The 57,671-nt window shown below is 68.1% G+C and carries 41 protein-coding genes (1 of these 41 only partly in view); 24 read left to right on the forward strand and 17 right to left on the reverse strand.

What is annotated here, in order from left to right; genetic code table 11:
- Positions 1-162 precede the first annotated feature (162 nt).
- The 6 genes from IE195_RS12325 to IE195_RS12350 all read left to right on the forward strand — a co-directional run bounded on the left by IE195_RS12325 (position 163) and on the right by IE195_RS12350 (position 6,365).
- Positions 163-2,952 carry a hypothetical protein gene (locus tag IE195_RS12325; protein WP_191270856.1) on the forward strand — a complete coding sequence of 930 codons (2,790 nt, stop codon included), beginning with the start codon at positions 163-165 and terminating at the stop codon, positions 2,950-2,952.
- Positions 2,953-2,962: 10 nt separating this feature from the next.
- On the forward strand, positions 2,963-3,538 hold the full coding sequence (locus tag IE195_RS12330; protein ID WP_229826182.1) for a hypothetical protein: 576 nt from the start codon (positions 2,963-2,965) through the stop codon (positions 3,536-3,538).
- 39 nt (positions 3,539-3,577) lie between these two features.
- The gene (locus tag IE195_RS12335) at positions 3,578-4,498 is read left to right on the forward strand and encodes a hypothetical protein (RefSeq protein ID WP_225942409.1); all 921 of its coding nucleotides are present in this window, start codon (positions 3,578-3,580) and stop codon (positions 4,496-4,498) included.
- A gap of 203 nt (positions 4,499-4,701) precedes the next feature.
- Complete coding sequence (locus tag IE195_RS12340; protein ID WP_191270861.1) at positions 4,702-5,505, forward strand: ISAs1 family transposase; 804 nt, start codon at positions 4,702-4,704, stop codon at positions 5,503-5,505.
- Between the two features lie 90 nt (positions 5,506-5,595).
- Positions 5,596-6,189 (forward strand): hypothetical protein, encoded by a 594-nt coding sequence (locus IE195_RS12345; RefSeq protein ID WP_191270864.1) that lies wholly within the window; start codon positions 5,596-5,598, stop codon positions 6,187-6,189.
- Positions 6,186-6,365, forward strand: coding sequence for a toxin-antitoxin system YwqK family antitoxin (locus IE195_RS12350; protein WP_225942408.1), 180 nt, complete (start codon positions 6,186-6,188; stop codon positions 6,363-6,365). The genes IE195_RS12345 and IE195_RS12350 overlap by 4 nt, the downstream gene beginning before the upstream one ends.
- On the opposite strand, the gene IE195_RS26190 is transcribed toward IE195_RS12350, so the two are convergent.
- A complete protein-coding gene (locus IE195_RS26190) occupies positions 6,362-6,892 on the reverse strand; it encodes a transposase (RefSeq protein WP_268249174.1) in 531 nt (176 codons plus the stop codon). The genes IE195_RS12350 and IE195_RS26190 overlap by 4 nt on opposite strands.
- A gap of 38 nt (positions 6,893-6,930) precedes the next feature.
- On the opposite strand from IE195_RS26190, the gene IE195_RS12360 reads away from it, so the two are divergent.
- Complete coding sequence (locus IE195_RS12360) at positions 6,931-7,386, forward strand: immunity protein YezG family protein (protein WP_191270866.1); 456 nt, start codon at positions 6,931-6,933, stop codon at positions 7,384-7,386.
- A gap of 208 nt (positions 7,387-7,594) precedes the next feature.
- On the opposite strand, the gene IE195_RS26690 is transcribed toward IE195_RS12360, so the two are convergent.
- On the reverse strand, positions 7,595-7,777 hold the full coding sequence (locus IE195_RS26690; protein ID WP_373295658.1) for a transposase: 183 nt from the start codon (positions 7,775-7,777) through the stop codon (positions 7,595-7,597).
- A 186-nt stretch (positions 7,778-7,963) separates the two neighbouring features.
- Here IE195_RS26690 and IE195_RS12365 point away from each other — a divergent pair, with 186 nt between their 5' ends.
- On the forward strand, positions 7,964-9,052 hold the full coding sequence (locus IE195_RS12365) for an STM4015 family protein (protein WP_191270868.1): 1,089 nt from the start codon (positions 7,964-7,966) through the stop codon (positions 9,050-9,052).
- Between the two features lie 45 nt (positions 9,053-9,097).
- Here the strand turns inward: IE195_RS12365 and IE195_RS12370 are convergent, their stop codons facing one another.
- The 3 genes from IE195_RS12370 to IE195_RS12380 all read right to left on the reverse strand — a co-directional run bounded on the left by IE195_RS12370 (position 9,098) and on the right by IE195_RS12380 (position 10,491).
- A complete protein-coding gene (locus tag IE195_RS12370) occupies positions 9,098-9,565 on the reverse strand; it encodes an NUDIX hydrolase (protein ID WP_191270870.1) in 468 nt (155 codons plus the stop codon).
- 174 nt (positions 9,566-9,739) lie between these two features.
- Positions 9,740-9,934, reverse strand: coding sequence for a DUF397 domain-containing protein (locus IE195_RS12375; RefSeq protein WP_191270872.1), 195 nt, complete (start codon positions 9,932-9,934; stop codon positions 9,740-9,742).
- On the reverse strand, positions 9,931-10,491 hold the full coding sequence (locus IE195_RS12380; protein ID WP_225942407.1) for a DUF6879 family protein: 561 nt from the start codon (positions 10,489-10,491) through the stop codon (positions 9,931-9,933). Before IE195_RS12380 ends, IE195_RS12375 begins: the two co-directional genes overlap by 4 nt.
- A 116-nt stretch (positions 10,492-10,607) precedes the next feature.
- Between IE195_RS12380 and IE195_RS12385 the strand changes: the two genes are divergently transcribed.
- From IE195_RS12385 to IE195_RS12405, 5 genes are all read left to right on the forward strand, one after another.
- Positions 10,608-11,465 (forward strand): helix-turn-helix domain-containing protein, encoded by an 858-nt coding sequence (locus IE195_RS12385; RefSeq protein WP_191270876.1) that lies wholly within the window; start codon positions 10,608-10,610, stop codon positions 11,463-11,465.
- A gap of 113 nt (positions 11,466-11,578) precedes the next feature.
- Positions 11,579-11,743, forward strand: coding sequence for a hypothetical protein (locus tag IE195_RS12390; RefSeq protein ID WP_191270878.1), 165 nt, complete (start codon positions 11,579-11,581; stop codon positions 11,741-11,743).
- A gap of 41 nt (positions 11,744-11,784) precedes the next feature.
- A complete protein-coding gene (locus IE195_RS12395; RefSeq protein ID WP_191270880.1) occupies positions 11,785-13,020 on the forward strand; it encodes a hypothetical protein in 1,236 nt (411 codons plus the stop codon).
- A 49-nt stretch (positions 13,021-13,069) separates the two neighbouring features.
- Positions 13,070-14,365 carry a histidine--tRNA ligase gene (hisS, locus tag IE195_RS12400; protein WP_191270882.1) on the forward strand — a complete coding sequence of 432 codons (1,296 nt, stop codon included), beginning with the start codon at positions 13,070-13,072 and terminating at the stop codon, positions 14,363-14,365.
- A 160-nt stretch (positions 14,366-14,525) separates the two neighbouring features.
- Positions 14,526-15,224, forward strand: a complete 699-nt coding sequence (locus tag IE195_RS12405; protein WP_191270884.1) for a hypothetical protein — start codon at positions 14,526-14,528, stop codon at positions 15,222-15,224.
- 192 nt (positions 15,225-15,416) lie between these two features.
- On the opposite strand, the gene IE195_RS12410 is transcribed toward IE195_RS12405, so the two are convergent.
- From IE195_RS12410 to IE195_RS12420, 3 genes are all read right to left on the reverse strand, one after another.
- The gene (locus tag IE195_RS12410; protein ID WP_191270886.1) at positions 15,417-15,878 is read right to left on the reverse strand and encodes a hypothetical protein; all 462 of its coding nucleotides are present in this window, start codon (positions 15,876-15,878) and stop codon (positions 15,417-15,419) included.
- Positions 15,875-16,414 carry an ATP-binding protein gene (locus IE195_RS12415; RefSeq protein WP_191270888.1) on the reverse strand — a complete coding sequence of 180 codons (540 nt, stop codon included), beginning with the start codon at positions 16,412-16,414 and terminating at the stop codon, positions 15,875-15,877. The genes IE195_RS12410 and IE195_RS12415 overlap by 4 nt, the downstream gene beginning before the upstream one ends.
- A 174-nt stretch (positions 16,415-16,588) precedes the next feature.
- Positions 16,589-17,401 (reverse strand): helix-turn-helix domain-containing protein, encoded by an 813-nt coding sequence (locus tag IE195_RS12420; protein WP_225942406.1) that lies wholly within the window; start codon positions 17,399-17,401, stop codon positions 16,589-16,591.
- 222 nt (positions 17,402-17,623) lie between these two features.
- On the opposite strand from IE195_RS12420, the gene IE195_RS12425 reads away from it, so the two are divergent.
- Together IE195_RS12425 and IE195_RS12430 are read left to right on the forward strand one after the other, a co-directional pair.
- Complete coding sequence (locus IE195_RS12425) at positions 17,624-18,469, forward strand: helix-turn-helix domain-containing protein (protein WP_191270890.1); 846 nt, start codon at positions 17,624-17,626, stop codon at positions 18,467-18,469.
- 3 nt (positions 18,470-18,472) lie between these two features.
- Positions 18,473-18,742, forward strand: a complete 270-nt coding sequence (locus tag IE195_RS12430) for a DUF397 domain-containing protein (protein WP_191270892.1) — start codon at positions 18,473-18,475, stop codon at positions 18,740-18,742.
- Positions 18,743-18,929: 187 nt separating this feature from the next.
- Here IE195_RS12430 and IE195_RS12435 read toward each other — a convergent pair whose 3' ends face one another.
- From IE195_RS12435 to IE195_RS26485, 4 genes are all read right to left on the reverse strand, one after another.
- Positions 18,930-20,012 carry a type I restriction endonuclease gene (locus IE195_RS12435; RefSeq protein ID WP_191270894.1) on the reverse strand — a complete coding sequence of 361 codons (1,083 nt, stop codon included), beginning with the start codon at positions 20,010-20,012 and terminating at the stop codon, positions 18,930-18,932.
- A 447-nt stretch (positions 20,013-20,459) separates the two neighbouring features.
- Positions 20,460-20,942, reverse strand: a complete 483-nt coding sequence (locus IE195_RS12440; protein ID WP_225942405.1) for a FliH/SctL family protein — start codon at positions 20,940-20,942, stop codon at positions 20,460-20,462.
- Between the two features lie 45 nt (positions 20,943-20,987).
- Positions 20,988-22,583 (reverse strand): 3'-5' exonuclease, encoded by a 1,596-nt coding sequence (locus tag IE195_RS12445; protein WP_191270896.1) that lies wholly within the window; start codon positions 22,581-22,583, stop codon positions 20,988-20,990.
- An 85-nt stretch (positions 22,584-22,668) separates the two neighbouring features.
- Complete coding sequence (locus IE195_RS26485; protein ID WP_191270898.1) at positions 22,669-27,243, reverse strand: PDDEXK-like endonuclease domain-containing protein; 4,575 nt, start codon at positions 27,241-27,243, stop codon at positions 22,669-22,671.
- A 683-nt stretch (positions 27,244-27,926) separates the two neighbouring features.
- On the opposite strand from IE195_RS26485, the gene drmD reads away from it, so the two are divergent.
- The 9 genes from drmD (at position 27,927) to IE195_RS12495 (ending at position 49,942) form a co-directional block, all read left to right on the forward strand.
- Positions 27,927-31,091, forward strand: coding sequence for a DISARM system SNF2-like helicase DrmD (gene drmD, locus IE195_RS12455; RefSeq protein WP_191270901.1), 3,165 nt, complete (start codon positions 27,927-27,929; stop codon positions 31,089-31,091).
- A complete protein-coding gene (locus IE195_RS12460; protein ID WP_191270903.1) occupies positions 31,088-35,170 on the forward strand; it encodes an Eco57I restriction-modification methylase domain-containing protein in 4,083 nt (1,360 codons plus the stop codon). Before drmD ends, IE195_RS12460 begins: the two co-directional genes overlap by 4 nt.
- Positions 35,170-39,069, forward strand: coding sequence for a DISARM system helicase DrmA (drmA, locus tag IE195_RS12465; RefSeq protein ID WP_191270904.1), 3,900 nt, complete (start codon positions 35,170-35,172; stop codon positions 39,067-39,069). Before IE195_RS12460 ends, drmA begins: the two co-directional genes overlap by 1 nt.
- On the forward strand, positions 39,069-40,988 hold the full coding sequence (gene drmB, locus IE195_RS12470) for an MrfA Zn-binding domain-containing protein (protein ID WP_191270905.1): 1,920 nt from the start codon (positions 39,069-39,071) through the stop codon (positions 40,986-40,988). The genes drmA and drmB overlap by 1 nt, the downstream gene beginning before the upstream one ends.
- A complete protein-coding gene (drmC, locus tag IE195_RS12475; RefSeq protein WP_229826183.1) occupies positions 40,985-41,761 on the forward strand; it encodes a DISARM system phospholipase D-like protein DrmC in 777 nt (258 codons plus the stop codon). Before drmB ends, drmC begins: the two co-directional genes overlap by 4 nt.
- Positions 41,761-43,692 carry an HsdM family class I SAM-dependent methyltransferase gene (locus IE195_RS12480; RefSeq protein ID WP_191270907.1) on the forward strand — a complete coding sequence of 644 codons (1,932 nt, stop codon included), beginning with the start codon at positions 41,761-41,763 and terminating at the stop codon, positions 43,690-43,692. The genes drmC and IE195_RS12480 overlap by 1 nt, the downstream gene beginning before the upstream one ends.
- On the forward strand, positions 43,689-45,299 hold the full coding sequence (locus tag IE195_RS12485) for a serine/threonine-protein kinase (protein WP_191270909.1): 1,611 nt from the start codon (positions 43,689-43,691) through the stop codon (positions 45,297-45,299). Before IE195_RS12480 ends, IE195_RS12485 begins: the two co-directional genes overlap by 4 nt.
- Positions 45,300-45,523: 224 nt before the next feature.
- A complete protein-coding gene (locus tag IE195_RS12490; protein WP_191270912.1) occupies positions 45,524-47,632 on the forward strand; it encodes a UvrD-helicase domain-containing protein in 2,109 nt (702 codons plus the stop codon).
- Positions 47,633-47,680: 48 nt separating this feature from the next.
- Entirely contained in the window at positions 47,681-49,942 is a 2,262-nt protein-coding gene (locus IE195_RS12495) for a GmrSD restriction endonuclease domain-containing protein (protein WP_191270914.1), read from the forward strand.
- A gap of 128 nt (positions 49,943-50,070) precedes the next feature.
- On the opposite strand, the gene IE195_RS12500 is transcribed toward IE195_RS12495, so the two are convergent.
- From IE195_RS12500 to IE195_RS12520, 5 genes are all read right to left on the reverse strand, one after another.
- On the reverse strand, positions 50,071-54,339 hold the full coding sequence (locus IE195_RS12500) for a serine protease (protein WP_229826184.1): 4,269 nt from the start codon (positions 54,337-54,339) through the stop codon (positions 50,071-50,073).
- A gap of 79 nt (positions 54,340-54,418) precedes the next feature.
- Positions 54,419-54,754 (reverse strand): CU044_2847 family protein, encoded by a 336-nt coding sequence (locus IE195_RS12505; protein ID WP_191270919.1) that lies wholly within the window; start codon positions 54,752-54,754, stop codon positions 54,419-54,421.
- Positions 54,755-55,979: 1,225 nt separating this feature from the next.
- Positions 55,980-56,144 (reverse strand): hypothetical protein, encoded by a 165-nt coding sequence (locus IE195_RS12510; protein WP_191270921.1) that lies wholly within the window; start codon positions 56,142-56,144, stop codon positions 55,980-55,982.
- An 81-nt stretch (positions 56,145-56,225) separates the two neighbouring features.
- The gene (locus IE195_RS12515) at positions 56,226-57,188 is read right to left on the reverse strand and encodes a bile acid:sodium symporter family protein (protein WP_191270923.1); all 963 of its coding nucleotides are present in this window, start codon (positions 57,186-57,188) and stop codon (positions 56,226-56,228) included.
- 92 nt (positions 57,189-57,280) lie between these two features.
- A protein-coding gene (locus IE195_RS12520) for a TIGR02679 family protein (protein WP_191270926.1) crosses the window boundary here: on the reverse strand, positions 57,281-57,671 show its 3' portion. The gene runs 857 nt beyond the window's last position; only the last 391 of its 1,248 coding nucleotides appear in the window; its start codon lies off the right edge, out of view — the gene reads right to left on this strand; it ends in the stop codon at positions 57,281-57,283.

Here is a 57,671-nt window from a genome sequence, read left to right on the forward strand (position 1 = left end):
CCCCCTCCGGGCCGGTGGGCGGACCGGGCGCGGGCCGCCTCGTCTGACCTCTTGGGGCCTGACCGGCCCTGGCCGGGCGGTGGTGTCGCTCTGCCCCGGATCCGCCATTGGCCCCTTGCCTCCCCTGACCCCCTTGCCTTCCCCCTTTTGGAGTGGTGTGCCGTGCCCACCGAAGAGATCGAGCCGATCGACTGCGCGGGCAAGATCGACCCCAGCCTGTTCCCGGTCCCCGAAACCCTCACCCACATACTGGAATCACACGCCAGAAAGCTGCGCACCGGCGGCGTGAACATGTCCCAGACCGGCGATGACATCGTCTCGGCCTGGGACGGGCTGAGCGAGTGCTACAGCGCCCCCGAGGCCGAGGAACTGTACTCGGCCCTGGCCCCGGTGACCTCCAACGGAGCCGTGATCGAGCTGGCCACCGAACGTGTGGCCAGCGCCCTGGAGACCTTCGCCGAGACCGTCCGCGAGATCCAGGCGGACTGGCGCACCCTCAAGAACGACGTCAACGCCTTCCGGATCGAGATCGCCGACGAGGGCGAGGACTGGGACAAGGGCGATGGCCCCCTCGGCTGGGGGGACAGCTCCAACGTCGCCAGGAACAAAGAGCTGCTGCTGCGGGCCGCGAACCTGGTGGAGGACTTCAAGGAAGCCGAGGTCGCCTGCGCCGACAAGATCAACATCGGTATCGCCGGGCGCACCGACTTCGTCAGCGAGGACGACCTGGACGGTGCGATGCCCCAGGCGAACCAGTTCGTGCACGGGGTGGGCGTCGATCTGGAGGAGATCCCCACCGCCTGGGGCGAGGCCGCCGCAGAGACCGACCACGGGTGGGTCCGCGACGTGGGTGATGCGGTGTGGGACTTCGGTGTGGGCGCGGCCGAGGATGTGGGCGCGATGGTGGGTGCGCACTCCTCACAGGGGTGGTTCAACCAGTCCTGGGGGGATGCGCTCAAGGAGTACCACTGGGACAACCTGACCTCGGCGGCCTCGTTGGTGGGGATGTATGACGCCGAGAGCGACTCCCTGGGCTGGTCCGGTTTGGGCTCGGCGGGTGAGGCCTGGAAGGACCTGGCGCACTCGGTGGTGCCCTGGGAGGAGTGGGGGGAGCGGCCCGGTTATGTGATCGGTACCGCGTTGCTCAACATCGGGGCGACCGTGGGTGGTGCGGCCCTGACCGCCACGGGTGTGGGCGCGGTGGTGGGTGTGCCGTTGATGCTCTGGCGCGGCGCGGCCGTCCTGGACGGCATGGGCAGCTCCGGCCGCGGTGGTTCGGGCATGGATGTGGACCTGCCCGAGCTCCCGGAGATGCCCGCCTACGGGGGCAGCGGGGCCCCTGTGGTCAACATCGACACCAGCAGCTTCACCCCGGCCCAGAAAGCCGAGATGACGGCCTCCCTGGACCGGCTGAACGCCACCGTCAACGGCGGCGGTGGAAGTTCGAGCAGCGGTGAGTCCTCTGCAGCTGGCCGCCCCTCCCATGCGCGTCTGACACACAACGGCCAGGAGGCCGACCCCAGAGCAGGTGACCTGGACCGGGCTGAGAGGGTCGCCTCCCTTGAGTCCAGCAACCGGGACAATGACGCGAGCGAGGGCGCCAAGAAGTCCGACGCCAAGAAAGCCCCCACTTGGACTGGCGACCCCAAGGATTCCGTCGAGCCCAACCCCAAGAAGAACGGCTCCGAGGAAGAACCCGCCTATGCGGGTGGCCGAGGCGATGATGACACCTTCGCCGAGTCCAAGAAGACCCCCACCGGTACCCCAACCCAGGCCAACGCCACCAAGATCGACGCCCCCGGCACAGGCACCCGTTCAGGCAACGAGACCCCTGAGCAGCAGACCGGCGACCGCAGCGTCGACCTGCAAGACGACAAGAACACCGTCCAAAACCAGGCCGACAAGGGCCCCGGTCCTCACAATGACGGCCCAGGCGACAACGAGGGCTCCTTTAACGAAAAGAAGCCCGGCCCGGAATTCACAGAAAAAGAGAACACCCATTCAGTCATTTCCGACTTGCCTTCTGACAGAGGCACCACAAACGCCTCAGGGGGCAACCCTCCGACCGAAGGACCCTCAAGCCCATCCGAACCTGACAAAATCACAGGACCAGACCTAGAGAAGAGGCTCGCTAAAGCAACTAAACTTGAAGATCGCTTGAAAGCTGGGATGTCAGATGAGGAAATAGCAAGACTGCGCGGAGAACATTCGCGTGACGGAGATCAATGGCAGCGACTGGCAACAACAGTTAATGCGGAAATGATCGGCGGATCGAAGATTGACAAGATCCTGAATCCAAAGGCAATCAAATTTGCCCTTGACGGCGCATCCAACCCTCGTGAATTCGCCTATAGGTATGAGTACTACAAGGCCGCCTTCACTGAAGCATCCCAAGGAGTCATGGAGCGGGAGAGCCTCACCAAGAATCAGGCAAGACCAGGGGCGAAGCAGATGATGTTGGAATTGGAAACACGCCTGGAGTCCCGCATTTCATATGATCGAGATGTCGTACGCAGCGCACGAGGGGAAGATTTCGTGAAAATTGATACCAGCCTGCCGACCAGGGAGCTCGTGGATGCGATCCGAGAAGAGTCCGGTCGCATCGGAATGGGAGACGCAAACTCCGCCGCCTACCACGCAAGAAAACACTACAAGGAACTCCCTGAGGTCGAGAAGTCGCTGACCGCAGCAGAGCGGGATATTTCTTCTGATTTTTCTCCAAAGGTCGTCCAGGACTATCTAGACAGCATGGAGCAGACCATACGCGAGGGCCACATTTCAGGCGACCCTGTGATATCCGATGATGGATCCCAAAGAATAGTATTTGAGCGATCCATAGACAGAGACGGAAACCCAATTATCAACGAAGAGGGGGAGCCTGGGTCAGTCAAAGCTCGACTTCTGGTCACAGCCGACGGGCGCGTTCTGGTTCCGACTTTTGGTAAGATGTGATCATGAGTAAATGCGACGGAACATGATGTCAGATTTCAGCCACCCCCGAGACTACATGAATGCGATCATCGAAAAACTCGAGAGCAAAAACCCAAGGGAAGGCGCCAGAGTAAAATCATCCTTCAGTCTCCTACCCTCTCTGTTTCTTCACCTGAGCTCCTCAGAGGTACCCGCTGGGGAATTATATGAGTTCAGAGTTAAGTTTACACAACTCATTTCCGACAGTTCAAACTTCATGGGCCTCTACCATTATCTGGGAGATTGTTCTGATTATGCAGAACTCGGAAGACTCAATGGCTACGAGCCAGCCTGTCTAATGAGGTCTGTTTTGCAGATTTTCAACGACGAGTTCGTGGTTTGGGATGAAGTGAGAAGAGCGGAAATCCGTGGAGGGTTCGCTGAAGAGATCGCTGATATTGATCAGACCCTCAGAGAGGTCTCCGACGAGGCTCCGCCTGTTCGGGAAGATGATATTCCGAAATGGGTTCCTGAGAGCCACTGGTGGTGGCACGCACCGCAGCAACAGGACATGAGCGAAGACGAACGAAAGTCACGCCTTGAATACGATCATTGGGACGGAGTGTAGTACTGAATGTCTTTTGAAAGGTCACCCCAGGAAGTTGCCATGGATCGACTTCTGGCCGACCCCGGGCTTGTGCAGAGGCGCCTGGAACAGGATTTGAGCGAAGTGGCGGCGCTGGGCCGATCCGGTGTACGGGCGGACCCCGGTTCGGAGCGTTCCAGGTTGGTCGAGACCCTACATTCGGAGGCGCACAACCTGGAGTTCGATGCCCCGATCGTCGCGGCTACCCAGTCCAAGCGTCGGCTGTTGGAGCTGTCGGCCGGGGAACGTCGAGAGGGTACGCCGGTGCATGCTTATTACGCCTCTGCCACCGCGACCGTGCACGAAGGGGCTCTGGTCAAAGACGAGACGGATTCAGGCGGCGCTCGAATCCTCACCTTCCTACGGCAGGCTGCCGAAACCCCCCTGGCCACGATGGCCCTGGCCACAGAGGTAACGGTAGAAGCCGATGGCCGGGCTCACTTCGAGGCCCACGGGTGGCCCACGCCCCCAGCCGAACCGGTGCACACCTTCGAAGGAACCGCGGAAGAACTACTGCGCCAGGCCCTGTCCGACCTGGCTGATGATGGAGTTCCGTTCGACCGGGCGCTGCTCCTGCTCTGGGGGGCCAGGCTCCAGGCCGGTGATCCGGTGGGAGACGAGCAACAGCGGATCCGGGTGGCGCAACACGTCGCAGCACGGTCAGCAGAGCTCGATCACTACCTGACTCACGCCGAGAACTATGCTTTGGCCCCGTCGGAGCAGTGGTGGTATGCCGCATGCCTGTACAGGTCGGCTCTGGAAAACCTCTTCGAGTCCTACCTGGGCGGTGTGACGTTCTCTTTGGTGAGTGCGGAAGACATCGATGATGTGGATGAAAAGCTACGCGAGAAACTTCCCCTGGCGCAGGCCACACCTTCCGCAGTTCCGGACGGTGTCCCTGAAGGCCATTGGTGGTGGAAGGCCGCGGCATCCGATCGATGAGAATACGGACACTTCATCTGCTACTGATCTTTGATGAGGTGTTTGACGGAATGGGGCAGGGGTCCAACCCAGAGCTCCGGAAAAGTCGGGCGGCAGGGATGTGACCTGCACCTTTGTAGGCGGGACGAACAGGTGCGTGCGTGTCCGACCCGGTTGGATGGAAGTTCTTCACGCTGCCATCGGTCCGAGGAACACGCCCGCGTATGCCATCGTCTCACCCCGGCGAGCTCATCGTCGAACCCCTCTCACGCCAGGACCACCTCCTCCAGGCCCTCGCCCGTGTGACTGACCCACGCAAACCCCGCGGACGACGCCACCGACTGGCCGCACTGATCGCGGTAGCAGTCTGCGCGACCCTGGCCGGAGCCAAAGGGTTCACCGCGATCGGCCAATGGGCCGCCGAGAGCACCACCCACACACTCACCACCCTGGGCATGGTCCGGGGAGCCGCCGACGAGGCGACCTTCCGCCGCACCTTCGCCCGACTGGACGCGGACCTGCTCGACCACGTGCTGGGCGCCTGGGCCGCCACCCGAGTGGCCGTGATCAACGGATTGCGGGTCATCTCACTGGACGGCAAGACCCTGCGCGGCGCCCGCACCAACACCGAACGGGCACCACACCTGGTCGCTGCCTTGTGCGGCACCACCACCCTGGGCCAGGTCGCGGTGGACGCCAAGAGCAACGAGATCCCCGCCGTGCGGGACCTGCTCGGGTTCATCGACATCAACGGGGCTGTGGTCACGGTCGACGCGATGCACACCCAGACCGACACCGCCACCACCATCCAGGAACTGGGCGGACACTACGTCTTCACCGTCAAGGACAACAACAAACACCTGTACGCCCAGCTCAAGAACCTGCCCTGGAAGCACGTGCCCGCACACACCACACGCGATACCGGGCACGGCCGCCGCGAGACCCGCACGATCAAGACCGCCCATTCACCCTCAAAGAAGGTGATTCCGCTTTGGATTGCCCCTGTTGTGCAAATTGTACTGTTTTGACTGAGGGAATTTCTGCACCCAAGGTCGGCAAGAACACCACGACACCGAACCACCCTGAATACCGAAGAACAGGAAAGGACGAGCAGGGAAATGAAAAGAATTGACTCTGGTGATGTTGAGTTTCTGGATGATGTGACTGCCCGCCTTCCCGGAGGGTCGCTTATTGGGCAACTGATCGAGATGGACGGAAAATGTGCGGATGTTCAAACCTTCATTAAAGGATACACACAAGGGCCTTCTTTTCTGATTGGCGAAACCGGCAGCATTCTTGAATACTCCAATAGGATTGGCAACCATGCAATCGGCCCAAGGTTCACATGGGACTCTGGGGGAAATCTCAGAGAAGAGAGGGTAGATGACTTCTCAGATGGCACAGTAAGACTACTGCGCACTTGGGATGACCAAGGGGTTCTCGTTTATAGCGAGACAAAATCACCACAGCATCTATTTGTCGCCCCTGACACAGGAGAGAATCAGTTCAGGCCTTGGCGTGATGTGCCAGCAAATCCTGATGCACCAGGGGTGGGTGGCTATATTGAGGCCCCCCTGATGAGGAACTTGGTGTTTGGTGATTTGATCGCCTACGAGGGAGACTCCTACACTGGCGAGGCCATCCGTGTGCTCGAATCCGGCGCTACCGAGCTCCACACCTTCGTGGAAGGCCTGGAGGACGGTCCTTTTTGATTTGGTCGCCAAGTGGAAAACTTACTCTACAAGGAGTACACCAGGATCCTTATGGACCGGTCGGCCCCTGGCACGAGTGGGACGAACAGGGGCGCCTGCTGCGGGAGACGATCTACGACGCCCTGGGCAACAAGATCATCCACCGTGAGCTGGACGAGAACCTCAACATCGTCTAGCAGAAACGCTTCGAGCCGACCACACTCATGACCGACCCCGAAACCGGCGAACAATACCCCGCACCCTGGCTGTGAGCACGGGAAAGCCAACCTGGTCGGGTTCTGACAACCGTCAGTACCGTGTCGTCCCGGTCCTCCAGTGAAACGGGAGCCGACCGGGGCCCTACGACCACAAGGGGATCCCGAGTTCGGATGCCGAATGGAGAACACCGCCTACCGGTTGGATTCCTGCTACCTTCCCGGCGATTCCCTGCACACCCCCGCCTGAATACGTGAACGGATCCTGCGCTGACGCCCCGGCGGATCCTGCCCACCAGCTGCACGGGCAGGTCGGCCAAGACGAACGCCAGACGGGTGACGTCGTAGCCGCTGTCCATGACGATCAAGATGTCCGGATCGCCTGGGCACCAGTACCCGGCAGTGATGAGGCGGTTGACGACCTCACGCAGCTGGGCGGCGGTGAGGGCAGTGGCGTCGTCAGTCGGGCCCGGACGGACCGCGTCCAGGCCCTGGGTCCAGCAGGCGATTCACTACGTAAACAAGCCACGCCTCAAGTAGGGAAATTATGCTCGGCAGAAAAAAAGGCCACATGGGACCAATGGAGGAACAGGAGGCGATCTCTGCCATAGCGTTTGATTTGTCGGAGAACCTTCCTGACGGCTGGAAGTATGGACGGCTTTTTGTGATGTATATGGGGGAGTACGGGATCATGAATACGGAGGTGGAAAAAGAAGACGGTGAGGTTGTCAGGATTGAAGTTCCTGGCAAATTTTTCCCAAATACCATGGAACTAAGAGCTGGAATGTACAAGGAGAACCAGGGGACGTGGTTCTCGTGGGAGCTCATGATCTCGAACGAAGGAAGATTCAAATCCAGGTTCAACTATGACGACTACCCTCCGTTTACATTTTCTCCGGGGGCAAGGGATTTCTTGGATGAAATTGACCTGTATCCGCGGAGCGAGGAGTTCACTCCTGACTGGCTGAGGGAAAATCTCGAAGAGGCAAGGCGAGAAGATTAAAAGTACCAAGCGGATCTTCCGCCTGGTGTGAGTCAGTTGATCGAAAAAGTTTGAACGGAAATCTACCGGGAAGATTTGTGTTCCTGAATGGATTCCGAAGAGCAGAATCTACTGATCTTTGATCATGCGGTTGACGGGAATGGCGAGGGCTCCAACCCCACCGAGTCGATGAACCCTCTCAATAGGTCGGTACGTTTCTGCACCGACCTCAGATGGGAGCGCATCGCCTTCTCCAGCTCACCCAAGCCCCGGAACCCGCGGTTGGCCAGACCGCGCTCTTCATGTGTGACCACAGCGGCTCGACCGGGTTCAATTCCGGCGCGTACCAGGGCAGGAACGAGAGCATGCGGCCGGAGGGAAGGGGAACGGACAGCGACGCCTGAGGATTCATGGCAGCCAAGGTAGAGGGCCGAGGTGACGTTCAGCGGCACCCTACGGCCCCTCCCCCACTTGTCGAGGGCGTGTCCTCGCTGGGGACGGACAGGCATCCGGTGAACATGACGGGCGGCAGGCGACGAGCACGGGCCAAGGGTGGTACACAAGAGCCCGCCATCCTCACCCACCAGGGAGTACGTCCGTGCCGAACTACGAGCACCTCACCCGGTTCGCGGGATTGCCCGTCGTCGAGTTCACCGGCCGGGACACCGCCGACAACCGGTTCCACGAAGACCGGGAACCGGCATGGCGCAGGGGGAAACGGGTCCTTGCGCAGGGGCCGGAACCGGAAGAGGACCTGGCGCGCGCCATCGGTGAACCGGGGGCGTTCGCCTGGCGGTTGCGCATGGAACCGACCGGTCTCCTCCCCGGCACCGGGGAGCGCACTGAACCGTCCGAGGGACTGGGCGCCTACCTGGACCGGTTCACCGGGACCGTGGACACCCGGACGATCACCGCGCTGATCATCGGGAAGTTCCCGTTCATCTCCCACCACTGTTCGACGGAGTCGGACCGGCTCCGCGATGAGCTCATCGCGCTCGCCCCGCACCTGCCCCGCCTGCGCGCGCTCTTCTTCGGGGAGGTCCTTCGGGAGGAGAGTGAGATCTCCTGGATCGGGCACGGCGATCTGGGCCCCCTGCTCACCGCCTACCCGCGGCTCACCGAGCTGACCGTGCGGGGGAGCGACGGTCTCCGCCTCGGGGTCGGCGAACACCGGTCGCTGCGCCGGCTCACCATCCAGAGCAGCGGGATCAGCCCCGACGTGGTCGAAAGCATCGCCGGCTCCTCGCTGCCCGAGCTCGAACACCTGGAACTGTGGCTGGGGGTGGAGGAGGACGGAGCGGCCGCCCCCGACGACCTCGGCTCCCTCCTGTCCGGCACGGCCTTCCCCGGGCTGCCCCACCTGGGGCTGCGCAACGCCGAATTCACCGATGACTGGGTCCGGGCACTGGCGGAGGCACCCGTGACCCCCACTCTGCGCACTCTCGACCTCTCCTTGGGCGCCCTCACCGACGAGGGCGCCCGGACACTGCTCAGCGCTCCGGCCTTCCGGTCACTCGAACGGCTCGACCTGCACCATCACTACATGTCCGAGGACATGACCGAGCGGATACACGAGGCGTTCACCGGGGCCGGAGTCCGCGTCGACATCTCGGACCGGCGGGAACCGGACCTGGAGGGCTACGAGGACGAGGAGGAAGCCTGGCTGTACCCGGCGGTCGCTGAGTGAGCCGCACACGGGAGCGCCCCCCGTGTGCGCCCCGCCTTCTCTGGCTCATCCGGCGTGGGCGGAACCCTCCCCGCAGGCGTGCTCCACGCGCAGGCGCTGGGTGTGGTGCATGTCCAGCCCGGCGATCTCCCCGGCGGTGAACCAGCCCGCCTCGTGCGACTCGTCGCTGACCGCGAGTTCTCCCCCGACCACCCGAGCGCGGAAGCACACGTTGAACTGGCGGCGCACCTCCCTGTCGCTGTAGGCGATCACGTGCCGGGCGTCGGTGTAGGTGCCCACCACACCGGTCACCTCCACCTCGTAACCGGTCTCCTCGCGCACCTCCCGCACGGCCGCCTCCGGCAGGCTCTCGGCCATCTCCATCGCCCCGCCCGGCATCGCCCACAGCCCGTTGTCCACCCGCCGCTGCAACAGCAGACGCCCCTCGTCATCAACGACAGCCGCGCTGGCCGCCACCACCAGACTGTTGGGCACAGGGGCGTTCGGGTCGTCGAAGTACTCGGTACGAGCCATCACACCTGCGCCCGAAAGTCCTGCGCCCGAAAGTCGCGGGCGGGGAGGTCGGGCACGTTACTCCTTCGGTGAGAATCGGGGCAGGAGTTCGCGGGGCCCAGTGGCATGACGCGAATCGATCACGCCCCTGGGCGGCCGTCTGCTTCACGGAGGGTGGACCGGGTACAGGCCCCTTCAAGCCATCAGAGCGCCACCGGTGAAGGCGAGCCACTCCGCTGAGGTGAGCACCAGAACCGTGCTGCGGGGGTTCTTGGAGTCGCGCAGGCCCACCGAATCGGGGTTGTGGTCGGTAAGGGCGACCTCGACGCAGTCGCCGGTTCCGCTACCGCTGGCCTTACGGAAGTCGCTGTCCTGGAAAAGGGGGGTCATACGTCAGCCTCCTGGGTGTGGTGTCCGGAACCGACCTGTGCTTGGAGTCCGGCCTGAGCCAGGTACCGCCTGAGCGGGACGGCGTGGTCTCGGCAGACCTGCCGCCAGTGCGCGTGTTCACGCACGAGTGCCGGATCGGTGGACACTTCGACGTGGGACAGCGTGCCCGTGTCGTCATAGACCATGGTGCCGGTCCGCTCGTCATCGAAGAGCCAGTAGTCCACGTCAGGAACCCCCAGCTCGTGTGCGGTTGGTCGAGGCAGGATGGCGATCTCCTCTCCTGCGTCGGCGTTCGACGGGTACGCGCAGGTCATCTCGAAGACGGCGTATTCGGTCAACGGCTCACTGACGACGTGTACCCGGCCGATGGAGGCACCCCTGTGCCTGATCGAGCGGACCCGCTCCGCCCATGGGTCCAGCCATGACGGGTCCTGGGGAAGGCCCGCACGGAACCTCTCCAACGGGGCGCGTTCGCTGGCGGAGTCGTAGAAGTCCAGGGTCTCCAGGCGAAAGACCTGGTCGTGGAAGTCATTGAAGGTACGGAGGAAGTCGGGCATCGACATCCTGGTCACTGCGCTGCTCCATGGGGTGTCGGTGGCGCGGGCAAGCTAGTCTGGACTGCGATCCTTCCAGAAGATCATAAGCAGCCTTATGAGACTTAAACAAGAATATTATGGGGGACCGTGTGCCGGAGGGCAAGAGAACCGACAAGGCCAGGAAGGAACTCGCTTCCCTGCTGCGGACGACCCGGCTGGACCGCGGCCTGTCCGGACAGGAGCTGGCGGACACCCTGGGCTGGTCGCAGTCGAAGGTCTCCAAGATCGAGAACAGACGGACCCGGCCCTCACAGGAAGACGTCCGGACCTGGCTGGAAACCTGTCGCGCTTCGGCGCAAGTACTGCACCACGGCACCGGGCTGGCGGAGAGTGCGCTGGTGGAGTCCCGCCACTGGCGGGCGGTGCACTCCCAGGGCATGGCTTCGGGACAGTCGGGGGTCCAGGCGCTGGAGGAGCGTTCCGGGACCGTGAGGTCCTTCCAGCCGTCCCTGGTGCCGGGCCTGCTGCAGACGGCCGGGTACGCTCGCCAGGTGCTGACCGCCGTCGACATCTCCGGCCAGGGCGACACCCCCCAGGCGGTCGCGGCCCGAATGCGCCGTCAGGAGGCGCTCTACGATGCCGATCGGCGCTTCGAGTTCACCCTCACCGAAAGCGCTCTGCGCTGGCACCCGCACGGAGGAGAGATCCTGCCTGCACAGTGGGACCGGTTGCTGTCGATCGCCACATTGAGCAACGTCTCTCTTCGGGTTCTCCCCCTGCACGCCTCCTTCGGCCATCTCCAGAGCAACGGATTCCTGCTGTTCGAGAACGCCGATAGCCCCACCGTCATCGTGGAGACGTTCACGAGGGAACTGCTTCTCACCGACCCGGACGAGGTCGACCAGTACCGCGAGATCCACACGCGCCTGACCGAACACGCCCTGCCCGAGGACGACTCACGCGACTTCATTCGCGACCTCGCCACCACGATGTGATCGCGTAGCCAGAGCCGGACACGTGCCTGGTTGACACTGTTCTAAGTCCAAGCTTAGTCTTACTCAAGTCTGATACTGGTCAGATAATCAATGAACCCCCGGAAGAGGCCCGCATGAACATCAACAGCACAACGGCCCCGGCCGCCCCGATGCCCTTCACCACCACGGACCTCAGCAGGATCATGACGCTCACCCTGCCGGAACTCGGCATGGACCGGATGACCGTGCCCCAGGTGGAGGAGACCCTGTCCTGCTCTGCCCTGACCGCTCACTTCTAGACCGACGAGTCCGCCTATCCCATCAAGCAAGGGAGTCCTGAGTGAGTAACTGGGAACGGGTCACACTGCTCTTCGCCAACGGTGCAAGGCCCCTGGCGCAGAAGGACGCACTGTCGTTCGCTGATCTGCTGCGCGCGAACCGCTTTCCGCCGTCCATGTTCCAGGCCTACGAAGTACCCGGCGACGGGAGCCTGCGGCCCGTTCCCATCTCTCACACGCTGGAGGAGATCCCCGAGACGAGCAACGTCATCCTCCAGTGCATGCGCAACACCGACGCCGAACTGGTTCCGCCCGCCCTCACCGCGTACGCGCACACGAACCGCCCGGTCGCGGCGATGTACGACCTGAAGTACGCGGAGAAGGACTCCCTCCACGGCGTCCACCTCGTGGACGACGAACAGCTCCGCGAGATGGTCTTCGACAAGATCGCGGACTTCCTCCAAGAACACCGCGTGGAGCTTCCGCTGGTCGCCGGGATCTCCGGCGGTGGCGACTCCAGCAGCATCGTCCAAGGGCTGCGCCGCTACGCCACGGCGCGAGGCCTGCCAGCCGACCAGGTGCTGTGCTTCACCGTGGTCCTTGACCCCCTCTGGAGGGGGACCGCCGCCGACAGGGCGCGAGAGCTCTGTGAGGGCAACGGATTCGGCCACCGCGTCCTCTACCCGGAGGACATCGCGGCCCTGCTGGGGATGAGCACCACGCCCCAGGCCCTGTGGACCGAGATCAGGTCCACCTACGGGCCGGACTCCTCGCACTTCTTCGGTACCTGGCTGCTCAACCTGGTGGGCCGGGCCCTCAACAAGGAAATCGGCGGCTCCAGCCTCCTGATGGGCTACAACCGCGAGGACGTCATGGCCGAACTGCTGTTCTGCCTGATGAACGGACGCCGCCCGCTCCCCTACCCCAAGCGCCGGACCGGAGAGGTGGACTGCTTCATGCCGGTGTGGGACGTGCCGAAGGTGCTGCTGGACTCGTGCTACCCGCAGGTGAGCGAGGTCAACTACGCCGAACGCATCGACTCCACCGCGCCCCGGCGCTCCTCGATCTACTACCAGGCACACGCCCTGGACGCGATCGTGCCGCAGATGTCCCTGTCCCTGATGACGGGGGTGCGCACGCTCATGGACTCGCTCAACGGTTGGGAGGAGCTGGAGGCCGTCGACGGCACACCGCTGCTGCACACCGGTCACAGCAGCCCCGGAGACCGCGACTCACTGGTCGCGCTCCTGGCCCGGCACTTCCCTGACTGGTCGGTCAGCGAGCCTGACCCACAGTAGTCTGACGCCGTCCCGGGAACCGTGAAGTCACAGCAGGAGTAGCGTTCACATGGCCAAGTCAGCAGCTCCCTCCGGAACGAGGGACTTCCTCGCCGACGACCTGCGCCGCCGTAGGGCGGCGTTCACCACCGTCAGCGACATCTTCGAACGCTACGGGTTCGATCCGCTGGAGACCCCCGCGTTCGAGCGGCTGGAGGTGCTGACCGGCAAGTACGGTGAAGAGGCCTCCCAGCTCTTGTTCAAGATCCTGCGTCGCGGGGTGCACGAGGCCTCCGGCAAGCCCGACCTGGCCCTGCGCTACGACCACACGGTTCCCCTGGCCCGGGTCATCGGCACCCACGGGGCGAAGCTGCCCAACCCCTACAAACGCTACGCCATAGGCCCGGTGTGGCGGGCCGACCGCCCCCAGGAGGGCCGGTTCCGGGAGTTCGTGCAGTGCGACATCGACACGGTGGGTTCCTCCTCCCCGCTGGCTGACGCCGAGGTCGTCCTGGCTCTGGCCGAGAGCCTGGACGCCTTGGGGGTGAACCGGTTCCGTTTCCTCGTCAACAGTCGTGAAGCGCTCCGCGGCCTGCTGGAGGTCTACGGCGTCGCCGAGGAGAACGGTGACGGGGTCCTGTCCACGCTGGACAAGCTCGACAAGGTGGGTGCCGGCGCCGTGGCCAAGGAGCTGGTCGATGAGCGCGGCCTGGACGTGACGGGTGCCGAGCGCCTGGCCGAGGACGTGGCCTCCGACGACCAGGACCTGATCCGCTCAAAGCTCGCCACCAACGAGCGCGGCCAGCGCGGCCTCGCCCAGATCGACAGCCTGCTGGAGCTGACCGCCAGCCTCGGCGATCGGGCCGTGTTCGCCCCGCGCATGGTGCGCGGCCTGGACTACTACACGGGCGCGATCTATGAGGTCGAGGCCGAGGGCTTCCCCGGGTCGATCGCGGCGGGTGGCCGCTACGACGGCTTGGTCGCCTCGCTAGGCGGCCCGGACATGCCCGCCTGCGGCGGTTCCATCGGCATCGAGCGCATCCTGGCCATGCAGGACACCGGCGACGCTCCCGCCGTCGGGCTCGATGTGGCGATCACGGTACTGGGCGGCCAGGCCGAGCTGATGAAGCTGGCGAGCGAACTGCGCACGCAGGGGCTGCGGGTGGGCACCTACCTGGGGTCCTCCGGCAAGCTCGGCAAGCAGCTTCAGTGGGCCAACGCTCAGCACGCGCGATTCGCCGTCATCTTCGGTCCCGAAGAGCAGGAGTCCGGCGAGGTCACTATCCGCGACATGGTCTCGGGCGACCAGAACCGAATCCCCCTGGCACAGGTTGGAGCCGACTTCCGGGCTCGCATCGAAGGGTGACTGCGTGACCGTACCCGCCCCTGATCACGGCACTTCATCGCCCGTACGCCTCGCTGCCTGCCCGAGACCGCCCGGTCTTCTTGAAGAAGCAGCTTCCAGGCTCAGCACCCGTCTTGTCACCCGTAGGCAGGTGGCGCAGGGTTTTCGACCAGCAGTGGGGATGCCGACGGCACGAGGAACCTGGGCCCGTATCAGCTGGCACCCGCCGAACGCGATCTTTCCGCGCGAGTTCAGCGGTATCGAAGCGTCGATGGCTGTGCAGGGCGTCCCCAAGCCGTTGTTCATCCAAGCCGCGCACTGGATGGACAACGGTCTTGTCTGTCGTGCCGAGGAGATGACGCTGATCTCAGAGAAGACGATCTCGACCACCTACACACTGGACAAGGCACCCGAGGTGACCGGCCGGTGGTGGGAGGACTTGGCCGATGCGCTGGCGCATCTGGCCCGGACCGACACCAACCGCATCGGCCTGGCGCAGGAGGACATCGATCGTTCCATCACGGGGGCGTTCTCCACCCCTGTCGACACCACGATCCGCAGCTGGGTGGTCGGTCATGGTGATCTGCACTGGGCGAACCTCACCGCTCCCCGCTTGTTCCTCTTGGACTGGGACAGTTGGGGACTGATGCCCCAGGGGTTGGACGCAGCGAAGATGTGGGCGTCGGTGTTCCGGATTCCGCGGCTCACCGAGGAGATCTCGGCACGGTTCAACCAGGACCTCAGCACCCGGGACGGCAAGCTCAGTCAGTTGTGGGTATGCGCGAACAGAATCCTGGGTGCCAGGCGCCGTGGCAGGGAAACGGACCAGTCCGAGCACGCCCGGTGGACGGGTGAGCGTCTCGTGGCGGAGCTGGCCTAAGCTCAGCCGACCAGCAGTTAAAGGGCACACAACAGACATCGCGGCCATCACCAAAAGCCAGGATATGACCTCAGGGCCAGTACTGAGAGAACAGAGCAGGAACGGCCGAAATCTTGGTATAGGAGCAGAGGTGCGGGCCGCGCCGGAACGGGCGTCCCGGCGCGGCCTTGCCGTGGGAGCGGTGGCGGGTGGCTACAGCACAACCGTGGCCAGGTGGTGGGCGAGGGCTCCGGTGGCGGCGGCCAGGGTGTAGGCGACCAGGCACCAGCCGCTGCGGGAGCGGGGTTTGCGGTGGCTGTGCGGCCGGTGGAGGCGTGGCCGTGGCCGCCGGGGCAGGGGCGGCAGCGGGGGTTTGGGACGCGGTCCGTCGTCGGGGGCCGGACGGGGGCGCGGGATGCGCGGGGGTTCCTCCGAGGGCTGTCGGGCGGTGCGTTCGTGCTCGGTGCGCTGCCGGGCGGCGACCTTCATCCAGTGCGGGAGTTCGCCATGGGCCTGGCGGTAGGCGACCCGGGGGTTGTCGGCCATCTGATTCAGGAGGCGCTGTTCGCGGGTGGGTGGTCGGGTGCCGGTCCGGGTGTGGGAGAAGCGGCTGCCCCGGGGCGTGTCCAGGACGCGGCGGATCTCGGCGGTGGTGGCGCGGGCGGGGGCGTTCACCGGGCGGCCTTGCGGGCGGTGAGTCCGGGGAGGGTGAACTCGGCCCAGGTGACGGTGCCCAGGCCGGAGCAGAAGGGGAAGTCCAGCGCCGCGCGGGTGCCCCAAGCGGTGGCGAGGTGGTGGATGAGCAGCAGGCCCCGGCCGCGTTCGGCCTCGGCCCATTCCTCCACGCTGCGCTGACGCGGAATCTCGGGACGGGTGGCGGAGGCGCTGGCGCGGGTGCCGTCGTCGATGACGGCGAGGTGGAGGGTGGCGACGTCGGGCATGTGCAGGGTGCGGATGACGCGCCCCTCGGGGTCCTGGCCGGAGCGGGAGTGGTCGCACGAGTTGGCGAACATCTCGCTGGCGCAGAGCACGATGTTCTCAGTGGTGTCCCGGGGCAGGTCGGCCAGGCGGGCGAGGTCGGCGGCCAGGTCGGAGCGTACCCAGGCGGTCTGGACGAGGTCGCCGGGGTAGACGCGGGAGGGCCAGCGGCGTCCGGAGAAGGCCGGGGTGGGCGTGTGGATCGGGGCGCGGGCGTGCGGCACAATGGCCATGTCGATCTCTCTTTCAGGTTTCGCAATCGTGGAATTTGGGTCGGCCTGCTCTGGGGGTGTTGGCGCACCCGCCAGAGCTTCTTCGTGTGCGGGCTCTGGGGTTGAGCCGTCCGGGTATCAGGAGCCCCGGGTTGTCGGGGGTTGCCGGGACGGCGGGTTTCAGCGGTCGGGGTTTCAGGAGTGCAACGCGCGGCGTTCGGGGGTGGGCACGCGGGCGGCGATCTCGGTGATGCGGTGCAGGGAGTCCTCGGCGGACAGGGCGACCCCCTGGAGGGTGGCGAAGAGGTCCGCATAGGTCTTGACATGGGTGGCCTCGCTGGTGAGGTGGCCGGGACCGCAGGGCTGCGGGGTGTAGACGAGTGTGTGGGCGGGCGAGTAGTTCAGCGTCCAGAAGGCGCCGCGCAGACCGGGGTGGTAGGGGGTTCCGGTGGGGATGACGTGCACGGTGATCCGGTCGGACTGGGCCAGGCGGTGCAGGTGGAGGAGTTGGGCGCGGGTGGCGTCGGGGCCCGCGAGGGTGCGAGTGAGCGCGCCTTCATCGATGACCAGGCAGTGGTAGGGGGCGCTGCCGGAGGTGGGCAGGAGCCGGCCCACGTGCGGGCGGTCCTCGTCCAGGGATGCGCAGGCCATCGGGCGCTCGGCCCGGTGCAGGGCGGTGGCGTAGGCGTCGGTGAGGTAGGGGTCCGGGAGGACGAGAGGGGCGTAGGCCCGAACCTGGAGGACTTCGGGGAGCGCGTCGGTAACGGTGGCGCCGCCCTGGAGGAGGGTTGCCAGGTGGGCGGCGGCCCAGGCGTCCCAGAGTTGCCCGGCCAGGCGGAGTTCACGGTCCAGGTCTTGGGTGACCCGACGCCCGGGGTCAAGGGCACCGGACTCGACCTCCTGGAGCATCCCGGTGGTGACGTAGACCTGCGCGGCCAGGTAGTCGAGGGAGAGGGAGAGGCTGCGGCGGGCCGCCCACACCCGCGCCCCGAACCCTTCCCAACCCAAGCAGCGTCCTTCCCGCGTAGGCCTATCTTCCTCAACTGGCACACGCCGACTCTCAGCAACCATGTCGTCCCTCCTCAGACATAGGAAAGCGATCACCCCAACCGTCACTGTGCGGCCAGGACTGATTACAGTAGATCCCATGGAAGACGCATATGCAATCCGCATCTACAGATTTCTTTGCTCTGCTTGTGCCTGCAAACCCCCCGAGGCAACATGGACCACATGACGATGAGCCCGACTGTCGCGCAATGGCAGCTTGCGACCGAATTGCGCAAATTGCGTGGAGATCGGAAGCTTGCCGAAGTAGCCCGGAGCATCAAAGTGAACACCTCAACCGTCTCCCGCTGGGAGACCCCTGGCGTTGAGGGGGTGATCCCTGGGCCCGGAAGCCTGGAACGCCTTCTGGAGTACTACGAGCTACCAGCCGAGACGATCGAACGCTTCCTGAACATGCGCAAGGAAGCCAGATCGTCCGGATGGTGGCAGTCCAGTGGGATCGCCGAGGACTACGGGACCTACATCGGCTTGGAGAGCGCAGCGCGGCGGCTCCGCACGTACGAGCCTGTCCTGGTCCCCGGCCTCATGCAGACCGAAGGTTACGTACGCGCTCTTTTCAAGGGCACGATGCCTAGTGCCGCGCCCGAAGTGGTCGACGCTGCGGTCGAAGTACGCATGAACAGGCAGGAGGTTTGGCAGGCTAGCCGGTCGCACCTGTGGGCGATCATCAGCGAAGCGGCGATCCGCACCACAGTCGGAGGCCCTAAGCTGATGGCCGAGCAGATTCGACGCCTCATCCAGATCGCGGAGCAGCCAAACGTCACCCTTCAGGTACTCCCCTTCGAGGCTGGCGCCCATGCCGCCCTGGAGATCGGCGAGTTCACGCTCCTCACCCTGGACGAGCTCACCGTGCTCGTGACCATCACCGACAACACCAGTCTCTTCTGGGACGATCAGACCGCCTTGGACCGGCACACGGAGGTCTTCGAGCGTCTATTGGCCGATGCCTGGCGCCCAGCGCAGACGATCGACTTCCTAGGCCGCACAGCCAAGGTTCTGGAGAAGGAGTAAGCGATGCAGCCGCGCACCGAGCACTGGTTCAAATCCAGCTACAGCGGCGGAGACAACAACTGTGTCGAGGTGGGACACGCTCCTTCCCAACCGGTTTCCGTCTCGCCATGGCATACCGCCAGCTACAGCGGGACATCGACTAACTGCGTGGAGGTGTCCGAAGGACCGGTCACCGGAGTCCGAGACACCAAGAACCGCGAGCTCGGCGCGCTCTTCTTCGCCGCTGACGAGTGGCGGGCCTTCCTCGGGACCGCCCGGGACGACCTTCGCTGAGCCAGCCCTTCACGCCCGCCCCAGGCGACAAGCCTCCCGAGCAGTACGGGCCCTCGCTCCCTCCGGGAAGCGGGGGTCCTGCTCGTTCCCCTGCGCTACTTCGACGGAAACGCTCAGAACCCGACGAAGGTTGCCCCGAGCGAACCAGGCGGGGCGGCACGGCCGACCGCGCCGCCCCGGCCCGGACTCAGCCCAGGTAGTTCCGCACCGATTCGCGGATCTTCTCGGCGTGGAGGTAGATCTCGTCGATGGAACCCAGCTGATGGCGGGTCTCGTTCTTGTCGGCGTCGAAGGTGCCGAGGTACTTCTTCGACCTGGCGTTGAAGTGCAGGCGCGCGATCGGCTTCCGGTTGTTGTCGTCCAGCAGGACAGCGAAGTAACTCTTGGAGTCCCGCTGTGAGATCCGCTGGGGCTTGACCTCACTGCACGCGATCGCCTTGACGACCTGGTAGCCCTCCAACTCCTCAAGAGTGGTCTCGATCCCCGTGTCGCGTTCCAGGTCCTCTTCCGCGACGTCCTCACTGCTGACCGCATCCGCCTCGGCCTGCGGGCGGGTGGACTCCAGTGCCTTCTTCAGCCGGACGTTGACCTGGTCGTCGAGGAAGGCGGAGGCGGCCTCCTGGACGATCGGCGTGAACTGCTCGCGCGCCCGCCTGGTGAAAGCCTTGTCGTAGACACGGCCAGCGAGGAACTTCACCCATTCGGCGTCGGGTTCCTGGAACTGTTCGGCCAGCGTGCGCTTGATCGCGCCGATGTACTTGAGCTTCTCCGCCGCGTCGACGACCGATCCCAGATCGAAGGAGGCCTTCGTCAGCTTGCGCAACTCGGGCAGGAGGCTCTCGTCGACATCGTTGAGGTCGAGCACCATGAACGGCCTGGAGTCCATCCGGTTCGGCGCTTCGAGGTCGGTGTAGAAGTGGTACTCCACCCCGTTGGTGAGGACCGCGATCCGCGCGTTGGTGACGGAGAAGTAGCGGTAGAGCTGTGACGCGTGCTCGACCTTCAACTCCCCGTTCGACTTCTTGCACTCGATGAGCATCTGCACTTCGTTGCTGTGCATGATGGCGTAGTCGACCTTCTCGCCCTTCTTCACCCCGACGTCGGCGGTGAACTCGGGAACCACCTCGCGCGGGTCGAAGATGTCATATCCGAGAACCGTCGCGATGAAGGGCATGACGAATGCGTTCTTCGCTGCTTCCTCGGTCTGGGTCATCTCGCGCTGCTTCTGCACTTTGGCGCTGAGCACGGAGACCTTCTCGTCGAATTCCATTAACGACCCTTCTTCGGTGGCTGGTCAGCGCACCTTAGCAAGGAGGAAAGCCCGAAATCCACAGGTCGACACGTTCGTTATATCAACGCACCAGGAAACCGTTTCCACCGAAAGGGGAACCGTCTCCACCGCGAACGGGAACGGGTGGTGCTGGCTTGTTTCCTATTCCACCAGGGGCACGGCCGACCGGATCGACGCACAGAACACGCGTGCCCGACTCGGGCCCGAGGTCCTTCGTGTCCACCGGTTACACAGGCTGGGTAAACCCGCCTTCCTTGGTCGTCGTCCTGATCCTCGGGGGGCTTGTCACGACGTCGCGGATCCAATCTACATGCCTTGATTGTTAATCGAGTTAACAATCAAGTTTCATTCGGTGGCGCAGGACTCGGCTGGACCTCGTCGCGCGACGCCGCCGTCACCTCGGCTCAGGACCTGTTGGGGCGCGTTCTACTTCCGGTCCAGCCTTCGGAGGACGAACGCAAGAGGCCCCTGGTAGGTCGTTCCCAAAACGGTGACGGTCGCCTCCAGCGGACCGGGCCCGTGCTTCATCCGGCTGACGTAGTTCTCGGGCAGGAGGACGCGGTCACCGACCTCCAGTGGGGTCTCACCACGCCAGCGATAGGCATAACCTCCGACCCCCACGACCTGGTCTCCGCCAACCTCATGAATACGCGTTTCCTCGTCGAGGCGCTGCCGGAGTTCCTCCACCTGCCTCTCAAGCCGTTCGATTCGGAGCTTGGAGGATTCCTTGGAGGACCTGACACCGGACTCGAACCCTTCCCGGTAGCCGCTCCGATGAGCGTCGGCCACAGCCCGGTCCCGCTCGGTGGAATGGATACCGCAGGCGATATCCGAGCCGTTCACCCGGACTCTGCAGGGGTGCCCGGATCTGGTGGGGCGTCCGCACGTGCGCACCTGGTTCTCGACCATGGTCTTTCGCTCCTTGTTCAGAGGAGTGGGGCCGCCGGGCCCCGTCTAGAAGGGCAGCAGTTCCAAGGCCGCCGCCGCGGCCGTCGCGCCGGTCGCCATGAACAACAGCACCGCCCCGGCACAGCCTCCGCCCTTCTTCTGGGCCTCAGCGGGGATGGTGGCCGTGATCCGGTACGGGCCCCGGTCAGCCCGGCTCTCGCCACGCGCCGCCCTGTCGCGGTGCGCATAGGGCGCCACGAACTGCTCGTGGTACTCCCGTTCGGTGAGCTCCCGGGGCCGCCAGGTCTCCAACCAGAGCCGCTGGTCCTCGGTCTGCTGCCGCTGCCGCTGCTCGGCGCTGAGCCGCGCCGCGACCCCGGTGCTGTCACGGTCCTCGAACAGGTTCCCGTCGGCCCGGTGGGAGGCCGCCTTCAGCACCTCCCAGGCCTGGGCCGGGGTCACCACCTGGTGCCCGCTCTCCAGAGCCCGCTGGACCTTCGGATCGTCCGCGCCCTCCTCAACGATCACCAGGCGCACGGTCTTGGTGACGTTGACGCCCACGGTCGCGCCCTGGGCCACCGCGTGCTCCACCACCGCGCTGAGCGCTGCGGACTCCCCCACCGGGACGATCCGCCAGCCCTTGAACGGCCCGTTCCTGCGCTCCTTCTCCTTCTCCGCCACGTGCAGCAGGTCCTGGATGGCGTGCCCGGCCCCGAGGTTCTTCGCGGCCTTCTCCAGTTCGCGGAGTTCGGTACTGGTCACCACCCCGTCCGCCTCGGCACGGGCACGGGCCTCCAGCATGACCTGTTCGTGGACCCGGCCGATGGTGGCCTGGGTGAACCCTGCCGCGGTGGCCAGGTCGGCGAGCTGGCGGGCCTCCTCCGCGACGATCCTCCCGTCGGCCAGGGCGTGGCCGAGCATCGACCGGTAGGCTGCGGCGCCCTGCGGGTTCGGCCGGGGCGAGGGGTTGGTGTCGGGCAGGCTGGCCACGAGGTTGGACAGCCACCCCTCCTGTCCCTTGCGCAGACCCACGATGTGCGGGGCGATGACTCCGCTGCGCGGCAACTCGGGCAGCACGGCGGGGCCGGGCCCGTTCCAGCGCAGCGGTACCGGGCTCTGGTCGATGAGGGTGCGGAGCATGTGCGCGCGCTGGCGGGCGCCGGCCAGGGCGTTGGAGTTCCACTCGGGCCAGTTCCCGGTCATGAGCCGGTAGAGGTGCCTGGACTTGTAGGGGAAGGTGTCCAGCTGGCTGCGCATGAGTCGGAGCGTGCACAGGCCGGGCACCCCCTGCGCGCGGATACCGAGCCGCCCGAGTTCGCTGTCGAGGAAGGCGTCCTCGTGGTCCAGCTTGTGGGCGACGACGACGGCGCCGGAGAGGTAGGCGAGCAGGTCTCCGGCGATCCGGTCGAAGGTGGGTGCGCGGCTGACCTGGGCGTCGGTGATCTCGGCGTGGTCGTCGTAGGGCACGGGCCTCAGCGGGTTGACGAGGGTGGAGTACTCGTCCACGACGGTGCCGTCACCGCGCATCCGGACGACGGCGGCTTCGAAGACACGGTGCCCCCGCGCGGGCTCGTAGCCGGTGGCGCTGATGTTGAGGACGGCGAACAGCATGTGTTTGGGGTCGTTGCCCCGGCCTCGGGTCAGGCGGCCCTGGGTGAACATCGTGTGCCTTCCGGTCGGGGGGAACGGGGGTCCGGGAAACGGGTGGTGCGGTGCCGGTCCCGGATGGACCGGCACCGCGCCGGGCTCAGGCTCGGGCGGGTTCGATGGCCATGTGTTCGAGCTGCCTCCACAGGGGCCGCAGGGCCTCGTCGGGGTCGCGGAAGAACCGGCTGCCGCGGATGCGCACGAAGGTCCAGCCGACCCTTTCGAGTTCGCGCTGGCGTGCGGCGTCGTCCTCGGCGTTGGCCTCGGTGTGGAAGGCGTCGCCGTCGCACTCCACGGCCAGCCGCCGACTGCCTCCTTCCACCACCAGGTCGATGCGGTAGCGCCCGGCCTCGAACTGGGGACGCACCCGGTAGCCGCGTTCGTGCAGCGCCCGGTAGACCCGCTGCTCGAAGAGGCTGTCGAAGGGCTCCACCCGTTCGTCGGCGGGAACGTGACCGACCCCGGTGCCGGCCTGGTCCTCGGCGGGCCGGGAGAGGTAGTCGAGGTAGCGGCGGCGCATGTCGTGCGCGCCGAGGTCGGTCAGGGCGAAGCTGTGGAACAGCCAGACCTGGTCCCTGGCCCGGGACGCGGCGACGTTGACGGCCTGCTGGTCGGGCACACCGCTGAAGGGGGCCGGGCGGCGGGGCTCGCCGTCGGTGTCGAAGGGCGCGTAGACGCAGCCGAGGAACATCACGTCGCGTTCGTCGCCCTGGAAGGCGGCGGCGCTGCCGACCCGCAACTGGCGCTCCACCCGGGTCTCCAGGGGCAGCGCGTCGCTGAGCATCTCCTCGATGAGGGCCTGCTGCGCGGTTCCGGTCAGGGTGACCACACCCATGCTGCGTCCGGCGTAGGCGGGTTCCTCGCAGCAGCGGACGACGTGCTCCACGAGCGCCCTGGCCTCGGCGCGGTTGACCTGCTTCTGCCCCCTGCCCTCCAGCACACCGTCGGCGACGTGGACGGGCCGCACCGGTGGGAGCCGGTCGGCCCCGTACTGGCGCAGCGGCTGGAGGCGTCCCTGGTAGAACTCCTCGTTGGAGAAGCCGATGATCTCCGGCATACAGCGGAAGTGTTCGCGCAGCATCAACTGGCCGCGGCTGTCGGCGAGCCCGCCCACGATGTCGAACAGGCTGTTGTTGGGCGCGAACAGGTTGCGGCGCGAGGGCGGGAAGGCGGAGAGTTCGCGGGCCTGCAGCGCGAACACCTCTGCCTGGTCGAGTCCGGCGTTGCGGGGGCTGACCTGTTTGTCGTCTCCCACGACCACGAGGCGTTTGCCCAGCCAGGCCAGCAGGAGGGCCTCGGGCCCGGACTGGCTGGCCTCGTCGATGATGACCACGTCGAAGCTGCCGGGCCGGTCCATCGGCACGGTGGACACCACCTGGTAGAGCGGCATGATCCACGCGGGGACGGCGGGCTGGCACTCGCTCAGGCTCTCGCGGGCCTGGCTCTGGTGGCGGGCGGCGTGGCGGCCGGTGCCCTTGCCGATACGGCGGATGCTCTGCTGGTAGGAGCGGAGCGCGACCTCCTGGTGGCGGGTGAGGCGGGACAGGCATGAGCGCCAGGCCTTCGCTGCGGCGAGGCGGCCCATGGTCAGGCGCACCTCCCCGTCGGCCTCGGAGAGGCGCTCCCGGCAGCGCTCCTCGGCTGCGGGAGCGGTGAGCTCGGCCAGGCGCTGGTTCCACGCCGACCACGCCCAGGCCTCCTCCAGTCGGGGCAGCCGGTCGTCCCAGGCGGGGTCCTGCGGCTGTTCCCGGACGGCGCGGGCCAGCCCCGGGTGGGCGTCGGCGACCACCCGTTCGGCGGCCCGGAACTCCTCGGCCAACCGGTGCGCGGCACGGGCGCGTTCCATGGCGGCCAGGGCGCGTTCGTAGCCTTCGGTGTCCGCGCTCTCCAGTGCGGTACGGGCGTCCCGCACGGGTTCGGGTAGGTCGGAGCGGGTCGAGGCGCGCTGCTCGGACCAGTTCCGCAGTGTCTCCAGAGTGCGTTCGACCAGTTCACGGGCGGGCTCGGCCTCGTGTCCGGCCTCCACGGCGGTCAGGGTCAGGGACAGGCGGTCGACCTCGGTGTCCTCTGCCCAGTCGAGCGCGGCCAGGGCGGGTGTCCCCGCGGCGGCCCCGGCGAGGGCCTCGCGGACCCGGGAGAGTTCGAGGAGCTGGTCGAGGTCCTCCAGGTCCTCGTGCAGTTGGGCGAGGCGGACGACCGGGTCCTCCCAGTTGTGTGCGGCGGGGCGGCCCAGCACCCTGAGCGCGTCGCCGAGGCAGCGTTCGGCGGCGACGCGGTGCTGGACCAGGGCGAGTTCCCCGGGGGTGTCCAGGGCACTGCCGTCGACGGTGACGCCCTCCAGGAAGGCTGCGTGGTCCTTGTACAGGCGGGTGCGCGTGCCGAAGAGGCCCTTGAGTTTTCCGCCTGCGTCGAACCCCTCCCGCAGGGCGGTGGTGTGTCGCAGCGCCTCGGCGTAGGTGAAGGCGTCGAGTCCGTCGATGCGCACACCCGTGACGGGTTCGAGTTCGGCCTCGGCCCGCTGGACGTCGGCCCGGGCCCGGTGGGCCTGGGTACGCACCTGGCGGTCGCGTCCGGCGAGTACGGCCTCACGCTGTTCGCCCCAGTGGCCGGGGAGGCGCCGGGTGCGGTCCCGGGCCGCGGTGTACTCCGCCAGGCAGGCGCGCAGCACGGAGCTCTGGTCACGGGAGAGCCCGGTGAGCACCTGCTCGACCCGTCCGTCCCAGGAGTCGGCTGCACGCGCTGCGGCCTCGTCGGCGCGCCGGATCAGGTCGACGGCGCCGGTGTGCTGGTCGGATCCGGGCAGGAGGGCGGCTTCGGGGACCTCCACGGCGATCGCGCGCTGTTCGGGTGTGAAGGCGCGGGCCGTGTCCAGCAGGGCGCGGGCCTGGCCGGAGGTGAGCGCGCACTCGAAGGCGGGGACCCGGCCGAGCCAGGAACGCTCCGCCTCGTCGGCGACGAGCCGGCTGGCGATGCGCGACAGGGTGCCGCCGTAACCGCCGGGGCCTCGGGGGTGCTGGTGGGTCTCCCCCTCCCGGATGGCCCGCAGGTCCTTGAGTGCCCGGTCGCGCTGCGCGCGGGCGCGGTCGAGCCGGTCCTGCAGGCGGTCGATCTCGGTGTCGGCGGACCGCGGGTCGTGTGCGGCCTGGCGTTCGAGGATGGCGTAGACGGAGGCCTCCAGCTCCCGCTGGGCGTCCACGCCGTCGCCGGTGCGGCTGACCGCCAGGGGTTTGACCTCCTCGGGGAGTTTGTCCTTGAGGACCTTGAGCGCCCGGGTGGTCTGGCTGGTGATGAGGATGCGCTGGCCCCGGGCGAGCAGGTCGGTGACCAGGTTGGCGATGGTGTGGGTCTTGCCGGTGCCGGGAGGGCCCTGCACGACGACGAGGTCGCTGTCCCGCAGGCGTTCGGCGATCTGGCGCTGCTCGGCGTTGGAGGGCAGGGAGAAGTACAGGTCCTCCCTGCCGGGCACGGCGGCCGCGGCGGGCCCGTCGCGGTCGGTGTCCTCCTCAGCGACGGACGTGTCCTGTCCCTCGTCGTCGGCGCCGACGATGTGGCGGAGCAGGGCGGTCTCGCCGCCCTTGTGCTCGATGGTGTCGGCGATCTGGCGCAGTGCGTTGAGCTGCCCGCGTTTGGGGCGTTCCCGCAGGATGAGCGCGGGGGCGAAGGTGATCCGGGGGCGGTCTCCGCCCGCGGTGTGCCGGTGGGGGTCGGGTTCGTAGGGGGCGTCGGCGGTGGCCCGGACCGACCATTCGCGCAGGGCGGCGTGCAGGTGCTCGGCGCCTTCGGCTCCCTCGTGTTCGGAGGCCGCTTCCAGGTGTTGGCGGACGCGTTCGCGGCCGTCCTCCCGGAGGCGCTGGGAGACCTCCAGCATGTCCTCCTCGAGGACGAAGCCGGGGGTTTCGGGGTCGGGCGCGACCTCCAGGGCTCCCCGTTCGTCGAGGCCGACCACGACCCGGCGGGTGAGCAGGTGGCGGCGGACCGGCTGCTCACCGGAGACCCAGGTGAGGTAACCGACGCCGAGGACGAGTTCGTAGGACTCGCCCAGGTCCACCGACTCCTGGTGGATCCGGTAGGCCTTTTCGTAGAGCTGGGCGTGGCGGCTGACCGCGCGTTCGTGTTCGGCCCACTCCGACCAGAGCGCGGCCCAGACGGAGTGGGCGGCGCGGATGCTCTCCTGGTCGGGGTGTTCGGAGAGGGGGACCGGCTTCCGGTCCTCCGCCTCCCCCGCACCGGTTTCTCCGGTGTCGTCCGGGTCGCCGTCCTCGCTGGTGTCCCCGTTGCCGGTCGCGGGGACGGAAACGGGCGCGGGCGCAACCTCCCGGGCCTCGGTACCGCCGCCGAGGAGGGCCTCGAGCGGGAGTTCCAGCAGGGCGGGCGGCTCTTCCCTCCGGTGGTCGCGGCGTTCACCGGGGTGGATCCACTCCTCCAGGACCTCCGGGAGGGCGGGCGGATCCATGCGGCTGACCCGTTCCACGCGCAACCACTGGTCGGAGTCCTCGGGGTCCAGCAACCCCGAGATCACACCCGGGGTGTCCTCGGGCAGGTCGCCGAGCCACAGGATTCTGGTCGCGCTCTCCAGGGTGCGCACCGGTCTGGTGCGCAGTTCCTCGGAATCGACGAGGAACTGGAACAGGTGCTTGACGCCGTCGGGGGCGGGCTTCGGCTCAGGAGCTACCAAGGTGTTCGGGGGCTCTCTACTCGTGGGAGGGGGACGAGGACGGATCCCGATAGGGGTGTTGTGCTCCCTCGGGGCGGGAGAACAGGGGGTTCGGGACCAAGGGCCCCCATGGGCCCGATCAGCGCCCACGGGGTAAACCCTTGAGCCGCACCCACCGTCCTGGTTCACGTCGGGAGTTCGCGGCTCGTCGGCACAGCATACACATTGCGTTGTTGTTAATCTGGTTAACAACAAAAATGACCGAATCTGACACCCGACGGCGCCTCTTCCGCGGACCGGCCAGGGCGTCAGTCCGGACGCTCAGGGACAAGCCCTGCAGGGTCTTGTCTTCCGGCCCGGACCTGCAGAAGTCGAAGAGCGCCATCACAGATGCCGACCACCTGCCCGGGAGCGCGGACCACCGTTTTCGGGACCTTGGACCTAACCTCTCCGCCAGTCCTCACGCCGGGTAAACCCCGCGACCTCCGGGGCCGTCCTGGCCCGAAGACCCGCCAGTCGCGGGCCTTGAGGGCAAGCTACCTTCGTTGCATGTGAACCGGGTTAACAATAGAGTCTCAGTGATCGACGGATCCCCCCGTCGGCTCTAGCGTTATCCCTACACGGCGAAGGCCCGTCCGGACAGCCACTCCGGCACTTCGGGCCGCGCCTCCCATGCCCCCTGACAGGCGCGAGGTAGTCCAAGAATGCCCACAACGACCGACGAGCTCCCCCAACCGAGTGCGCTTGTCGAGGTACGCGGCCAGAAGTGGGTCGTGAGCGGGATCGAACCCGGCGACTCCTTCACCGTGGTCACCCTCCAGAGCATCCAGGAGGGCCGCTACGGCGAGACCCTCGACGTCCTGTGGGAGCTCGAACCCGGCCGCAGACTCCTGCCCAGCGGATCCCTGCCCGACGTGTCCGGCATCGTGCCCGACCAGCCCGGACAGCTCGCGGCCTTCCTGGACGCGGTGCGCTGGTCGGCCGTCACCTCCGCGGACGTGCGCAACCTCCAGGCACCCTTCCGGTCCGGCGTCGCCATCGAGGACTACCAGCTCGAACCGGTCTCCCGGGCGATCGGCGCCCCGCGCGTGAACCTGCTCCTGGCCGACGACGTCGGGCTCGGCAAGACCATCGAGGCCGGGCTGGTCACCCAGGAGCTGCTGCTGCGCAACCGCACCCAGCGGATCATGATCGTGTGCCCGGCCGGGTTGACGCTGAAGTGGAAGGACGAGATGGCCGAGAAGTTCGGCCTCGACTTCACCATCGTCAACTCCGAGCAGGCCGCGCAGGTGCGCCGGGACTACGGCAGCACCGCGAACCCCTTCAACGTCCACCCGCTGGCCATCGTCAGCCTGCCGTGGCTGCGCGGCGCCAAGGCCCAGCGGCTGCTCCGCGAGGTCCTGCCCACCGGCGGCCCCAGCTACCCGCGCACCTTCGACCTGCTCATCCTGGACGAGGCCCACCACGTGGCCCCGGCAGCCCCCAAACAGGTGTACGCGGTGGACTCCCAGCAGACCAAGCTGATCCGCTGGCTGGCCCCGCACTTCACCCACCGGCTGTTCCTGTCCGCGACCCCGCACAACGGCTACCAGCAGTCCTTCACCGCCCTGCTGGAGATCCTGGACGACCAGCGGTTCGCCCGCGGGGTGGAACCGGACCGCTCCGCGATCGAGGACACGGTGGTGCGCCGCCTCAAGCGCGAGGTCGAGAACCCCGACGGCAGCCCGCGCTTCCGGGAGCGCGTCACCCGCGAACTCCCGGTCAGCTACCCGGAGGCGGAGCGGGAGATCCACACCCTGCTCACCCGCTTCGCGCAGCTGCGCCGGACCAAGCTCACCACCAGGAAGGGCAAGCGCGCCACCGACCTGGTCACCCTGCTGCTGAAGAAGCGCCTCTTCTCCAGCCCGGCGGCCTTCCTGCACACCGTCGAGGTCTACGCCGAGACCCTGCGTTCGCGTTCGGCCGGCCCCGGGGCCATCGAAGCCGACCTCGACGAGGTCCCGGAGTGGATGGACGACTTCTGGGATGAGACGGCCACCTACGACGACGAGGAGCTGGCCGAGGCCGAGGACGACGCCCTGGACCGCAGCCGCCCCCTCCAGCCCGACGCGGACGAGGACGAGCAGTCGCTGCTGGAGCAGATGCGCACCTGGGCACGGACGCACGAGGCCCAGCCCGACGCCAAGGCCCGTGAGCTCATCACCTACCTGAAGGCGGTGTGCAAGCCGGACGGCAAGCTCTGGACCAACGAGCGCGTGGTGGTCTTCACCGAGTACCGCGACACCCAGTCCTGGCTGCGCGAACTCCTGGCCCAGCAGGGCCTGGGCGGCCAGCACGTCGCCGAACTGCACGGCGGGATGGGCACCGACGAGCGCGAGTCGCTGCGGCTGGCCTTCCAGAAGGACCCGGGCGAGCACCCGCTGCGCATCCTGCTGGCCACCGACGCCGCCAGCGAGGGCATCGACCTCCAGCGGCACTGCTACCGGCTGGTCAACTACGACATCCCGTTCAACCCGAACAAGCTGGAGCAGCGGATCGGCCGGATCGACCGGTACGGGCAGACCGAGAACCCCGAGGTCTTCCACTTCGTCGGTACCGGCTGGGAGAAGTCCACCGACTCCTTCGAGGCCGACCTGGAGTTCCTGTCCCGGGTCGCCACCAAGGTCGCCCGGATGGAGGAGGACCTGGGGTCGGTCAACGCGGTCATCTCCGACGCCGTGCAGCGCCGGATGCTCGGTCAGAAGGCCGACCTGGACGCCGAGACCTCGAAGGCCGGTACCAAGGGCCGGGTGCCCTCCAACTCCAACCTGCGCGATCAGGTGCGCCGCCTGCGCCGCAACCTGGACGAGACGGTCGAGTCGCTGGCCATCACCCCGCAGCGGGTCAAGCGGGTGGTGGACACCGCCCTGGAGCTGGCGCACCAGCCCGCGCTGGTCCCGCACGTGGACGAGGACGAGGAGCGCTTCACCGAGGGCCTGTACCAGGTGCCCGCCCTCACCGGCTCCTGGGTGCACACCACCGCGGGGCTGACCGAGAAGCTGTCGGCGGACGCTCCCAGGGACGCCGTGCCCAGGCAGCTCCCGGTGACCTTCGACGCGGACGACGTCCAGGGCCGCGACGACGTGGTGCTCGCCCACCTCAACCACCCGCTGGTGGCCCGCTCCATCGGCCTGCTGCGCACCGCGGTGTCCAACGACCGGGTGGGGCTCAACCGGGTGACCGCCGTGGTCAGCGACGACCCCGAGCTGGACGACGTGCTGGTCGGCGCCTACTCGCGGTTCGTGCTGGTGGGCGCGGACGGGCTGCGCCTGCACGAGGAGGTGCTGCACTCGGGCGGCTGGCTGCCGGAGAACGGGCGCTTCCGCCGCCTGGAGAACCTCACCACCCTGGGCGGCATCCTCAACAAGGCCCTGACCGACGGTCGCCCGCTGTCGGAGGCGGTGTGGAGCAGGGTCCGTGACCGCTGGGAGCGGGCCAACGGCCGGAAGGGACTCGAAGACGCCATCAACTGGCGTGCCGACACACGTGAGAAGTCGTTGCTACGCGTGTTGAAGGAGCGCGAGGAGAACGAGCGCGCCAGGGTGACCAGTGTCCTGGACCAGTTCGCGTCGACCCTGCGCGAGGCACTGTCCTCGGACGAGGAAGCGGACGAGAACGCGCTGTTCAGCGAGCGCTCCGTCACCCAGACCAAGGAAGAGCGCGAACAGTACCGCAAGGACCGGATGAACTGGGAAACGAGGCTGGCGGCCCTGGACGGGGAGCGCGAGCGCGAGTTGGCGGCTATCGAGCAGCGCTACTCGCAGAAAGACCCGCACACCTTCCCCGTCGCCGTCGTCTTCGTCGTTCCCCGCAAGGAGGCAGTCCGATGAGCGCCCAGCCCCTCAGTGGCAAGCGCAGCCGAGGTCAGCAGAGCAGCAGCGACCTGATCCGCGACCAGCACCTGAACTGGCTGGGGCTGGTGGAGGTCAGCGGACCGTTCCTGACCCTGCCGGTTCTGCGCCAGGTGTGGTCCGCCGGGCTGGACCCGCTGGACAAGGAGCAGCGGCGGGAACTGCGCCGGGAGCACACCCTCTGGCAGGAGGACCTGGCCGCCGGGCGGGACGCCTGGGTCCGATACGTGCTGGGCGGACTGCTCGGCTGGGGCGAGGACCTGCGCACCGGCGGCCTGGACTCCCTGGCCATGGAGGTCGCTGAACACGACACCCGGGTGGAGCCGTCGTTCGTGCTCACCGAGCCCGGTGCCGGGGCGGGTGAGGTCGAGGCCGACCGCGTCCGGCTGCTCGGGCTGGTCTGCCCGGCCGGGCAGTCTCCGCAGCAGCGGATCAAGGACGAGTCCTGGTCGGCCACCCCCGCGGACCGGCTGGCGCAGCTGTGCCGCCACCACGGTGTGGAGCTCGGGCTGGCCACCGACGGCCGCTGGTGGGTGCTGGTGTGGGCGCCCCAGGGCGGGGTCACCACCACCGCGGTCTTCGACGCCTCGCTGTGGACCGACTCCGCCGAGCGCGACGTGCTGCGGGCCTTCTACTCGCTGCTCAACCGGCGACGCTTCTTCGGGGTTCCGGAGGAGGAGCGGCTGGACAAGCTACTGGCCCAGAGCATGGACTCCCAGGAGGAGGTCACCGAGGCGCTGGGCGTGCAGGTCCGCCAGGCGGTGGAGCTGCTGGTCGCCGCGATCGGCCGGGCCGACACCCGGGCGCGTGAGCGCGGGGACCGAGACCTGAGCGGAGTGTCCGCGCACGAGGTCTACCGGGGTTCGGTCTCGGTGATGATGCGGGTGGTGTTCCTGCTCTTCGCAGAGGAGCGCGGGCTGCTGCCCTCCGACAACGACCTGTACGCGCGTGCGTACTCGGCGGGCGGCCTCTACCAGGAGTTGAACGAGCAGGCGCGTGAAGGCACCGAGGATGACCTGGAACGGACCACCGCGGCCTGGCACCGGCTGCTGGCGCTGTTCAACGCCGTCTACGGCGGGGTAGACCACCCCCGGCTGAGGATGCACCCGCTCGACGGGTCGCTGTTCAACCCCGAGACCTTCCCGTGGATGCCGCTGGACATCGACGACCGCACCGTGCTGCACATGCTCAAGGCCGTGCAGTACGTGCGGGTGGGGCGTGGAAAGTCCGCGGAGCTTCGCAAGCTGACCTTCCGCGCTCTGGACGTGGAGCAGATCGGTTACGTGTACGAGGGTCTGCTGTCCTTCGACGGCTTCCGTGCCGAGGACCTCGTGGTCGGGCTCATCGGCAAGGAAGGCTCCGAGGAGGAGGTGCAGCTGCGCGAGCTGGAGGAACTGGCGGCGCGGCACACCGACGTGGAGCCGCTGGCGGCCGAGCTGGCCGTCAAGTACAAGGACTCCAAGATCGGGACCAAGAACCAGCTCGCCAAGCGCCTGGCCCCGATGAACCGGGTGGAAGAGGAAGAAGCCCGTAAGAAGCTGCGCGGAGTACTCCCCCGCGAAGAAGAGCTGGTAGAACGACTGCTGCCGTTCTTCGGGATCATCCGCTCGGACCTGCGCGGGCTGCCGCTGGTGATCCGATCGGGCGAGCTGTACGTCACCGACTCCTCTCTGCGTAAGAACACCGGCACGCACTACACGCCGAGGTTCCTTGCCGAGGAGGTCGTGGAGGGCGCGCTGGAGCCGCTGGTCTACGAACCAGGGCCCTTGCAGACGGCCGACACGGGTGAATGGAAGCTGAAGAGCAGCCAGGAGATTCTCGCGCTGAAGGTCGCCGACATCGCCGTGGGTTCGGCGGCCTTCCTGGTGGCGGCCGCACGTTACCTGGGTGACCGACTGATCGAGGCGTGGGTGCGAGAGGGTGACGAGCGGGTCGCCGGATACACCCCGCCCAAGGACGGGCTTCGGGCGGATGACGACAAGGTTGTCATCGAGGCGCGGCGACAGGTCATCGAGCATTGCCTGTACGGGGTGGACATCAACCCGATGGCAGTGGAGATGGCGAAGCTGTCGCTGTGGCTGGTCTCGATGGACCCGGAGCGGCCGTTTACGTTCCTTGATGACCGGCTGGCTGCTGGTGACTCGCTGCTCGGGATCACCTCCCTTGAGCAGCTTGAGTACATGCACATGGACCCGAAACAGGGTCGCAAGCTACATAGCGATGACAATGCGCTGATTGACTTCACATCCGGGATCAGGGAACTAGTCTCCCGGGTCGCAAAGTCGCGTAGCGAGCTGACAAGCATCGATGGCACAACACTAGAGGGCTTGGACCGAAAACGTTCGGTACTAGGCGAAGCCGAGCTGGCCACAGGGAGAGTACGCCTCTTGGCTGACTTGACGGTCGGAGCAGCTCTAGCGAACTCGAGCCAGGGAGATCGGGGCCTGGACCGGGGATCTGCCGAAGCCGTAGAGCTAGCCAGCAATCTAGACAACAACGAAGCCAAGGCCCTAACGCAGGCCAAAAAATGGCTGAACTGCGAACGCCCGGAGGGAGCATTTGAGCGAAAGCCAATACACTGGCCACTAGCATTTCCTGAAGCATATGAAAACGGTGGGTTTAATGCCGTAATCGGCAACCCACCATTCCTTGGCGGATCAAAGATCAGCATCGCCACCGGCACCCCCTACCGCAATCTTCTATCTTTGGAAATTGCTCAAGGAAAAAAGGGCAACTCTGACCTTGTTGGCTACTTTGCACTAAGAATGCATGAAATTCCAGGAGAAGGCGGGCAGATTGCACTAATCGGAACCAACACACTCGCACAAGGCGACACACGAGAAGTTAGTCTCGATCAGATCATCGACAGCGGATCAACCATCCGAAAATCAATCAAGAGCGCACCGTGGCCCGCCAAATCAGCCAGTCTCGAGTATTGTGCTGTCTGGATTAGCAAGCCAAGACTAACCGAAGGCGTGCCAGTGATATCAGATGGCATCCCAACTTCAGAGATTTCCCCATCACTTGAGCCAGCAGGCCGAACCAGCGGGAACCCATATCGCCTTATCGAAAATAAGCAGATAGCCTTCAAGGGGTCATTCGTCCTCGGCATGGGGTTCACCCTAGATCCCAGCGAGGCACAGAATCTAATAAGGTCTGAGGAGCGCTACAAAGATGTAATCTTTCCCTTCCCCAGCGGCCAGGACATAACCAGCCAACCCGATTTCTCAGCAAGCAGGTGGGTAATTAATTTTCGCGACTGGGAAGAGCGGGAAGCGAAATCGTACCCACAGTGCTACAAGCAGATCCTAGAAAGAGTGAAGCCCGAGCGAGACAAAAACAACAGGAAGGCACGAAGGGAACGTTGGTGGCAGTATGGAGACTACGCCAAAGGGCTCGAAAATGCGATATCCGGAAAAGATAGAGCAATCGTTCTAACGAGCCACACAAGGACGGCAATACCAGCAATCGTTCCAACTGGACAAGTATTCGGACATGGCCTTATTGTATTCGCAAGCAGCAGCACTGCCATTTTGGCAGTACTATCAAGCACACCCCATTATTGGTGGGCCAAAACTTATGGCTCAACCATGAAAACTGACTTGCGCTACACACCCTCAGACGTCTTCGAGACTTTCGCGATGCCTGAGCTCACTCAGGAACTCCGCGATCTCGGCGACCGACTCGACACCTATCGCCGCGACGTGATGCTCTCGCGCGACTCCGGGCTCACCAAGACCTACAACCTGGTCTTCGACCCTGAGTGCAATGACCCTGACATCCAGGAGCTCCGCGCAATCCACCGCGCGATCGACGAGGCCACCATCCGTGCGTACGGCTGGGAGGAGCGCATCGAAGCTGTCGGCGGGCTCGATCACGGATTCCACCCAGTAGGCCGCGAGACTCGCTACACCATCGGCCCGGCCGCGCAACGCGAGGTCCTCGACAGCCTGCTCGAACTGAACCACGAGCGCTACGCCGAAGAGGTCGCCCAAGGCCTGCACGACAAGAAGAAGTCCAAGCGCAAGGCTTCCAGCGACGAAGGGACTCTCTTCTGATGGCTGACGACGCCCTCTTCGACAACCCCAACGGCGAACAGACCTCCCTGGACACCACCCCCAAGGGCTCCCCCACCAGCAAGAAGCCCACCAAGGCCGAACTCCAGGCCGCCCGGGACGCCGCCGCAATCGCTTCCCTCGACCAGCCCCAGGAGTTCGTCGACGCCTCCTCCTTCGAGGTGCGCGGAGAGCTCCAGAACCTGGTCTCGCGCGACCTCCTCGGCCCCTGGGACGGGCCCGCCGAGGAACTCCCCCGCCGCTACTCCGGCCCCCGGGAGCGCTACCTCGTGGGCATGCTCGGCCCGCGCCACCAGACCCCCACCTCCGTCCGGGACGCCGCCGACCAGGTGATGGACACCGAGAACGGGGTCGAGGGCACCGCGCACGGCGAAGGCTCCGGAGAAGCCCCCGACGTCGTCACCCCGCAGAACCTCGGGCACATGTGGGCCTCCACCATGGGGCTGTCCTTCTCCGTACCCGCCGACACCGGCGCCGTCACCGTCCGCGCGACCTGGGGTGAGTACACCCGCACCGCCGTCCTGGAGGACGAGGGCAAGACCCGCCGCGCCTGGACGCGCGAACACAAGGAGTTCGAGAAGGAGGTCCGGCTGGACGACGAGCCGGACGACCGGATCGGGCTGACCGACCCGGACCCCGACACCTCCTGCGTCTACCTCAACGTCACCGTCCGCGAGAACGGCGACCGGCGCACGGTCGAACTGAACCTGGTCAACAACCGCATCCCCGTGCACCCCAACGGGGACACCGTGTGGCTGTTCCAGGCCGAGCTCTCGGTCACCGCCCTGGACGGGGCCTCCCCCGTGTTCCTGCCGGTGGACGACCCCCTCACCGACACCGACCCGGTCACCACCGACACCGAGGAACTGCACCTGCGGCTCCTGTACCGGGACCAGCTCAAGTACGCCGACGGCCGCAACGTGGCCGTACACGCCGAAGTGGACGAGCAGGTACGCCGTGCGCACCGGCTCGCCACCACCTGGCTCCCCCACCACGACGTGCCCGCCACCACCGCGGCGGTGGGCGCGGGTTCGGCGCTGGCCTCGGCCGAGCTGTCCATGGACGTGCTGGCCTCCGCCGACACCACCCCCGAGACCCTCCGCGCCGGGCTGTCCCCGCTCGCCGACGGCTACTCCGCCTGGCTGGACGGCCGGGAGTCAGTCATCCCCGACCTGCCCGAAGCACTGCGGGAGACCGCCGAGACGGCCGTGTTCAAGGCCCGCCGGGCCGCCGAGCGCATCCGCGCCGGGATCGAGCTCCTCACCGACCCCGCGCTCCCCCGCCACACCGAAGCGCTGCAGGCCTTCCGGTTCGCCAACCGGGCCATGGCCGACCAGCGCCGCCACAGCGAGATCTCGCGGCTGCGCGAGGACCCCGAGGTGTCCTACGCCGCAGCACAGGAACAGGTCCGGCAGCGCGGTGCCTCCGCCGCGTCCTGGCGCCCCTTCCAGTTGGCGTTCGTACTGCTCAACCTGCCCTCGATCGCCGACCCCGACCACGACGAGCGGGCCGCCTCCCCGCAGGCCACCGTGGACCTGCTGTTCTTCCCCACCGGTGGCGGCAAGACCGAGGCCTACCTGGGGCTGACCGCGTTCACGTTCGCGATCCGCCGCCTCCAGAAGATCGTGGGCAGCGGCGCGGACGCCCGCAGCGGCCTGGCCGGGGTGGCGGTGCTGATGCGCTACACCCTGCGGCTGCTCACCGCCCAGCAGTTCCAGCGGGCCGCGGCCCTGGTGTGCGCGGCCGAGGTGCAGCGGGTCGAGGACCCTGGCACCTGGGGCGAGGAGCCCTTCCGGATCGGCCTGTGGGTCGGCGGCGGGGTCTCCCCCAACTGGTTCGACGAGGCGGAGAAGCAGATCTCCTCCGCGCGCGAGCGGGGGCGCGGCGACTACGTCAACGTGCTCCAGACCCTGTCCTGCCCGTGGTGCGGCACCAAACTCCAGGCCCACCGGGACCTGGACCCGCGGCCCGACAACCGCCGGGTGCTGCTGTTCTGCGCCAACGGCGAGGGCGACCACGCCTGCCCGTTCTCCCGGACCCGGTCCGCCGAGGGTCTGCCGATCCTCACCGTGGACGAGGAGATCTACCGGTACACCCCCAGCCTGCTCATCGCCACCGTGGACAAGCTGGCCCAGCTGCCCTGGCGCGGGTTCGCGGGCATGCTGTTCGGCCGGGTGGCCCAGTACTGCCCCCGGCACGGTTTCCGGCACAGCGACCTGGACGCCAAGACCGGCTGCCGGGGCCGTCACAACGCCAAGGGGCAGCTCCCGAAGACGGAGAGCCGCCCGGTGCCGAGGCTGCGGCCGCCGGACCTGATCATCCAGGACGAGCTGCACCTGATCTCGGGCGCGCTGGGCACCACCGTGGGCCTGTTCGAGGCCGCCGTGGACGAACTGACCTCCTGGACCACCCCGTCGGGCAGGCGCACCGCGCCCAAGATCGTGGCCTCCACCGCCACCACCAAGCGCGCCGGCGACCAGGTGCGCGGGGTGTTCGGCCGGGACCTGCAGATCTTCCCGCCGCAGGTGACGGAGGTGACCGACACGTTCTTCTCCACCCAGGTGCCGATCACCGAGGAGAACCCGGGACGCCGCTACCTGGGCGTGTGCGCGCACGGGGTGCGGCTCAAGCAGGCGGAGATCCGGCTCGCGGAGATCCTCGCGCTGGCCGGGCAGCACCTGTTCGACACCCACGGCGCCCCGGCCGACCCGTACATGACCATGGTCGGCTACTTCAACGCCACCCGTGAGCTGGCGGGCATGCGCCGGTACATGGACGACGACGTGACCGTGCGGGTGCGCAGGCACGGCACCGAGCGGGGGATGCGCAACCGGCTGACCAGGTCCGGGATGTTCAACCTCCAGGAGCTGACCTCGCGTATCTCCTCGGCGGACATCAGTGACGTGCTCAAGCGGCTGGAGGTGGGGTTCGACCCCGAACTGGACACCTCCGACCGCCGCCGGGCCGTCTTCGCGGACCTGCGCGCGGCCCACGAGGCGCGCAGGTCGCGGGCGTCCTCGGCCGCCAACGTGCAGCCGCACCCGCTGTCCCGGCGCCGTGAGGAACGGGCCAGGGACAGCCGCGCCCCGGTGGACGCGGTGCTGGCCACCTCCATGCTCCAGGTGGGCGTGGACGTCTCGCGGTTCGGGCTGATGGTCGTCACCGGCCAGCCCAAGAACACCGCCGAGTACATCCAGGCCTCCTCCCGGGTCGGCCGTGACGCCGCCCGGCCCGGCCTGGTGGTGACCCTGTACAACTGGACGCGGCCGCGCGACCTCGCCCACTACGAGGACTTCGGGTACTACCACGCCACCTTCTACCGGCAGGTGGAGGCGCTCAGCGTCACCCCGTTCACCCGGCGCTCCCTGGACCGGGGCACCGCCGCGATGTTCGTGGCGGCGGTGCGCAACGCGGTGGAGGAGCACTCCCGCAACGGCGACGCCCACGACGTGGACCTGGACGGGCCCGTGGTGGAGGAGATCATCACCCGGATGCTCGACCGGGCCGAGCACGTGGCCGGTGAGCGCGGGCGCGACTACCTGTCCGAGCGGATCAACAGCCTGCGCGACCACTGGAAGCAGGTCCGGGCGGGTTCGACCCCGCTGGGCTACGAGCGCTCCACGGAGTCCCAGCGGCAACTGCGCGGGCTGCTCACCAAACCGGGTGAGGGTTCCTGGAGCGAGACCACCGTCGGTATGTCCATGCGGGAGACCGAGAACGAGATCAACCTGCTGGTGTCCGGCGGCGGCGACTTCTTCCAGCCGCTGCTGAACGCCCCGCCGTGGTCGTTCGCCCCGCCGAGCGAGCGGGACGGCGAACAGGACGGCGAACAGGCGGAGGAGACCCCGGCCGGCGCCGGGGCGGGGAAGGAGCAGGGTTGATGCGCGAGGAGACACACCGGCGCCGGGTCGGCGCGGTCCGGCCCAGCCACCTGATGTTCACCAGCGGGGTGGGCGCCCTGGTGGACCTGCCCAACTTCGCGGTGCTGGTGCGCGGGCTGGACGACTGGAACCACACCCACGCCTACGGGTGGGAGCGGATCAACGAACCCCGTCTGCTGGAGGAGCTGCGCAAGCTCCCCGGCAACCGGAAGGTGGAGGAGCTGCGGCCCGCACCGTGGACCGAGGGGACGGACCGGGATCCGGGCGGGCCCGCTGCCCGGGTGGGGGTGCCCACCACGCCGTTCCCGTCGAACTTCCGCTGCACGTCCTGCGACGACCTGGTCCCCCTGGACTCGGACATGCTGGCGTTCGAGAACGCGAACCCGCGCAGGCCGCACGAGGCGAGGTTCACGCACAACGTCGGCAAGCACAAGGGGAAGAAGCCGCTCGCGGTCCCCGCGCGCTTCGTACTGGCCTGTACCTCCGGGCACCTGGACGAGTTCCCCTACTCGCTGTTCGTGCACAAGGGCGCGGACTGCCCCAAGGCCTCGCACCCCAAGCTGCGGATGGAGGACCGCGGCGGTAACGTCGGCGCGAACGTCGAACTGACGTGTGTCAACTGCGGCGAGCACCGCAACATGCGCGACGCCAGCGGTGACCGCGGCCTGGAGAGTCTGCCGCGCTGCCGGGGCCGCCACCCGCACCTGCAGCTGTTCGAACCCGGCGGCTGCGGGAAGGCCCCCAAGGTGCTGGTGCTGGGCGCCTCCAACCAGTGGTTCTCCCAGATGCTGTCGGCCCTGGCCGTGCCGTCCGGTGCGGGCACCACCGAGCTGGACAACCTCGTCGAGCAGTACTGGGACATGCTCAAGGACACCCCCAAGGACCAGTACGCGGTCCTGCGCCAGTTCGCGCCGCCGATGCGCGACCACTTCGGCAAGTGGGACGACGACACGGTGCACGAGGCCGCGGAGCGCCACCGTGCGGTGCTCGAAGGGGAGCAGCCCAAGGGCGAGGGGGCGGAGAGCTACCCCGACCTGCGCACCGCCGAGTGGGAGGCGTTCTCCTCCCCCGAGTCCCACGAGCCCACACCCGACTTCGCGCTGCGCCGCCTGGACGGCGGGGTCCCCGAGGAGCTGAGGGGGGTCTTCACCGACGTGGTGCAGGTGGAACGGCTCCGGGAGGTGCGGGTGCTGACCGCGTTCACCCGCCTGGACTCCCCGGACAAGGACGACCCCACCATGGTGGAGACCGTCCGCCTGTCCCGTGAGGACCCCGCCTGGCTGCCCGCCAGCGAGGTGCGCGGCGAGGGCATCTTCCTGCGGGTGTCGGACGAACTGCTCTCCGCCTGGGAGAAGCGGGTCGCCGACAGCACCGCCATGCACCTGCACCGGAAGGCCTACGGCACCTTCCGGGAGAAGCGGTACTCGGACCGGGTCGGCTCCGGGTTCGAGCCGATGCGGCACTGGCCGGGAGAGCGCTACATCGCCCTGCACACCCTGTCGCACCTGCTGATCTGGGCGATCGCGCTGGACTGCGGGTACAACGCGGCCAGCCTGTCCGAGAAGATCTACGCCGGGAGCGAGGAGGACCCGCGCGGCGGCATCCTCATCTACACCGCCGTCCCCGACTCCGAGGGCACCCTGGGCGGGTTGGTCTCCCAGGCCGAGCCCGACCGGCTGCCGCACCTGGTGCGCCAGGCGCTGCACGGGGCGATGCGCTGCTCCTCCGACCCGCTGTGCGCGGAGCGGCTGCCGCAGCCCCAGGCGGACTTCCTGCACGGGGCGGCCTGCCACGTGTGCCTGTTCGTCTCCGAGACCACCTGTGAGCACGGCAACCGGTTCCTGGACCGGCGGTTCGTGGTGCCGGTCGGCGGCGCCGACCAGGAACGGGGACTGGCCCTCTACCCTGAGTTGCCGTGACCGACAGCATGAGGGACCCCGATTTCGAGGAGGCCGCGAGGGCGGCCTCCTCCGCCCTGGGCAACGCGGGCCTGCGCGAGCTGGCCGCACGTGTGGCCGACGGCTGGCCCGAACAGGCCGTCCTGGGCTCCGTGCGCGACCGGGAGGCGGTCGCACCGGTGCTGGCAGCGCTGGCCGCCGGCGCCGTGCCCGCCGGTGAGGCCGCCGCGTTCCTGCGCGGGCTGGCCGCCGGGCACGCCGCCGCCACCGGGGAGGTGTCGGTGGAGACGGTGTGGACCGGCCCGTCCAGCCACTCGGTGCCGGTGCGCTCCACCGTCCAGGCCCTGCTGGACGTGATCGCCGGGGCCCGCTCGGAGCTGGTGCTGATGACCTACTCCGCCCGGCGCCGCACCGACATCCGCGAGGCGCTGGCCGAGGCCGTGGCGCGCGGGGTCGCGGTGTCGGTGGTGGTGGAGACCCTGGCCGGGGCGGGCGGCGCGATCGGCGGCACCGAACCCGGGCAGGCCTTCACCGGGATCGACGGGGTCCGGCTCTGGCACTGGCCGGTCGGCCGGCGTGAGGGCAGAGGGGCCAAGGCGCACGCCAAACTCGCGGTGGCCGACCGGTCCGCGCTGTTGGTCTCCAGCGCCAACCTCACCCAGTCCGGGGTGTCCACCAACATGGAGGCCGGACTGCTGGTGCGCGGCGGGGCCGCCCCGCGCAGGGTGGCCGAGCACGTCGCCGAGCTCCGGTCCCGGGGCGTGCTGGAGCGAATCCGGGTGGGTGAGGGCTGATGGGTGCGAACACCGAGGACAGGAACGAACACAGACCCCCTGCCGGGCAGGCACTGCTCGGCGCCTCCGACATCGCCCGGCTGACCGGGGTGAAGCGGCCCGCGGTGAGCAACTGGCGGCGGCGGTTCAGCGACTTCCCCGAACCCGTGGCGGGGGCGGCGTCCCAGCCGCTGTTCTCCCTGGAGCAGGTCCGGGACTGGTGCCGCACGCACGGCAAACCCTTCGAGGCCGACGAGGCCGACCTGCTGTGGCAGCGGCTGCGGGCCCAGGTACCGGACGTGCGCAGGGCCGAGTTCCTGGCCTACCTCGGTCAGGTCCTCACCGAGGAGATCCCGGTGTGGCCGTACACACCGGGGGTCCCCCGGCAGTGGGGGGAACTGGCCGGAGAACTGCTGTCGGGGCAGGACCCCGAACGGGACTACCAGGCCCTGTGCCACCGCCTGGTCAGGGAGAGGGGCCGGGCGGAGACCGACCCCGCGGTGGCCGGGTGGATGGCCTCTCTGGCCGCCGTCGGCGAGCGGACCACGGTGCTCGACCCCGCCTGTGGGACCGGCGCGCTCCTGGCCGCCTGCCTGGACCGGGGCGCCGCCAGGGCGGAGGGGCAGGAACAGGACCCCCACGTCTGGCGGATCGCCACCATCCTCCTCCACCTGAGGTACCCCTCCGCCCTGGTGTGCACATCCATGGCGGACTCGCTTCGCGGGGAGGCCGAAGGCTACCCTGCGGAGACCGTGGACGCGGTCCTGTGCGACCCGCCGTTCCGGGACCGGGAGTGGGGACACGAGGAGCTGGCCGAGGATCCGCGCTGGGTGTACGGCACCCCGCCCAAGACCGAGGGCGAGCTGGCCTGGGTACAGCACTGCCTGTCACGGCTGCGCGAGGGGGGACGCGCGGTGGTCCTGCTGCCCGCGTCGGTGTCCTCGCGGCCCAGCGGCCGCCGCATCCGGGCGAACCTGCTCCGGGCGGGCGTGCTGCGCGCCGTACTGGAGGTCCCCTCCGAAGGTGAGGCGGCCGCCCACCACCTGTGGGTCATGGTCCGACCCGAGGAAGGCGTCGAAACCCAGGAGCGGCTGCTGCTGGTCGGGCGCGGGGCTGACGCCGGGGAGTCGGTCCGGGTGTGGGAGTCCTTCGCGTCCGGGCGCCTTCCCGAGGGCCGGGACGGCCGGGACTGGACCTGCGTCGACGTCGTCGACCTCCTCGACGGGGACGCGGACCTGCGTCCCGCACGACACCTGGAGTCCGCGCGCGCCGGCCGGGCCGCCGTCCTCTACCCGCCCCTGCTGGCCGAGCTGTCCGCTTCCCTGGAGCAGGCCCGCTCCCTGACCCGGGGGCTCGCGCTGGACCCCCCGGACACCGAGACGGCGCGGACCACGCTGGGCGAACTGATCGACGCGGGGCTGGTGGAACTGCACCGGGCCCCGCTGGCGATGGCCGCGGACGCGGGGACGATCCCGGCACTCACCGCACGGGATCTGAGGGAGGGCCGACCGCCCAGCGGTCTGTGCTCGGAGATCCCCGGGCTCGTACGTATCCGTCCAGGGGACGTGGTGGTCGCCGACACCGTGCGCGAAGCCCCCACCCGCGTGATCGCTGAGGAGGCCGGGCAGAACGGGGAGAGGGCCGCGCTGGGTCCCCGGCTGCTGCTCCTGAGACCGGTGGCGGACGGTGTGGATCCGGAGTTCCTCGCCGGGGCCCTGGCGTCGGCAGCCGCTGCCCTCCACCGCACCTCCAGCGGACGCCTGGACGTGCGGGCGGTGTCCCTGCCCGTGCTCTCCCCGCAGGAGCAACGCGCCCACAGCGCTGCGGCGCACCGCCTCCGGCGGGTGGAGGAGTTGCTGCGCGAACTCGCCGGACTGGGCGGTGAGCTGGCGCGAGTAGGCCACCATGGGCTGCGGCAGGGTGACTTGAGGCCACGGGAGCTGAATACATGAAGTGGACCGAGAAGCGGATGCTCGCCGACCGGTACGAACTGACCGCGCCGCTGGCACGCGGCGGCATGGGCCAGGTGATGGTGGGTCGGGACACCCGCCTGGACCGGGAGATCGCGGTCAAGTTCCTGCGGCTGCCCGACGGCGAGCAGGACCCGGACATGGTCCGCCGGTTCGTGCGCGAGTCACGGATCACCGCCGGTCTCCAGCACCCCGGGGTCCCGGCCGTGTTCGACGGGGGCTCCGAGGACGGACACCACTACCTGGTGATGCAGCGCGTGCACGGGATCGGTCTGCACGACCTGATCTCCGAGCAGGGGCGACTCTCCGTCGGGTGGGCGTCCTGCATCGCCGCGCAGGTGTGCTCGGTGCTGTCCGCGGCGCACGGCGCCTCGCTGGTGCACCGGGACCTGAAACCAGCCAACATGATGCTGGAACGGGAGGGGACCGTGAAGGTCCTCGACTTCGGGTTGGCGGTCGCGCTGGACCGTACGGACGTGTCGCAGATCACCCGGACCGGCCACACCCCGGGGACGCCCGCGTACATGGCTCCGGAACAGCTCCTGGCCGGGTCGAGTACCCCGTTGAGCGACCTGTACGCGCTGGGCTGCACCCTGCACGAGATGCTCACCGGGCAGCGGGTGTTCACCGCTTCCACCTCGTTCGCCCTGGCGTCCAAACAGGTGAACGAGGCCCCTACGGGGGTGCGCCGGTTGCGGCCGGACGTCCCCGCGGAGCTGGCGGAGGTCGTCTCCGCGCTGTTGGAGAAGCGCCCGGAGGACCGCCCGGACGACGCCGACCAGGTGTACGCGCGGCTGATCGGCTTCGCCACCGGCCTGGAACACGTTCCGGGGGAGCTGAACCCGCCGCACCTGCCCAGCCCGCACCGGATGTACGGGGCCGCGGTGGCCCGGGTGTCCGGGTCCGGGGACACCGGCGCGTCCACCGGTGTCCCCGAGGGCGCCCCAGGCAGGAACAGCGCGCCGGTGACCGCCCCCGAAACCACTGCGGACCGGGCCCCCGAGAGCACGGTCGATGCCCTTCCCCTGAGCCGCAGGGACCTTGAGCGCACCCGGGACGAGGCGGCGGAGCTGGGCAGCTCCGCCCGTTACCAGCAGGCCGCGCAGACCCTGCGGGAGGCGGTCTCCTCCGCGACCGCCTCGTTCGGGCCGACCGACCCGGACACGGTTCGGCTCCGGATGGACTGGGCGAACGTGCTGTTCGAAGGCGGGAACTTCCGCGGGGCCGCACCGGTCTACGCGGGGCTGGTGGAGGACCTGGAAGGGCTGGAGGGCGAGGAGAACCAGAGCCTGGCCTTCCGCTGCCGCCTGCAGAACGCCACCTGCCACGCGCTTTCCGGCCAGACCGGCGCCGCCCTGTCGATCCTGTCCGAGCTGCTCGACGACGAGGTCGACGTCTACGGGCACGACGATCACCGGCCACTGGAGCTGCGTCGGCAGATCGGTCTGCTGGAGCTGACGGCGGGCCGCCACGAGGACGCTGAACACACCCTGCACGACCTGCGCGAGGACCTGGTGCGGCTGCACGGGCCGGGGCACCCGACCGTGACCCAGCTGAACGATCTGCTGAGCGGCTCGCTGACACGGTGAGGATTCGCGTCGAATGCCGCTTTCCGGAGTGAGTCCGTGCGCGCAGACGCCTGCGGCCGTGCACAGGAGAACACGTCAAGCTAGTTTGGGGAAACGTACTGGTACCCGGAACCAGCTGTTCGCCGGCCCCGCCCCCTCGGGCTCGAGAACACCCCCGGTGGTGCCCAGCCACACCCCACGGGACAAACCCGCAAATTTCACCCCCACGACGAGGAAGGCACGCCGTGCCCCAGCTCGCCATCGCCAAGGAATTCCTGACGGAGTTCGCCGCCCTGGAAAAGCCTGTGCGCGAACGCGTCATCCAGGTGTTCGCCAAGTTCGAGCAGGCCACCCACACGGGCCTGCACCTGGAGAAGATCAACAACGCGCGCGACGGCCGGTTCCGCACCATCCGGATCGACCAGTTCTACCGGGGTGTGCTGCTGGCCCCGGAGAGCGGCGACACCTACCTGCTCCTGAAGGTCCTGCCCCACGACGACGCCTACCACTGGGCCAAGACGCGCAGGGCCACGGTGAACCGCGCCACGGGCGGCATCGAGCTCCGCGACGTGGCCGCGCTGGACGCCAGCCTCCCCCACCTGGAACGCCTGGCGCAGAACGTCCCGACCCGGCTGTTCGAGGACGTGAGCGACGCGGACCTGCGCCGCCTGGGCGTGGACGAGCAGACCATGGTGTTCGCCCAGACCCTGACCGATGTCTTCCAGCTGGAGGCGGCCCGCGGTCTGCTGCCCGCCATCCAGTGGGAGGTGCTGTACGGGCTGGCGGCGGGGCTCACCCCCGAGCAGGTCTGGGAGGAGATGGGCGCGGCCATCGTCGAGGGCGAGGTGGACCCCGAGGACCTGGACGCGGCGGTGCGGCGCAGCCCCGACCGCGTGCTGCTGGTGGAGGGCCCCGAGGAGCTGACGGCGGCGTTGGAGACGCCCTTCGACCTGTGGCGGATCTACCTGCACCCGGCCCAGCGGGCGGTGGTCGAGGCGTCCTACGGCGGCCCCGCCCGGGTCAGCGGCGGCCCCGGGACCGGCAAGACTGTGGTGGCGCTGCACCGTGCCCGGGAGTTGGCGGAACGGGAGGAGGGCGAGGTCCTGCTGACCACCTTCACCTCCACGCTCGCGGCCGCTCTGGAGGCCCAGCTGCGGCTGCTGGTGGAGTCCCAGAGCGCATACCCCGAGGAGCTCCTGGGGCGGATCCGCGTGGAACACGTGGACCGCCTGGCGCACCGTGTGTTCAGGGAGGTGCACGGCCAGCCCGACCTGTTGGACCAGGGGCGCGAGCGCAGGCTGTGGCAGGAGGTCGTGGACGCGTTGGGGGTCGACCTGTCCCCTTCATTCCTCGCCGCGGAGTGGCGCCAGGTGGTGCTGGCCCGCCGGGTCGAGAACGCGCAGGCCTATCTGGAGGCCAAGCGCACCGGGCGGGGACGCGGGCTGAACGCGGCGCGCAAGGCTCAGGTGTGGCAGGCGGTGCACTCCTTCCGGAACCTGCTCACCGAGCGGGGGCTGTGGACCCACGAGACCGTCGGCGAGGAGGCCGCCCGGATCCTGGCCGGACGCACCGAGAAGCCTTTCCGGCACGTGGTGGTGGACGAGGCGCAGGACCTGCACGCGGGGCAGTGGCGGCTGCTGCGGGCGGCGGTGGCGGAGGACCGCGACGACCTGTTCATCGCCGGGGACACCCACCAGAGGGTGTACGGCCCCAAGGTCAGTCTGGCGGAGGTCGGGGTGAACATCCTCGGCCGCTCCAGCAAGCTGCGGATCAACTACCGGACCACCGCACAGATCCTCGGGTGGAGCCTGGGGCTGGTCCTCGGAGAGCCCGTCGACGACATGGACGGCGGCCTGGACTCGATCGCCGGCTGCCGGTCCGAGATCCGCGGGGAGGAACCGGCCCTGCACGGCGCCGCCACCTGGGAGGCGGAACTGGGGCACCTGAAGGAGACGGTGAGCTCCTGGGTCGAGGCCGGGGTACTGCCCGAAGAGATCGGGGTGGCCGCCCGCTCCAACCACACCGTGGACCAGGCCGTGCTGGCGCTGGAGGAGGCCGGTCTGTCCGCTCGGTCCCTGGCCAGGGGACAGGTACCCGACGCCGTCTCGGTCGGCACCATGCACCGGATGAAGGGGCTGGAGTTCCGCTGCCTGGCCGTGGTGGGCGCGGGCGGTGGGCAGTTGCCCGCCCCGCGCAGCGTCACTCCTGAGCAGGAGGACCCCGGCGCGCACGCCCGCGACCTGCTGCGGGAGCGCAGCCTGCTGTTCGTGGCGTGCACGCGGGCGCGCGAGCAGCTGAGCGTGAGCTGGCACCGTGCCCCGAGCCCCTTCCTCGAAGCGGTCCTGGACCGTTGAGCACCCCCTGTACCTGAAGCAGAACCCCCGACGAGAAAGACAGCCCCCATGGCGAAACTGTCCATGCTCCTCGACCAGATCGACGCCGGCACGGTGCTGCTGCCGGAGTTCCAGCGCGGCTACGTGTGGAACCGGGACCAGGTACGCGGCCTGATGCGGTCGATGTACCTGGGGCACCCGGTGGGCAGTCTCCTGCTGTGGGAGACCTCGGCCGAGGAGATGGCGGTTCGCGGCGGCAGCACCGGGAGCGGCACCCACCTGCTGCTGCTGGACGGCCAACAGCGGATCTCCTCGCTGTACGGGGTGATCCGGGGACGGGCCCCCGCGTTCTTCGAGGGGGACGACAAGGCGTTCACCGGTCTGCAGTTCAACGTGGAGACCGAGGTCTTCGAGTTCCACCGGCCGCTGAAGATGAACGACAACCCGCACTGGGTGGACGTCACCGAACTCTTCCAGCAGGGCCCTGTGCCCTACCTGACCCGGTTCGCCGACGACCCGGACAGGGCCAAACTGTACCTGACCAGGCTCAACCGGCTCAACCAGATCGTCGACAAGAACTTCCCGCAGGAGGAGATCACCGGGGCGGACCGTACCGTCGACGAGGTCGTGGACATCTTCAACCGGGTCAACTCAGGCGGCACCAAGCTGTCCAAGGGCGACCTGGCGCTGGCCAAGCTGTGCGCGCAGTGGCCGGACGCGCGCACCTCGATGCGTGAGGCGCTGGGCCGCTGGGAGGGCTCCGGGTTCTCGTTCAGCCTCGACTGGCTGCTGCGCAACGCCACCGCCGTCGCCACGGGCAGGGCCCTGTTCACCGCGTTGGACAAGGTCGACGCACCCACCTTCCAGCGGGCGCTGGAGGGTTCGGTCAACCACGTGGGGACGTTCCTGGACGCGGTCTCCGGCAGGCTCGGCCTGGACCACGACCGGGTGCTGATGGGGCGCTACGCGCTGCCGGTGGTCTCCCGGCTGCTGGAGCTGAACGGGGGCCGGTTCGACGACGCCCGGCACCGCGACCGGGTCCTGTACTGGTACGTGCACAGCGCCCTGTGGGGCAGGTACACGGGTTCCACCGAGACCTACCTCCAGGTCGACTACGACATCCTGAAGAGCTCCGGCGTGGACGGCCTGATCGACGCCCTGGCCCGACTGCGGGGCGGGAACCTGGAGATCCGCCCGCACGACTTCGAGGGCGCCACCAAGGGAGCCCGGTTCTACCCGCTGCTGTACATGCTGACCCGGGTGCACGGCGCCCGGGACTTCGGCAGCGGGCTGGAGCTGAAGGCCGAGTCCCTGGGACGGCTGTCCTCATTGCAGGTACACCACGTGTTCCCCAAGAAGGTGCTGCGCAACAGGTACGAGAGCAGGCAGGTGAACGCGATCGCGAACTTCTGCTTCCTCACCCAGCAGACCAACCTGGAGGTCTCCGACCGCACGCCCGAGGAGTACTTCCCCGAGGTGGAGGCGCGCCACCCCGGGGTTCTGGCCTCCCAGTGGATCCCCACCGACCCCGAACTGTGGAAGGTGGAGAACTACGAGGACTTCCTGGCCGCGCGCCGGGAACTGCTCGCCGAGGCCGCGGAGAACTTCCTCGGCGGCCTGGCCGCGGGTTCGGAGAGCTCCGAGGAGGAGACGCTCCGCCCGGTGACCGTCCTGAGCAGCGAGCCCGACGACGCCCGTTCGGTGCAGGTCCAGGAGCTGGTCGACGAGCTGCTCCGGCTGGGGTTCGCCAAACCGGAGTTGGACGCCGAGATCAACGACCCGGAGCGGGGCGGGGCCATCGCCGAGGCGGAGGCGTTCTGGCCGGACGGCCTCCAGCACGGCCTGGGCAAGCCCGTGGTCCTGGAGCTGGACCCCGAACAGGCGGACCTGCCCAGGTTGCAGGAGTTGGGTTATGAGGTCTTCACCTCGGTGGACTCACTGCTGGGATTCGTCAACCGGCTGGGCCAGGAGGCCGCCGGGGAATCGGAGCGGGAGGAACTGGAGGAGGGTTTCAGCAGCGGGCCCGAGACGGCCGACTTCGGCCGGGCCATGCTCTCGGTGTACGAGAAGGCCAAGAACGAGGCCGACTACACGGCCTCGTTCTTCCTGGGCATGGTCTCCGAACTGGGGCCGCTGGGTACCGCCCGCAAGCTGCTGAACTCCCCGGCGGTCTCCGACGGGTTCGCCAACCTGTGGGAGCGGGGCCGTCTGGACCTGACGGTGGAGGCGCTGGTTCTGCGGTCGGAGTTCGCGCCGTTGTTCACCGAGGAGGAGCTGGGACGGGCCCGGACCCGGCTGGAGCAGTTCGGGCACCGGTTCATGGACGAGTAGGGCGTCCGTTGACACCGTCGGACGGTTCCGGGCCTTCCCCGGAACCGTCCGGGCGAGGTCGGAGGCTCTCCCCGCCGGTCAGGGCAGCGGATCGGATCCCGAGTCCAGCCCCATGTTGCCCGCCGGGGTCAGGAACCCTGTGCGCAGACCTCGGCGGGCAGATCCGGAGGAAGCGCACCGGCCTCGTCGTCGGTGAGTTCACGACCGGTGACGGCGCACAGGTGCCGCTTCCACACTTCCGGATCGAGGCGGAGCAGACTCATCCAGCCACCCTCGATGGGCGTCCGCAGCAGCGCCTGGCCGTCCCGGGTCACCGCTGGGAAAGCCTGGGGCGCGTCGAACTGGTAGGTCTCCCTGCGTGTGGGGTCGTCCGCCCACAGGAACTGTGCGGTGCTGTCGCTGGCCAGGAAGAACACGGGTCCTCCGGGCGTGGTCAGCGTCCACCGGTTCGACTTCAGCGGCCCCAAGGAGCCCACCACCCTGGTGGGGTCCCGATCGGGGGGCACCGACCACAGCTCCACCATTCTGCCCGTGGTCAGCACGGCCACGTAGTGCGGGTCCTCGAGGAAGATCGCCGCTTCGACGTCGTCGAGTCGGACAGCGAGCTCTTCCTTCCTTTCGCCGGTGGCCAGGTCCACCGCGTGCAGGACGTGCTCCCCGTCAGCACTGACCTGCACGTGACCCGGCTCGGGATGGCTGGAGACGGAGTAGTACGTTTCCTCCTCTTCGGTGAGCCGCAGGTCCTCCAGGTCCAGGGAGGACAACCGGCGCCCGGTGCGGGCGTCCCAGTGTTCGAGGGTCGCTCCGGAGAGCGTCATGAGCTGGTCCCCGTCCAGGAACCGGAACAGGAACCGCCCCGGTCTCCCCTCCGTGCCGGGGGGTGGCGGAACCGTGGTGAACTCGCTCACCTGGCGTAGCGAGGGCAGCTCGTAGACCGTGATCCGGTTGCGGTCCGCCACGTCCGCCACCAACGTCTCGGCCCGGTTGACCTGGAGTTCCTGCTCGATCTCCGCGGGCACGGAGATGTCACGGTCCACACTGGCAAGGGTTCGCCCCTCGCCCTCGGTCTCCAGGACACTCAGGTTGGCGCCGTTCGGGCCCAGGCGGACCACCATGGTGCTCCCGTCACCGATCAGGCGTGGATTGCCGTGGTTGGTCTCACCGCTGTCCTCGGCCATCTTCCATCCGGTGACCCCGTTCGCCTCCCAGGTGACGAGGACCGGTTCACTCGCGGTCCCCAGCAGGGGCAACTGACCTCTGTTCGTATACCTGTGCGGTCCGAGGAGCCGCGCCGCCTCCTCCTGACCCGAGGTGTCGACGAGTACCCAACCCTCACCCACACCCGGGAGCACGAACCGTTCCCCCCGTCCTGAGACGCTTGTGTCGGCGCAGGAGGAGTTCTCCCCTTCACTGTGCTCCCCCAGCACCTGCCCGTCCGCCACCCGTACGGCCTGGTAGTGGGCCTCGCTCGGCGTGTACCCGTCGGAGTCGGCGGCGCTCTCCTCCTTCCGGCAGACCACAGCCACGCTGCCGTCCCCCGCGACCCCGACGTACTGGGTATCGACATCCTCCGTCAGTTCACGCACCGTCCCGGTGCCGACGTCGATCGTCACCACCGCGCCGCCCATCAGGTCGGGACCGGCAGTCACGGCCACCAGCGTGTCCTCGTCCGGACCGAACCACACCTCCGTCAGTCGGGGTGTGTCCTCCGGGAGTTCCCGTGGCCGCCCCGTCTGTAGGTCCCAGACCTGGACCGGCTGGTCCGAGTCCGCCGCCGACGCCCCGACCAGCAACCGGGACTCCGGCGAGAAGTCCATGATGTGCATGTCACCGAAGACCGTCACCCCCATCGAGCGCTCCGTCAGCGCCCCCTCGAGCCGGTTCGGCGGGCCGAGCAACCGCTGGCCTCCCGGAGTCACCTCGTGCCAGACCACGGCCCCGTCCACTTCGTACACGTAGGCGATCCGCCGACCGTCACGGCTGACCACGGGGGCCAGGACGTTCTCGGTGAGGCCGAGCTGCTCCTGTCTGACCGCGCCCTCGTCCGTACGCACGAACAGGGTCGCGCGGCCGCCTTCGCTCCGCACCAGTGTCACCGCGCCGTCCGCGCTCATGCTCGCTTCCTGGATCTGCCCCTCCGTGCCGGACAGGGACCACTCGGCCTCCTGGAACCCCACGTACCGGCGCATCAGCGCGCTGCGGGCCTCCTGGGTCGGGGCGACCTCGTAGGCGGTGAGTGCGACCAGCGCTGCCTGGACGGGGTTACTCTCCACCATCTGGTCCGACTGGATGGCGAGCGAGCGCGACAGCCCCTCGGCCTCCCGTTGCGCTCGCACGTTCGACTCCTGGACGAGGAAGACGATCAATCCGGCGATCAGCACGAGGACCAGGGCGCCCGCGACCCCGCTCATCGCCATGGCGTTACGGCGCCGCCGTCGGCGCCGGCGGGCCTGGGCGAGGAACTCCCGCTGTTCCCCGGTCAGGTCCGCCTCCCGCTGGCGGAGGCTGGACTCCAGGGCCGCGAGCTGGAGGGGCCGGAGTAACAGATCAGCGGGACGGCCCGCGCTGCGCCACCGCTCCAGGTCGTGCTGTACCTCCGCACGCCCTGCCAGGAAACCGGCGCTGGCCCGGGCCTCCTCGGCGAGCTCCGGCCAGGCGGTGATCAGTGCCTCGTGGGAGAGCTCCGCGCTCTGGGGGCGGCCGTCGCCGCCGTGCAGGACCAGCAGGCGCCAGTCGGCCCGTGCGAACACCCGTACCAGTTCCCAACGCCGCTCACCGGCCTCTTCGCGGGTCAGGACGCGCCGTAGCGGTGCCTCGCCGCCGGGGAGGACGCGCACCAGGCCGGTCAGCAACAGGCGCGCCTCGGTTTCCTCTCCCGGCCTGACGCAGGCCTGCCACGCCTGTTCGGCGTGGCGGCGCAGCGCGCCGGGCACCCGTCCCAGCTCCTCGTACGCTTCGGCCCGCAGCCGCCCACCGGTCCGGCGCTCCCACAGCTTGGCCAGGACGAAGCCCAACAGCGGGAGGACTCCGGGGTCCTGGCCCGTGTCGTCCAGGATGCGCTGGTCCAGCCCGGGGTCGTACTCGACCCCCGGGATACGTCTGATCGGTTCGGTGATCACCGCGTGCAGTTGGTCCCGGGTCATCGGTGTGAGCGGGAGCGTGGTGCCGTGCCGTAGCGCGGGTCCCAGCTCCGGGTGGCTCAGTGCGGCGTCCATGAAGTCGGCGCGCAGGGTGAGCAGCACCTGGAAGCCGTCCGTCCGCCGTTCCGGGAACAGCAGCGCGACGTCCTGCCCGATCTCCGGTTCGGAGAGGTTCAACAGCGCTTCGGCCTGGTCGAGCACGACCAGTACGCTCGTCCCCTGCTGCCCGGTCACCCGGTGGAAGGTGTCCGTGAGCCCCAGTTTGTCCAACCACCGCCGTATGCGGTCCGGGTCGGCCTGCTGTGCCTGTTCCACCCCGTAACGGCCCGACACCGCCAGGGTGAAGAGTTCCGTCGCCAGAGCCGCCCTCAGGGATGAGGTGCGGCCCACGTCGACCACCAGAACCTCGTGTCCGTCCCTGCGCATCCTCGGCACCACACCGGCGACGGCGAGAGAGGACTTGCCGCAGCCCGAAGGGCCGTACACGGTGACGGCGGAATGTCCACCGCGCAGCGCCGTGACCACCCGGTCGACGTCCTCCTCCCGACCGAAGAAGATGTCCGAGTCGCCCTCCCCCAGAGGGGCCAGCCCGCGGAAGGGAGCGGACGGCAGCAGGACGGTCTCGAGTTCGGGCAGCTCACGTAGGAGCGTTCCGGTACGCAGCACGAAGACCTGTTGGGCTTCCCGTTCCGCCTGCGCCGCGACCACGAGACCGATCACGGCACCCAGCTCGTCGTCCCAGACAGGCCCCCCGCTGAACCCCTCCTTGGCATGGGCCACCTGCCCGTCGGCTCGGGAAAGCTGTACCCAGCCCTCCTCCGTCGTCCCGCTCAGGACCCCCCGGAACCACAGCGCGGTCGGCTCACCACCGGTGAACCCCACCGTCCGGGCCCGGTGGTCCCACATGTCGTCGGGGTCGGCCAAGGGCAGGGGGTGGGTGCCCGGGACGGGGTCCCGCATCCGCAGGAGCGCGATGTCTCCCGTCCGGTCGGGCCTGATCGGTATCCACCGCTCCACCTCGGCCACCCTCGGGCCGAGGCCGCGGGCGGCCTGTCCGGCCAGCGGAAGGTCGACCATGACCCTGGCCCCGACCTCCACCGGGTCCCGCCGGGGGGATCCCAGACAGTCCGACACCACATGAGCGCAGGTCAGCACCAGATCTGGTGCGACAAGGGCACCCGTGCCGCGGGGCTGCCCGTCCCGTCCCGCGACCCGGACGACCCCCGAGGCGAGTATCTGGTCCGTGCTCCGTGGCACCGCTTCCGTCATCGCTGTCCCGTCACTCCGTTGAGAGGCCCCGGAATCCGCGCCCCGGGTTATCGGCTGACATAAGACCTCACACGTTCTTCCACTTCAGACTCACGGAGAAATTGGCCTCGGTGGTGGTACTGGCTATGACCACGTCCGCTTCGGCGGACAGGGAGATCCCGAACTCCAGAGCGATCTCGTCCGGAGCGTCGGCCATGTCCTTGAACCGTCCGACGAAGTTCTCCGCCACAGGTCGCACGGTGTCGAGCATCTGCCCGAAGGACCTCTTGGCCCGTGCCAGGGAACGATCGCCGCGTCCCACCCGCACAAGGGAGTCGTCCACTCCGACGATCTGCACGAGGACCGTTTCCGTACCCCCGTCATCCAGGGGCACTTCGACCGTGCGAACAAAGCGTTCGTTCATTTCGGACTCCAACAGTCGGGGGCTGAAATTCTAACGAATCTGGCGTTCTCCGTGTCACCGATCGCGAAAATTACCACCCTTTCCCAGCCCGCCAAGGCTCCCACCTGCCATTTCCCACCAGGGAACTCTGAATTCCAAGAAATATAACCTCACCGGGCGAAACATGAGGAAGAAACGGATATCTTCGGCACGGTTTTCGGTTCACCGCCTGCGACGTGCGTGAAGGCGCACCAACGCCGTGCGGGCAGCACGCGCCTTCCGTGATCCGTACCGCGCACGGACGAGCGGGGCGGGCCCCGGCCGGGGGGATGTACCCGGGCCGGGCCCCTGACGTGTTCCAGGGCGTGAGTCCTGCACGGCGGGAGGAGTCCGTGCTGTTCAGGGCAGGGTTCTGGAATTCTGCCGGATGGTCCTCCGAAACCCTTCGGGTACTCCGGGCACGGGGGTCCTTGCGATTCTCGGGGTAGTCCCGTACCCCTCTGGTGTTTGTGTGACTCAGGGGTCGGGGCGTGTGGGGCAGCCGTTGGTGCGGGTGTCCCATGGGTTCCGTTCACCGCGGGACCCGTCCGGTCCTTTTGAGCCCCGAGTGTCTCCGGCAGATTCCCGTGTTGGCACCCCCGTCACCCGCTGACGGGGGTCAGCGGGCTGTTCGGGGGCGAGCAAGGATTCGTGGTCAGGGGCATCTGTCGCCGCGGGGTTGGGGGAGGCCGGTTCTTCTGCGCGAGAGGGAGCGGTGGCGCACGCTGTTCCTTTCCCGGGTCAGTGGTATCCGCAGTGCGGGGGCCTGCGCGGACGGTGGACGCGGAGCCGGGTCGGGGTGCGTCGGGGTCCCGGGCAGCGGAGGGGCGCGGTGACACCCGGCGGGTCCGGGGGCGGCGCGAGGGCGACGACTCGTTCGACGAGGACACCCGGGGTCGACAGAAGGGCCAGTACGAGCATCCCGGAGCAGGGGGCGATGCGGTGACACGCGAACATGGCACCAGCCTTACAGGCTTGCGGTGTTCGCGCGACTACTTCGTGTGATCACTGCTGGCCGGTTCAGGCCAGGTCCGGCAGGTGTGGGATCCGGGAATCGTGGGAGGCGGTGCCGGGCCCTCGGCGGCTGGGCGGGAGCGTCACCGGTGTGCGCCAGGGGTCTCCTCACCAGTGATCTTGCTACCAGGGGCTACTTCGGCGCCGAAGTTGCCCCTGGTAGCAAGATCACGGGGGGCGGGCCCTCACAGTGCTAGCCGAGGAGTTCCAGGAGCAGGACGACCAGGCCGATGGCGAGCATCGCGAAGAGGATGAAGTAGCAGCCCACGTTCCCCGTGGGTCCGGGGTCGCGGGTGGGACCGCGGTGCAGGTCGGTTCTTCCGCGTCCGGGCTTGCGCTTCTTCTTCCGGGCGGCCACGTGATACGTCCTCGCGTTGCTCGGGGGATGTCGGAGGCAGAGCGTGTCATGCGGACCCGGACCGGGGCAACCCTCGGCGTGTCAGGGGCGCTCGGGCTCCGCGGCCTCCTCGGCGTCCCCCGGGGCGTTACGGGCCCAGTAGGTGGCGACGGCGGCGCCGGACAGGTTGTGCCAGACCGAGAACAGGGCCCCGGGCAGCGCGGCCAGGGGCTCGAAGTGCGTGGTGGCCAGGCTGGCGGCCAGGCCGGAGTTCTGCATGCCGACCTCCACGCTCGCGGCGCGGCGTGCGCTTTCGGGCATCCGGCCGAAGTAGCCCACCAGGTAGCCGACGGTCAGGCCGAGGGTGTTGTGCACGACCACGGCCAGGGCGAGGAGGAGGCCGGTGCCCAGCACGGCGTCGGCGTTGGCGCCCACGACCCCGGCGACGACCAGCACGATGCCGGTGACGGAGACCAGCGGCATCAGCGGGAGGAGCGGGCTCACCACGCGCTCGGCGAAGGTGCGCAGCAGCAGGCCGGCGACGACGGGGAGCAGCACGACCTGGAGGATCGACAGGAACAGGTCGCCCGCGGCGACCGGCAGGGTCGAACCGGCCAGTCCCAGTACCAGCAGCGGTGTCACGAACGGTGCCAGCATGGTGGAGATCGAGGTCATCGCGACCGACAGCGCCACGTCACCGCGCGCCAGGTAGACGATCACGTTGGAGGCGGTGCCGCCGGGCGAGGCGCCGACCAGGACCATACCGACCACCAGCAGGGGCGGCAGCCCGAACGCGTGGGCGATGCCCCAGCCCAGCAGCGGCATGACCGTGTACTGGGCGAGCACGCCGAGCAGGACGGTCCCGGGGTGTCTGGTGACGACGGTGAAGTCCGCCGGGCGCATGGTGAGGCCCATGCCGAACATGATGATTCCGAGCAGCAGGGGCACGTGGGGGACGACGGGGGCGGTCTGTTCCGGGAGGAGGAGACCGACGAGCGCCCCGGCCAGGACCAGTACCGCGAACCACCTGCCGACGAGGTCGGCGACCTTCGTGACGACCGTCATCCGTGCTCCTTCCCGCGTCGTGACCGGCGGGGGTGTCGCCGCCGGGCCACCGGCACGCTACTCCCCCGCGAACGCCCGTGCCCGCGCCGGGGTCACCGCTCGGCCAGATCCCCCACCAGGGCGGGGGCGACCGACTCCTCGAAGACGGCGGCCCCGCGCTCACGCATGGCCTCGGCCAGGGCGGGGTCCCAGGGCGTGGGCCGCTCCCGCCCTTCGAGCGGGTGGTGTTCGTCGGGGACGTGGTCGAGGTAGTCGGCGGCGGACATGCGCCAGAGGTCGGCCCCGTAGCGTTCGGCCACCCGTCGGGCGATGGCCGCTCCGGGCCAGTCGAAGTCGCCGTGGTAGCGCAGGCGGGCCCCGGCGCTGACGGCGGCCGCGGCGAGCCGGTGGAAGGCGGCCGACGGCCAGCCCTCCGTGCACAACAGGGGGGCGGACTCCGATCCGAGCCTCTCGGCGGCCAGACGGAGCACGGCCGGGTTCTCG

The sequence above is a fragment of the Nocardiopsis terrae genome, assembly GCF_014651695.1.
Taxonomy (GTDB): Bacteria; Actinomycetota; Actinomycetes; order Streptosporangiales; family Streptosporangiaceae; genus Nocardiopsis; species Nocardiopsis terrae.

Bases quoted from the DNA above. Each gene is read 5' to 3' on its own strand.
- IE195_RS12440 (WP_225942405.1), bottom strand. From the start codon at position 20,942: ATGGTCGAGAACCAGGTGCGCACGTGCGGACGCCCCACCAGATCCGGG.
- IE195_RS12435 (WP_191270894.1), bottom strand. From the start codon at position 20,012: ATGGAATTCGACGAGAAGGTCTCCGTGCTCAGCGCCAAAGTGCAGAAG.
- IE195_RS26690 (WP_373295658.1), bottom strand. From the start codon at position 7,777: ATGAATCCTCAGGCGTCGCTGTCCGTTCCCCTTCCCTCCGGCCGCATG.
- IE195_RS12360 (WP_191270866.1), top strand. From the start codon at position 6,931: ATGCTCGGCAGAAAAAAAGGCCACATGGGACCAATGGAGGAACAGGAG.
- IE195_RS12390 (WP_191270878.1), top strand. From the start codon at position 11,579: ATGAACATCAACAGCACAACGGCCCCGGCCGCCCCGATGCCCTTCACC.
- IE195_RS12505 (WP_191270919.1), bottom strand. From the start codon at position 54,754: ATGAACGAACGCTTTGTTCGCACGGTCGAAGTGCCCCTGGATGACGGG.
- hisS (WP_191270882.1), top strand. From the start codon at position 13,070: ATGGCCAAGTCAGCAGCTCCCTCCGGAACGAGGGACTTCCTCGCCGAC.
- IE195_RS12425 (WP_191270890.1), top strand. From the start codon at position 17,624: ATGACGATGAGCCCGACTGTCGCGCAATGGCAGCTTGCGACCGAATTG.
- drmB (WP_191270905.1), top strand. From the start codon at position 39,069: ATGCGCGAGGAGACACACCGGCGCCGGGTCGGCGCGGTCCGGCCCAGC.
- IE195_RS12340 (WP_191270861.1), top strand. From the start codon at position 4,702: ATGCCATCGTCTCACCCCGGCGAGCTCATCGTCGAACCCCTCTCACGC.
- IE195_RS12515 (WP_191270923.1), bottom strand. From the start codon at position 57,188: ATGACGGTCGTCACGAAGGTCGCCGACCTCGTCGGCAGGTGGTTCGCG.
- IE195_RS12330 (WP_229826182.1), top strand. From the start codon at position 2,963: ATGCGACGGAACATGATGTCAGATTTCAGCCACCCCCGAGACTACATG.
- IE195_RS12495 (WP_191270914.1), top strand. From the start codon at position 47,681: ATGGCGAAACTGTCCATGCTCCTCGACCAGATCGACGCCGGCACGGTG.
- IE195_RS12460 (WP_191270903.1), top strand. From the start codon at position 31,088: ATGAGCGCCCAGCCCCTCAGTGGCAAGCGCAGCCGAGGTCAGCAGAGC.
- IE195_RS12415 (WP_191270888.1), bottom strand. From the start codon at position 16,414: ATGGCCATTGTGCCGCACGCCCGCGCCCCGATCCACACGCCCACCCCG.
- drmD (WP_191270901.1), top strand. From the start codon at position 27,927: ATGCCCACAACGACCGACGAGCTCCCCCAACCGAGTGCGCTTGTCGAG.
- IE195_RS12445 (WP_191270896.1), bottom strand. From the start codon at position 22,583: ATGTTCACCCAGGGCCGCCTGACCCGAGGCCGGGGCAACGACCCCAAA.
- IE195_RS12405 (WP_191270884.1), top strand. From the start codon at position 14,526: ATGCCGACGGCACGAGGAACCTGGGCCCGTATCAGCTGGCACCCGCCG.
- IE195_RS12380 (WP_225942407.1), bottom strand. From the start codon at position 10,491: ATGCCCGACTTCCTCCGTACCTTCAATGACTTCCACGACCAGGTCTTT.
- IE195_RS12430 (WP_191270892.1), top strand. From the start codon at position 18,473: ATGCAGCCGCGCACCGAGCACTGGTTCAAATCCAGCTACAGCGGCGGA.
- IE195_RS12480 (WP_191270907.1), top strand. From the start codon at position 41,761: ATGGGTGCGAACACCGAGGACAGGAACGAACACAGACCCCCTGCCGGG.
- IE195_RS12385 (WP_191270876.1), top strand. From the start codon at position 10,608: ATGGGGGACCGTGTGCCGGAGGGCAAGAGAACCGACAAGGCCAGGAAG.
- IE195_RS12370 (WP_191270870.1), bottom strand. From the start codon at position 9,565: ATGGCTCGTACCGAGTACTTCGACGACCCGAACGCCCCTGTGCCCAAC.
- drmA (WP_191270904.1), top strand. From the start codon at position 35,170: ATGGCTGACGACGCCCTCTTCGACAACCCCAACGGCGAACAGACCTCC.
- IE195_RS12335 (WP_225942409.1), top strand. From the start codon at position 3,578: ATGGATCGACTTCTGGCCGACCCCGGGCTTGTGCAGAGGCGCCTGGAA.
- IE195_RS12345 (WP_191270864.1), top strand. From the start codon at position 5,596: ATGAAAAGAATTGACTCTGGTGATGTTGAGTTTCTGGATGATGTGACT.
- IE195_RS12485 (WP_191270909.1), top strand. From the start codon at position 43,689: ATGAAGTGGACCGAGAAGCGGATGCTCGCCGACCGGTACGAACTGACC.
- IE195_RS12375 (WP_191270872.1), bottom strand. From the start codon at position 9,934: ATGACCCCCCTTTTCCAGGACAGCGACTTCCGTAAGGCCAGCGGTAGC.